Annotated in this window: 47 protein-coding genes (2 of these 47 running past the window's edge); 32 read left to right on the top strand and 15 right to left on the bottom strand. The window is 71.2% G+C overall.

Going from position 1 to position 57,671, the window contains the following annotated elements:
- The 8 genes from WME95_RS32940 to WME95_RS32905 all read left to right on the top strand — a co-directional run.
- Positions 1-1,923, top strand: partial view of a tetratricopeptide repeat protein gene (locus tag WME95_RS32940; protein ID WP_437903313.1) — the 3' end only. 2,088 nt of this gene lie to the left of the window's left edge; the window shows 1,923 of its 4,011 coding nt (coding positions 2,089-4,011); its start codon lies off the left edge, out of view; its stop codon occupies positions 1,921-1,923.
- Positions 1,920-3,272 (top strand): tetratricopeptide repeat protein, encoded by a 1,353-nt coding sequence (locus tag WME95_RS32935; RefSeq protein ID WP_437903312.1) that lies wholly within the window; start codon positions 1,920-1,922, stop codon positions 3,270-3,272. The genes WME95_RS32940 and WME95_RS32935 overlap by 4 nt, the downstream gene beginning before the upstream one ends.
- 14 nt (positions 3,273-3,286) lie before the next feature.
- The gene (locus WME95_RS32930) at positions 3,287-3,535 is read left to right on the top strand and encodes a hypothetical protein (RefSeq protein WP_012238571.1); all 249 of its coding nucleotides are present in this window, start codon (positions 3,287-3,289) and stop codon (positions 3,533-3,535) included.
- Between the two features lie 9 nt (positions 3,536-3,544).
- Positions 3,545-4,165: a hypothetical protein gene (locus tag WME95_RS32925; RefSeq protein ID WP_437903311.1), complete on the top strand. Its 621-nt coding sequence runs from the start codon at positions 3,545-3,547 to the stop codon at positions 4,163-4,165.
- Positions 4,166-4,355: 190 nt separating this feature from the next.
- Entirely contained in the window at positions 4,356-5,801 is a 1,446-nt protein-coding gene (locus WME95_RS32920) for an AgmX/PglI C-terminal domain-containing protein (protein WP_437903310.1), read from the top strand.
- 212 nt (positions 5,802-6,013) lie between these two features.
- Positions 6,014-6,589, top strand: coding sequence for a hypothetical protein (locus tag WME95_RS32915; protein ID WP_437542999.1), 576 nt, complete (start codon positions 6,014-6,016; stop codon positions 6,587-6,589).
- 95 nt (positions 6,590-6,684) lie between these two features.
- Positions 6,685-8,013: a hypothetical protein gene (locus WME95_RS32910; protein WP_437542997.1), complete on the top strand. Its 1,329-nt coding sequence runs from the start codon at positions 6,685-6,687 to the stop codon at positions 8,011-8,013.
- Entirely contained in the window at positions 8,013-8,606 is a 594-nt protein-coding gene (locus tag WME95_RS32905) for a polysaccharide biosynthesis/export family protein (protein WP_437903308.1), read from the top strand. The genes WME95_RS32910 and WME95_RS32905 overlap by 1 nt, the downstream gene beginning before the upstream one ends.
- A 48-nt stretch (positions 8,607-8,654) precedes the next feature.
- Here the strand turns inward: WME95_RS32905 and WME95_RS32900 are convergent, their stop codons facing one another.
- Both WME95_RS32900 and WME95_RS32895 read right to left on the bottom strand, forming a co-directional pair.
- The gene (locus WME95_RS32900; RefSeq protein ID WP_437903307.1) at positions 8,655-9,557 is read right to left on the bottom strand and encodes a PCC domain-containing protein; all 903 of its coding nucleotides are present in this window, start codon (positions 9,555-9,557) and stop codon (positions 8,655-8,657) included.
- A complete protein-coding gene (locus WME95_RS32895) occupies positions 9,554-11,575 on the bottom strand; it encodes an OmpA family protein (RefSeq protein WP_437903305.1) in 2,022 nt (673 codons plus the stop codon). The genes WME95_RS32900 and WME95_RS32895 overlap by 4 nt, the downstream gene beginning before the upstream one ends.
- 185 nt (positions 11,576-11,760) lie before the next feature.
- Between WME95_RS32895 and WME95_RS32890 the strand changes: the two genes are divergently transcribed.
- The 3 genes from WME95_RS32890 to WME95_RS32880 all read left to right on the top strand — a co-directional run bounded on the left by WME95_RS32890 (position 11,761) and on the right by WME95_RS32880 (position 14,306).
- A complete protein-coding gene (locus WME95_RS32890) occupies positions 11,761-12,420 on the top strand; it encodes a Maf family protein (protein WP_437903304.1) in 660 nt (219 codons plus the stop codon).
- Positions 12,417-13,958: a hypothetical protein gene (locus tag WME95_RS32885; RefSeq protein ID WP_437903303.1), complete on the top strand. Its 1,542-nt coding sequence runs from the start codon at positions 12,417-12,419 to the stop codon at positions 13,956-13,958. Before WME95_RS32890 ends, WME95_RS32885 begins: the two co-directional genes overlap by 4 nt.
- Positions 13,959-14,042: 84 nt before the next feature.
- Positions 14,043-14,306, top strand: a complete 264-nt coding sequence (locus WME95_RS32880; RefSeq protein WP_437542982.1) for a hypothetical protein — start codon at positions 14,043-14,045, stop codon at positions 14,304-14,306.
- On the opposite strand, the gene WME95_RS32875 is transcribed toward WME95_RS32880, so the two are convergent.
- Both WME95_RS32875 and WME95_RS32870 read right to left on the bottom strand, forming a co-directional pair.
- Positions 14,287-15,345, bottom strand: coding sequence for an RluA family pseudouridine synthase (locus tag WME95_RS32875; protein ID WP_437903302.1), 1,059 nt, complete (start codon positions 15,343-15,345; stop codon positions 14,287-14,289). The genes WME95_RS32880 and WME95_RS32875 overlap by 20 nt on opposite strands.
- A 65-nt stretch (positions 15,346-15,410) precedes the next feature.
- Positions 15,411-15,971 (bottom strand): SMI1/KNR4 family protein, encoded by a 561-nt coding sequence (locus WME95_RS32870; RefSeq protein ID WP_437903300.1) that lies wholly within the window; start codon positions 15,969-15,971, stop codon positions 15,411-15,413.
- A gap of 796 nt (positions 15,972-16,767) precedes the next feature.
- Between WME95_RS32870 and WME95_RS32865 the strand changes: the two genes are divergently transcribed.
- Positions 16,768-18,648: a MopE-related protein gene (locus WME95_RS32865; protein ID WP_437903298.1), complete on the top strand. Its 1,881-nt coding sequence runs from the start codon at positions 16,768-16,770 to the stop codon at positions 18,646-18,648.
- An 80-nt stretch (positions 18,649-18,728) separates the two neighbouring features.
- Positions 18,729-19,256: a phosphohistidine phosphatase SixA gene (sixA, locus tag WME95_RS32860; protein ID WP_437903296.1), complete on the top strand. Its 528-nt coding sequence runs from the start codon at positions 18,729-18,731 to the stop codon at positions 19,254-19,256.
- A gap of 24 nt (positions 19,257-19,280) precedes the next feature.
- Here the strand turns inward: sixA and WME95_RS32855 are convergent, their stop codons facing one another.
- On the bottom strand, positions 19,281-20,315 hold the full coding sequence (locus WME95_RS32855; protein ID WP_272094857.1) for an AAA family ATPase: 1,035 nt from the start codon (positions 20,313-20,315) through the stop codon (positions 19,281-19,283).
- Between the two features lie 130 nt (positions 20,316-20,445).
- Here WME95_RS32855 and WME95_RS32850 point away from each other — a divergent pair, with 130 nt between their 5' ends.
- On the top strand, positions 20,446-21,990 hold the full coding sequence (locus WME95_RS32850; protein ID WP_437903294.1) for a flavohemoglobin expression-modulating QEGLA motif protein: 1,545 nt from the start codon (positions 20,446-20,448) through the stop codon (positions 21,988-21,990).
- Between the two features lie 60 nt (positions 21,991-22,050).
- Here WME95_RS32850 and WME95_RS32845 read toward each other — a convergent pair whose 3' ends face one another.
- Both WME95_RS32845 and WME95_RS32840 read right to left on the bottom strand, forming a co-directional pair.
- Complete coding sequence (locus WME95_RS32845) at positions 22,051-22,899, bottom strand: RNA polymerase sigma factor (RefSeq protein WP_437903293.1); 849 nt, start codon at positions 22,897-22,899, stop codon at positions 22,051-22,053.
- 185 nt (positions 22,900-23,084) lie between these two features.
- On the bottom strand, positions 23,085-23,876 hold the full coding sequence (locus WME95_RS32840) for an enoyl-CoA hydratase/isomerase family protein (RefSeq protein WP_437903292.1): 792 nt from the start codon (positions 23,874-23,876) through the stop codon (positions 23,085-23,087).
- An 84-nt stretch (positions 23,877-23,960) separates the two neighbouring features.
- Between WME95_RS32840 and WME95_RS32835 the strand changes: the two genes are divergently transcribed.
- From WME95_RS32835 to WME95_RS32815, 5 genes are all read left to right on the top strand, one after another.
- The gene (locus tag WME95_RS32835) at positions 23,961-24,227 is read left to right on the top strand and encodes a phosphopantetheine-binding protein (protein WP_044969499.1); all 267 of its coding nucleotides are present in this window, start codon (positions 23,961-23,963) and stop codon (positions 24,225-24,227) included.
- Positions 24,228-24,252: 25 nt separating this feature from the next.
- Positions 24,253-26,565 (top strand): beta-ketoacyl synthase N-terminal-like domain-containing protein, encoded by a 2,313-nt coding sequence (locus WME95_RS32830; protein WP_437903290.1) that lies wholly within the window; start codon positions 24,253-24,255, stop codon positions 26,563-26,565.
- Positions 26,562-27,476 (top strand): hypothetical protein, encoded by a 915-nt coding sequence (locus WME95_RS32825; protein WP_437903289.1) that lies wholly within the window; start codon positions 26,562-26,564, stop codon positions 27,474-27,476. The genes WME95_RS32830 and WME95_RS32825 overlap by 4 nt, the downstream gene beginning before the upstream one ends.
- The gene (locus WME95_RS32820) at positions 27,473-29,383 is read left to right on the top strand and encodes a beta-ketoacyl synthase N-terminal-like domain-containing protein (protein WP_437903288.1); all 1,911 of its coding nucleotides are present in this window, start codon (positions 27,473-27,475) and stop codon (positions 29,381-29,383) included. Before WME95_RS32825 ends, WME95_RS32820 begins: the two co-directional genes overlap by 4 nt.
- A 121-nt stretch (positions 29,384-29,504) precedes the next feature.
- Positions 29,505-29,990 carry a hypothetical protein gene (locus WME95_RS32815; RefSeq protein WP_437709102.1) on the top strand — a complete coding sequence of 162 codons (486 nt, stop codon included), beginning with the start codon at positions 29,505-29,507 and terminating at the stop codon, positions 29,988-29,990.
- Positions 29,991-30,005: 15 nt separating this feature from the next.
- On the opposite strand, the gene WME95_RS32810 is transcribed toward WME95_RS32815, so the two are convergent.
- The 4 genes from WME95_RS32810 to asnS all read right to left on the bottom strand — a co-directional run bounded on the left by WME95_RS32810 (position 30,006) and on the right by asnS (position 34,336).
- Positions 30,006-30,920 carry a patatin-like phospholipase family protein gene (locus WME95_RS32810; RefSeq protein WP_437740306.1) on the bottom strand — a complete coding sequence of 305 codons (915 nt, stop codon included), beginning with the start codon at positions 30,918-30,920 and terminating at the stop codon, positions 30,006-30,008.
- A gap of 41 nt (positions 30,921-30,961) precedes the next feature.
- Complete coding sequence (locus tag WME95_RS32805; protein WP_437903287.1) at positions 30,962-31,588, bottom strand: hypothetical protein; 627 nt, start codon at positions 31,586-31,588, stop codon at positions 30,962-30,964.
- Between the two features lie 100 nt (positions 31,589-31,688).
- The gene (locus WME95_RS32800) at positions 31,689-32,426 is read right to left on the bottom strand and encodes a class II glutamine amidotransferase (protein WP_437542954.1); all 738 of its coding nucleotides are present in this window, start codon (positions 32,424-32,426) and stop codon (positions 31,689-31,691) included.
- Positions 32,427-32,995: 569 nt separating this feature from the next.
- Positions 32,996-34,336, bottom strand: coding sequence for an asparagine--tRNA ligase (gene asnS, locus WME95_RS32795; protein WP_437903286.1), 1,341 nt, complete (start codon positions 34,334-34,336; stop codon positions 32,996-32,998).
- Positions 34,337-34,400: 64 nt separating this feature from the next.
- Between asnS and WME95_RS32790 the strand changes: the two genes are divergently transcribed.
- A complete protein-coding gene (locus tag WME95_RS32790; RefSeq protein WP_437903285.1) occupies positions 34,401-35,240 on the top strand; it encodes a PDZ domain-containing protein in 840 nt (279 codons plus the stop codon).
- Between the two features lie 15 nt (positions 35,241-35,255).
- A complete protein-coding gene (locus WME95_RS32785) occupies positions 35,256-35,783 on the top strand; it encodes a TrmH family RNA methyltransferase (protein ID WP_437542947.1) in 528 nt (175 codons plus the stop codon).
- Between the two features lie 46 nt (positions 35,784-35,829).
- Here WME95_RS32785 and WME95_RS32780 read toward each other — a convergent pair whose 3' ends face one another.
- From WME95_RS32780 to groES, 3 genes are all read right to left on the bottom strand, one after another.
- Positions 35,830-36,363 carry a GNAT family N-acetyltransferase gene (locus WME95_RS32780; protein ID WP_437542945.1) on the bottom strand — a complete coding sequence of 178 codons (534 nt, stop codon included), beginning with the start codon at positions 36,361-36,363 and terminating at the stop codon, positions 35,830-35,832.
- Positions 36,364-36,491: 128 nt separating this feature from the next.
- Positions 36,492-38,120, bottom strand: coding sequence for a chaperonin GroEL (gene groL, locus WME95_RS32775; protein ID WP_437542942.1), 1,629 nt, complete (start codon positions 38,118-38,120; stop codon positions 36,492-36,494).
- 33 nt (positions 38,121-38,153) lie between these two features.
- Positions 38,154-38,444 carry a co-chaperone GroES gene (gene groES / locus WME95_RS32770; RefSeq protein WP_012238539.1) on the bottom strand — a complete coding sequence of 97 codons (291 nt, stop codon included), beginning with the start codon at positions 38,442-38,444 and terminating at the stop codon, positions 38,154-38,156.
- 453 nt (positions 38,445-38,897) lie between these two features.
- On the opposite strand from groES, the gene WME95_RS32765 reads away from it, so the two are divergent.
- The 11 genes from WME95_RS32765 to WME95_RS32715 all read left to right on the top strand — a co-directional run bounded on the left by WME95_RS32765 (position 38,898) and on the right by WME95_RS32715 (position 54,186).
- Positions 38,898-39,503 carry a hypothetical protein gene (locus WME95_RS32765; protein WP_437542940.1) on the top strand — a complete coding sequence of 202 codons (606 nt, stop codon included), beginning with the start codon at positions 38,898-38,900 and terminating at the stop codon, positions 39,501-39,503.
- Positions 39,503-40,168, top strand: coding sequence for a hypothetical protein (locus tag WME95_RS32760; protein ID WP_437903284.1), 666 nt, complete (start codon positions 39,503-39,505; stop codon positions 40,166-40,168). The genes WME95_RS32765 and WME95_RS32760 overlap by 1 nt, the downstream gene beginning before the upstream one ends.
- Before the next feature lie 136 nt (positions 40,169-40,304).
- Positions 40,305-41,159, top strand: a complete 855-nt coding sequence (locus tag WME95_RS32755) for a response regulator transcription factor (RefSeq protein ID WP_437903283.1) — start codon at positions 40,305-40,307, stop codon at positions 41,157-41,159.
- Between the two features lie 359 nt (positions 41,160-41,518).
- A complete protein-coding gene (locus WME95_RS32750) occupies positions 41,519-43,459 on the top strand; it encodes a hypothetical protein (RefSeq protein WP_437542933.1) in 1,941 nt (646 codons plus the stop codon).
- Between the two features lie 72 nt (positions 43,460-43,531).
- Positions 43,532-44,536, top strand: coding sequence for an AAA family ATPase (locus tag WME95_RS32745; protein WP_437323898.1), 1,005 nt, complete (start codon positions 43,532-43,534; stop codon positions 44,534-44,536).
- A gap of 18 nt (positions 44,537-44,554) precedes the next feature.
- Positions 44,555-45,508 (top strand): DUF58 domain-containing protein, encoded by a 954-nt coding sequence (locus WME95_RS32740; RefSeq protein ID WP_437542928.1) that lies wholly within the window; start codon positions 44,555-44,557, stop codon positions 45,506-45,508.
- Positions 45,509-45,510: 2 nt separating this feature from the next.
- Positions 45,511-47,418, top strand: coding sequence for a vWA domain-containing protein (locus WME95_RS32735; RefSeq protein ID WP_437903282.1), 1,908 nt, complete (start codon positions 45,511-45,513; stop codon positions 47,416-47,418).
- Positions 47,415-50,237 (top strand): VWA domain-containing protein, encoded by a 2,823-nt coding sequence (locus WME95_RS32730; RefSeq protein WP_437903281.1) that lies wholly within the window; start codon positions 47,415-47,417, stop codon positions 50,235-50,237. Before WME95_RS32735 ends, WME95_RS32730 begins: the two co-directional genes overlap by 4 nt.
- 324 nt (positions 50,238-50,561) lie before the next feature.
- Entirely contained in the window at positions 50,562-51,404 is an 843-nt protein-coding gene (locus tag WME95_RS32725) for a homocysteine S-methyltransferase family protein (protein WP_437903280.1), read from the top strand.
- Positions 51,405-51,432: 28 nt separating this feature from the next.
- Positions 51,433-52,809, top strand: coding sequence for a glutamate--cysteine ligase (locus tag WME95_RS32720; RefSeq protein ID WP_437903279.1), 1,377 nt, complete (start codon positions 51,433-51,435; stop codon positions 52,807-52,809).
- A 63-nt stretch (positions 52,810-52,872) separates the two neighbouring features.
- Positions 52,873-54,186 carry a hemolysin family protein gene (locus tag WME95_RS32715; protein WP_437542919.1) on the top strand — a complete coding sequence of 438 codons (1,314 nt, stop codon included), beginning with the start codon at positions 52,873-52,875 and terminating at the stop codon, positions 54,184-54,186.
- A gap of 1,721 nt (positions 54,187-55,907) precedes the next feature.
- On the opposite strand, the gene WME95_RS32710 is transcribed toward WME95_RS32715, so the two are convergent.
- Positions 55,908-57,671, bottom strand: partial view of a HEAT repeat domain-containing protein gene (locus WME95_RS32710; RefSeq protein ID WP_437903278.1) — the 3' portion only. Its footprint extends 153 nt past the window's final position; 1,764 of the gene's 1,917 nt are visible here — the last part of the coding sequence; the start codon falls outside the window, past its right edge; its stop codon occupies positions 55,908-55,910.

Here is a 57,671-nt window from a genome sequence, read left to right as displayed (position 1 = left end):
CTGCCCCCCCAGGTCCAGGCGGCCGTCACCGCGCGGGACGAGTACATCCAGCGGGTCCCTCCCGCGCTCGACGCCCCGAAGAACATCGACCTCTACGCGTTCCAGGCGGCCGACTACTACTTCCTCTACGGCCAGTTCGCCGAGGCGCGCAAGCGGATGGAGCCCATCTACGAAGCGCAGTGCGGCAAGACGGAGTTCGGCTACAAGGCGTGGGAGCGGCTCACGACGATGTCGAACCTCGAGAACAACGTCGAGCAGAGCCGCAAGCTCGCCGAGGCGGCGCTCACGCGGAGCTGCGCCGTCAGCGAGGAGCAGAAGCTGAAGGAGGGCGACATCGCCCGGCCGACGATCTCCCGCGGCTATTACATCGACGCCGCCCGGGCCTTCGAGAAGGCCGAGAAGATGCCGGACGGCCCCGCGCGCGTCGCCGCCTGGCGCGAGGCCGCGGCGCTCTACAAGGTCGCGCTCGAGAAGGCGCCGGCCCGCGACGAGGCGCCGGAGGCCGCCATGAACGGCGCTTACTGCTACAAGCAGGTGGGCGACTACGACCAGGCCATCGCGATGTACTCCCTGTTCATCAAGGAGTACGGCAGCGAGGAGAACCTGTCGAAGCTCGAGAAGGGCGATCCGGGCGCGAACCCTCCGAAGAACCCCGATCCGAAGCGCTACGCCGACCGGGTGAAGTACCTGAAGCAGGCCTACGACGCGCTCTCCGCCGCGTACGTCCTCTTCTTCAACTACCGCAGCGCGGCCGAGACCTACGACACCATCGCTCGCAACGGCCGGTTCGAGCAGGCGGCGCGCCGGGACGCCGCCAGGAACTCGGTGCTGCTGTACGCGAACATCGGGGAGCGCGACAAGATGACCGCCTCGCGCGCCACCTTCATGAGCCTGAACCCGCCCCCCGAGCAGAAGGCCGACATCGATTTCCTCGTCGCCTCGGCGGACCTGAAGGCCTGGGACGAGCGCGGGGCCGACGAGGGCCCGAACCGCGCCGCCCGGACCAAGGCCACGCAGTCGATGGAGGCCTATTACGCGGCCAACAAGAACAACCCGGCCGCGAGCGGGTATGTCGTCCAGGCGGCGTACCATGCATCCAAGATGCGCGCCGCCGGCGGCGATCCGAAGGCGCGGGACTGGTGCAAGAACACCATGACGGCGTTCACGTCCTTCCGGAACTCGGCGACCGGCGACAAGGTGAAGGCCCTCGGCTCGGTGCAGGCCGACATGGCGGCGGAGTGCGCCTACAAGGCCATCGACGATCGCATCAAGGCCGAGTTCGATTACGACACCGGCCATCACCGCTACGAGGGGGTCATCGATCAGGTGAAGCGGGCCTTCGAGGCGGATCTCGCCAAGGCCAACGACAGGTACTGGAAGGAGCTCCAGGAGGTCATCACCGCCTACGAGTCGCGGTCGTGGTCGGTGGCCGCGCGGGCGCGTCAGGGCTCGCTCTACGACTCCTGCCGCACCGGCCTCTACAACGCCCGCCCGCCGGGGCTGAGGCTGTACACGGACAAGGAAGAGAAGCTGCTCAAGCTCGCCGAGACGAGCGATCGCGAGGATCTCCAGGAGACGGCCGACGCGCTCCGGCAGAACCGGCGCGAGCAATGGCGCGCGGCGCGCGAGCGGCTCCTCACCGACGCCGACAAGGCGATGGTCAAGTTCTACGTCGAGTCCGTCGTCTGGGCGAAGGCGTGGAAGGTCCGGAATCCAGCGGTCGACCTCGCGATCCAGCGGCTCGCGTTCTTCACGGACATCCTCGGCGACGCCAAGCTCCGCGAGTGGAGCCAGGGGGTCATCGATCCCGAGACGAAGCGCCCCTTCGAATACAAGGATGGCCTCTTCCTCCGGACGCGGCCCGGCATGACCCCGCCGCTCGCGCCCGACGGCCTCCCCCTGCCCCTGCCGGTCGTCCCATGATGCGCCGCCTCCCTGTCACCCTCTTCGCCAGCCTGCTCGCGGTCCTGTCGCCGTTCGCCCTCGCGTCCTGCGGCGAGGAGGCGACGCCGCCGCCCAAGGTGCCCACGGTTCCAGCGGGGCCCGCCGCGACCGCGCCCGCCCAGGCGCCGTACGGCATGAACGACGTGCCGAGCTCGGCGCGCCCCTACGATCTGCCCGCCCAGACGGCTGCGCCGGCCATGAACGCCCGGGCGGCGGCGTTCTACCAGAGCGGCCTGCAGGCGTTCGCGACCGGCGATCTCGTCAACGCGAGGGCCCAGTTCGGGCAGGCGACGCAGGCCGATCCGCGCGCGCACCAGGCCTTCTATTCGCTCGGCGTGGTGCAGGAGCGGCTCCGCGACGCGGGCGCCGGCGCGAGCTACCGCCAGGCCTTCACGCTCGTGCCGGACTACGAGCCCGCCATCATCGCGTACGCGATGCTCCTCGCCAGGAAGAACCAGCTCGGCGAGGCCGAGCGGCTCCTGAGCGAGAAGCGCGGCCAGATGCCGAAGTCGGCGGCCGTCGCGGCGACGCTCGCGGAGGTCAAGTCGCTCCAGCGGGATACCGGCTCTGCCCAGCGGATCGCGCAGGAGGCGCTGAAGATCAACCCCGACTACCGGCCGGCGATGGTGATCATCGCCCGCGATCACTACAGGAACCGGCGCCTCGATCTCGCGCTGTACGCGCTCCAGGCGATCCTCGACGGGTTCGAGCCGGTCAGCGAGAACCCGCCGCGCGACAGGGACAACGCCGAGGCGCTGCTGCTCCGCGGCCTGATTTACCGGGAGCAGGGGCAGCGCGCCGCGGCGCTGGAGGAGTTCCGCAAGGCGGTGACGCGCCGCCCCGATCTCGTCGAGGCGCGGGTGCAGCTCGCGACCTACCTGCTCGAGGCGGGCAACGCGCAGGAGGCGCTGCCGCTCCTCGAGGGCGCCGTCCGCTTCGATTCCGAGCACGTCGCCGCGCACCTCAACCTCGGGGACGCGTACCGCCTGCTCGAGCGCTACGCCGACGCGAAGCGCGAGTTCGACTGGGTGCTCGCCCGCGACCCGAACCTGGCTCAGGTCCACTATGATCTCGGCCTGCTCTACCTGTTCGCCCCGGCCGTCCCTGGCATGACGCCGAAGCAGCAGGTGGCGGAGGCGATCAAATCGCTGACGAGGTTCCAGGAGCTGCGCAACAAGGGCCAGCGCGACGACTCGGAGGAGCTCCTGAACCGCGCCAAGCTCAAGGAAGGGGAGCTGAACGCGGCTGCCGCCGCGGCTCAGCCCGCGGCTCCTCCTCCTGCCGCCGCGCCGGATGGAGGCGTCGCCGACGCCGCGACCGACACGTGAGGGAGACCATGAGCATGTACAAGGCACTTGCGCTGGGTTCGGTCCTGCTCGCGATCCTCGGCCACGGCGCGCCGGCGAGCGCGCAGGAGAAGGGCAAGCAGCGCGGGGTCATCACGCTCGCGGAGGTGACGATCACGGGCCGCATCCAGAAGCCCATCGCGGCCGTCGACGTCAGCCGGATCCAGCCCAAGCTCACGCTCGCCGAGCTGCGTCAGCCGTTCCTCGACCGCATCGAGCAGGCGATCTTCAAGGAGCCGTTCTAGGCGGCCGGTGTGTCCGCCGTCGCCGTGCTCTTGAGCGCGCTGTCGATCGCGTCGAGCGCCGCCTGCGCCGCGATCTCGTGGAAGCACCCCGCGCAGGTCGCGCGCGCGACCGGCGGCGACCTGATGTCGCTCGCGCGCTCGCTCCGCGCGCTGCCCGGCGAGGCGCGGCTGGCGGAGCTCGCGAGGCGGTCGCCGCCGGAGAGCTGGGAGCGCCGCCTCGCGCTCGAGGTCATGGCCGCCGCCGACCCGCGCGCGAAGATCGCGGCGGCGAACGAGCTCCTCGCCGAGATCGAGCAGCGGCTCGACGCCGGCGCGGGGTGGCCGCGCGCGGCGGCGCGCCTGTCGGCGCTCGCCGCGCTGTTCCTGGCCACGCTCTCGTACCTCGCCCAGGCCGGGCCCTCGGTCATCGCGCTCGTCCTGGGCGCGGGGGGCGCCGGCGCGATCGCATCCGCGGCCGCTGGGCGGGCCGGCCGCGCCGCTGCCGCACGAGGGCGCGAGGCGATCGACGCGCTCGTGCGGGTCGCCCTGGAACCGCTCGATAACACAGATAACGTCGATGGCATCGATGGCGTCGGGACCCCACGGCGCCCTTCCGGATCGCCTCGACGCTCTCGCCGGGCGCCCCGGTGAGCGCCGCGCGCTCTCCTGGACCGCCCCGAGCTGTCCGTGTACCCTCGCAAATTATGGTGCCCTCCGCTGCGCGGCGCGTCGCTCGCGGATCCGGGCCCGGGGCCTGCCGGGCCCCGGGGCGCGGCTCCGTGAGCCGCGCGCGATCGCGATCGGCGCCCGCTTCGTCCCCCCTCTCCCGGAGTCCTTTGGAATGACCCAGCAGCCCCCGCACCCCACCCCGTCGCGCCCCGGGCAGCCCGGGCAGATGACCGCGGTCATGCGGGCGGTCGCACCGGTGACCGGCCCGAAGGTGCTCAGGATCGGCCTGGTTCAGGGGGGAAAGGTGATCGAGGAGCGCGTCATCAAGCAGCGCACCCACGTCACCATCGGCCCCAGCGAAAAGAGCATGTTCGTCATCCCGAGCAAGAGCATCCCGCCGAATTTTCGGGTGTTCGAGCTCGTCGGGGGCGAGTACTTCCTCAATTTCCTGGACGGGATGACCGGTCGGGTCGCCTTCAAGGGCGGCGTCTCCGAGCTCTCCGCGCTCAAGTCGTCGGCCAAGCGCGTGGCGGTCGGCAATGTCCAGGCCTACCAGGTCCAGCTCAGCGAGGAGGCGCGCGGCAAGCTCGTCGTGGGGGAGACGACGTTCCTCTTCCAGTTCGTCGCGCCGCCGCCGGTGCAGCCCAAGCCGCAGCTGCCCGTCTCGGTGCGGTCGGGGATCGCGAACGACATCGACTGGACGACCACGATCATCGCCGCGTTCTCGTTCCTGTTCCACTTCGGCGCCGTGGGGTCGATCTACTCCGACTGGATGGACCCGGTGGTCGACGATGAGATCGACGTCGCGCAGCTGCTCGAGTCCGTGAAGCAGCTGCCCCCGCCGCCGGTGGAGCAGCCGAAGGAGGACGTCGAGGCGCCGGCCGCGACAGCGGCGCCTGCTGCCGAAGCGCCGAAGGCCGCTGGCGGTGGCAACAAGGGGGCGGCGGCTGCCAGCCCGGGGAAGGGCTCTGGCGGGATGAGCGACGCCCGCGCGTCGGCGCTCACCAACGAGCTCGCGCAGCTCGACATGCAGATGCTGGGCGCGCTCAACTCGAGCGGGAACGCGACCGCCAGCGTCCTGAGCTCGGGCGACGTGCCCACCGGCTTGCTCGAAAACGCGGCCGCGTCAGGGGCGGGCGTCGGCAAGGGCGGCGTGGCGGGATTGAACATGGGCGGCGCCGGGGGTGGCACCGTGCGACCTGGCGCGGCCGGCGGCGGCGGCCTCGCCACGATTGGCAACACCGGGACCAGCGGCCCTGCGACGGCCGGCTCGGCACAGACGGTCAAGGGGCCGGTGGGCAACGCCCAGGTGGGCGGCGCCGCGGTCTCCGGCGGGAGCGTCTCGAACGCGACCTCCGTCGTGGCCGGTATGACCGCCGGCTTCCGCCGTTGCTACAACAAAGGTCTTCAAGAGGACCCGAGCATGAAGGGGTCGGTCCGGATCACAGCGAAGATCGGCCCCAACGGCGAGGTGCTCTCGGCGACCCCCTCCGGCGGCGGCGGGCTGTCCGGCACGGTGGTCTCGTGCGTCGTCGCGCGCGTCCAGAGCGCGCAGTTCGCGCTGCCCGAGGGCGGCGGCGCGACGGTTGTGATTCCTGTCACTTTCGTGAGCCAATAGCCCCCAATGCTTTCCGGGTCCGTGAACAAGACGCAATTCTCTCTCCTCGCTTGCACGTGAATGGCGTGCTGACGTCGCGCATCGAACGGGGAGAGCGCCGTACGGGGGCTCCCGACGGACGCGCGCTGCTGGCTGCTCGGCATGTTCATTGCGTTTTGACAATTACGTCTGCCCGCACCTATACTGCGCGGGTCTGACTTCCGGAGGCTTCGATGAAGCGTGAACAGATCCCTGGCTTCGCCGCAGTGGCGCTGATCTCGGTCGTTGTCGGCCACGGGATCGCCGCTGCGCAGGCGCAGACGGCGCCTCCGCCGGACGCCTCCGCCGGCCTCGCGCGGCAGGTGACGCTCTCGCCCGCAGAGCAGCTCGCGCAGAGCGAGACCTCCCTCGCCCGGATGGACGGAGCCCGCACGTCGGTTCGTCGCCAGCTGGAGACGGCCCGGTCGCAGCGCGACGTCGTGAAGACGCTCTGTCTTGACGACAAGCTGAATCAGATCGATGTCGCCATCCGCTCCGCCCGCGAGCGGCGGCAGGGCCTGGAGCTCGCCGTGAATCGGCGTGACGTCGATCTCTCCAACCATGAGTTCACTATCCTGACGGTGCTGCGGCAGCGGACCGAGCAGCTGACGGCCGAGGCCAACCAGTGCATCGGACAGGAAGCGGGCTTTATCGGCGATAGCGCCGTGACGGCGACGATCGATCCGAACCTCCCCAAGGACGATCCTTCCGAGTATCCCGTCAGCCAGATCATCATCGAGCCGCCTGCGTGCAGTAGCTGTTTTCGGTAGGCGACCGCCTCTCTCGGATTGCCACTGCCCAATAGGCGATGAAACTTCGTGAAACCATAGCCGCTGCCGCAGTCACACTCACTCTGTCCCCGGCGTTGGCCCTGGCGCAGGATCAGCCGTGGCTCAAGGACCGGCGCTACACCGAGGGCATCGGGATACGCACCGGCGATCTCGAGCTGCATCCCGGAGTCGCTGCGGAGTTCGGCTATGACTCCAACTTCTTCCGCAGAGACGAAGACGACTATGCAGGCCTCGACGATCTCGGGCCTGTTGGCTCGTTGCGGCTCCGTATCACGCCGTCGTTTTCGCTCTCGACGCTGAGCCAGCAGCGCTACGAGGTGACGCCCGACGCGCCGCCGCCGGACGTCGAGTTTCGCGCCGGCATCGCCGCGACCTATGAAGAGTTCTTCCCTGTGTCCGGCAGCGAGGTAGGGAAGGACCGGCTGAGTGAGCAGCGGAACATCGGCGGCCTGCTCGACGCCAAGCTGACGATCCTGCCCCGGCGCCCCTGGTCCGGGATCCTCGATGCGTCGCTCGGCCGGACCATCGCCTCTTCGGATCTCGGGATTTCCAACCAGAGCTTTCGGCGCGTCCACGCCGACGCGGGGGCGGAGCTCGTGTGGACGCCGGGCGGGGGGCTGCTCGACTGGCGGCTAGGCTATCGCTTCCTGGGCACGTTCTTCGAGGTCGACGAGTTCGACAGCCTGACGAACTTGCACCACACGATCCGGACGCGGGGTCGCTGGCGCTTCTTGCCCCGCACCGCGCTCATCTACGACGCGTCGCTCGGGTTCGTGAATTACCCGAACCCGGCTGCCCAGCTCTCCTCTCATCCCCTGCGAGCGCAGCTCGGCATCAACGGCCTCGTGACGTCGTCGTTTGGCCTCCTCGCGATGGCCGGCTGGGGCGCGAGCTTCTACACGTCAGACAGCCAGGCCGAGGTGCACGACTTCGACAGCGTCATCGGCCAGCTCGAGCTGAAGTGGTATCTGACGCCGAACCCGTCGGCCGATCCCGAGGCGGCCACGCTCGCGCTGTCGTCGCTGTCGGCCGGCTTCACGCGCGATTTCCACGACAGCTATCTCTCGACCTACTACGAGCGCGATCGCGGTTACCTCAAGCTCACCTACTTCTTCGGCGGACGCTTTCTGCTGATCGCCGACGGCGGCGTGGCTGCCCACGTGTATCCCGCGATTCCGGGGAACGGGGCCGCCTCCACATCTGCGGATCCCTGGACAGACGTCCGCGTCGACGCGTCCCTGTTCGGCGAGTACCGGATAGGGGACTCGCTGGGCATCAACTCGACGCTGCGTTACGGCAACAACATCAGCAGCACATCGCTGACGCCTGCCGGCGAGACGACGCCGAACTACCTCGGATGGCAGCAGTTCGAAGCCTACCTGGGCGTGCGCTGGTTCATGTGATGCGGCGTGCTGGTCGGTGGACCGCCGCCGTGCTCACGCTGGCGCTCGCTGCGTGCTCATCGCGAACGCCCCAGCCAGCGAACCTCCCTGCGCCGGTGGAGGCGACGACCATCGGGGTCGGCGACGTGTTCGAGCTCCGCATCGTCGGAGAAGACAAGCTGCCCTCGACGTTCACCGTCGCGCCGGATGGCACCGTCGACTTCCCCTACGTGAAGCGGCTCAAGGTGTCGGGCCTCGAGCCTCAGGAAGTGGCGGAGCTCGTGCGCGCGAAGCTCATGGAAGGGCAGGTCCTCACCGATCCCAGCGTGAGCGTGAGCATCAAGGAGTACAACTCGAAGCGGGTCGAGGTGCTCGGCGAGGTGCAGAAGCCCGGGTCCCTGCCGCTCCAGCCCGGCATGACGCTGCTCCGCGCCATCTCGATGGCGGGAGGGTTCAACAGCATCGCGGACAAGGATCGGGTCACGATCCGCAGGAAGTCTCAGGGCAAGACGGTGTTCACCACCGTCTCGGTCGAGGACATCATCGACAACAAGATCCCCGATGTGCCGCTCCAGGCAGGGGACTCGATCCACATCGCCCAGCGCGTCTTCTGAGCGCGCAGGCGCCGTCCGCCACCTCTCGACGAGGTGGCGCGGTCGCTCTCAGTTCTTCCGCGCGAGGCGGAACTGCTTCCTGCCTGTCGCTGCGTCGACGGTGGGAGGCTCGATGCGGAGCATCGTCAGCGAGACCTCGCGCACGCGGCCGTCGCGCTCCTGGCGGAGGCGGATCCGCTCGCCGTCCGAGCTGATCACGGTGCAGTCGCCGAAGTGAAAGTGGGTCACGCTGTCGCCCACTTCCGGATAGAGCTCGTCCTCCTGGCGAGGACGGGTCGGGCGCTGCGGTAGCGGCGCGGCAGCGAGCTCCGCGGAGCCCGTCGAGGCCGCGCGCGCCGGCTCCACGGCGGGCGCCGGAGGCGTCGCGCGCAGCGGCTCGATGGCCGGCGCCGGGGGCGTCGCGCGAGGCGGCTCCACGGCGGGCGCCGGGGGCGTCGCGCGCGGCAGCTCCGCGGCGTGCGCCGGAGGCGCCAGGCGGGGCGGTTCGCCCGCGAGCGCGGGGATGGCGGACGACTGGGTCGCGAGCTGCATCGCGCCCGTTCGATCGTCGAACACCCGCACCAGGGGTAGATCGTCGAACGCCGTGACGCGGAGCTCGAGCCCGTAGACGCGCGCCCACACGAGCTCGCCGGCGGCGAGCTGGAGGCCGACGCCCGACTCGCGGGCCAGCGTGGCCGACAGCCGAAGCGAGGTCTCTCCCTGCTGGAGCGCGATGTTCCCCGAGAGCGCCACCACGTCGCACGGGCCGTCGAGGACGCGCGTCTTCGCGTAGGTGCGGGAAGCTTGATCGAACAGCGCCACTTCGGCCTTCTCCAGCGAGCCTACCCCCTCGATCCAGCCGGCGCGCGCCTCGGCCTCATCGAGCGCGCGCACCAGCGCAGCAGGGAGCTCCTCGCCCCGGTCGAGGCGGATGATCAAATGGCGGGCACGGCGTGCCTCGAGGACATTCATCGCTGTTTCTTTTCTCCGGTCGTCGAGGGGGCTGCGCCCGGAGCACCCGGGGCTCCTTCAGAGCGCCGAGCGCGGGTCGCCGTCACCTCGATCTGGGGCGCGCCAGGCGCGCGCTTGGCTGATGGGTCGCCAGCGGCGGCCGTGATCCGGTCCGCCGGCAAGCCCGCGGTTGCAAGGAGCTCCTTGACGGCGCCCGCGCGCGCGCCCGCGAGCTCGAGGGCGCGCGTGGACTGATCGCCCTCACGATCGGCGTAGGCCTCCACGATGACGATGTCGAGGGGCATGCGCCCGCGCATGAGCTGGGCGATCATGGCGAGCTGCGCCGCGAGGGCCGGCGGCACGCGGGCGCTCGCTGCCGGGAAGCGGGCCAGGCCGTCGAGGACGACCTGATCGCCGGACCACCGCGGCAAGGACCTGCCGGCCGGCTCAGGGCAGCCGTCGGCGTCGTTCGTTCCGTCGATCGTCTCGGCGGTCACGGGGCATGCGTCGGCCGCGTCGGCCACGCCGTCCTCGTCGTTGTCGCGCTCGGGGCAGCCGTCGTCGTCCTGGAAGCCGTCGCGATCCTCGGCGTTGCCCGGGCACTGATCGCTGGCGTCAGGGACCTGGTCGATGTCGTTGTCGGGATCGGGGCATCCGTCGTCGTCCTTGAAGCCGTCGACGTCCTCCGCGCCCATGGGGCACGTGTCGCGCGCATCCAGGATCCCGTCGCCGTCGTTGTCGGGATCGGGGCATCCGTCGCTGTCCTGGAAGCCGTCGCGGTCCTCGGCGGCGTTCCGGCAGGCGTCGGCGTCGTCCGGGACGCCGTCGCTGTCGTCGTCTGCATCCGGGCAGCCGTCGCCGTCCTGGAAGCCGTCGATCGTCTCGGGCTCGTCCCGGCACCTGTCGCGACCGTCGGGGATCCGATCGCCGTCGTTGTCGGGATCGGGGCATCCGTCGCCGTCCTGGAAGCCGTCGCGATCCTCCGCGACGAGCGGGCACTCGTCGTCGCGATCGAGGACGCCGTCGGCGTCTGCATCGCGCCCCGTCGGCGCATAGCGGAGCCCCAGGTTGAACCGGAAGCGCGGCGCGGTGAGCGCGCCGCCCGAGGCGAACGGGATGGCGCCGCCGCCGCCCGCGGACAGCGAGACGTCGCCTGCGAGCAGCGGGGCGCTCGTGGCCGAGAGGATCCACTCCGCCGGCACCAGCGCCGGGGCTCCGGCGGGCTGCTCGGCGAGCGTGTAGAGGGCGAACGCCTCCGCGGACGCCGAGAGCCAGCGGTCCGGGAGCACGTCGACCGAGGCGCCGAGGGCGCCGAGGAGCTGTGGGCCGACCTCGGCGTCGATCAGCGTGCTCGAGCCACGGAGCCGGGCCCCGACCTCGGTCGCGAGCAGGAGCTTGCCGAGGCGGTACGCTGCGGTGACGCTCGGCGCGAGCGTCACGGTCCCGGCGCTGGCGAACACCGATCCGTCGCCCGTCGGCACGCCCAGATCGAGGCGCGCTGCCAGCGAGAAGCCATCGAGCGGACCACGCTGGGCCGGCGGCAAGATCGCGAGCGCGGCGCCCAGGCGAGCGTCGCGCATCACGCTGCGCTGGAGCTCCGTGTCGGTGCCGAGGACGTCGGAGAAGCCTGCCCCGTCCTGGTACAGGGTGACGGGAGCGGCGACCGTGACCTCCAGGCGATCGGTGAGCCCGAACGACGCCAGGAAGGTCGCGTCGACCATGTTGTCCAGCGCATGGATGACCGTCCCCTCGGGGTCGGGCGAGGCGGTGCGCAGGCCCACTGGCCGCGACAGGTAGCTCGCCACGAGGCCGAACGAGGCCTTCGCGCTCGGAGCCGTCCCTGTGCTCCCCACGGCGAAGAAAGGGCCGCCGCCTGCGTGAGGCCAGAGGTTGTCAGCATCGATACAGCCCGACAGCCCGCTGGCCGGCGCGCACTCGTCCGCGCGCACCGGCGCCGGAAGGAGGGCCGCCATGAAGACCCCGGACGCCACCAGCAGCGGGAGGCTCGATCGTGCAGGCTCCCTCCGGTTGGCGCGCATCGCGCCCGACCCTCTACTACTGCCGGGGGGAGAGTCAAAAGAGCAATCGACGCGTCGCGATCCGCTGGCGTCCGAGGCCGGGTTTGCGTCGGATTGCGTCGGATTGCGTCGTGCTCCGCGGTCGCGCTGGCGCCGTGCTAGGACCACGCCCGGCCGGGGCCGGCGCCGCCGGCGTCCGCACGACCATGATCGACGACTCACACCCGCTCCTGCTCGGCTCTGGCTCGCCGCGCCGGCGAGAGATCCTGACCACGCTCGGCCTGCCTCTCCGCGTCGCGGCAGCCGAGGTCGACGAGGCGGGGCGCGCCGGCGAGGACGCCGCTGCCTACCTGGAGCGCGTCACCCTGGCGAAGCTCGCGGCCGCGCGGCGCCTGCGCCAGGCGGCCGGGGCGGGCGCGATCCTCGTCGCCGACACGTCGGTCATCCTCGGTGATTCCATCCTCGGCAAGCCGCGGGACGAGGTCGACGCGCGCGCCATGCTCCGCGCCCTCTCGGGCCGCGAGCACCAGGTCTGGACGCGGTTCGCGATCGCCGGCGGCGATCGGGCCGACGTCGCGACGGCATCCGCCCCGGGCCTCGCCGAGGCGCTCCACGCCGAGACGGTCGTGACGCGGGTGCGCTTCCGCGAGCTCGACGACGGCGAGGTGGCGTCGTACGCGGCGACCGGCGAGGGGCTCGACAAGGCAGGCGCCTACGCGATTCAGGGCATCGGCGCCTTCGCCGTCGCGCGCATCGACGGCTCCTATTCGAACGTCGTCGGTCTGCCCGCGTGCGAGGTCGTCGCTGCGCTGCGGGCCACCGGCTTGCTTGCGCGCTTCCCGCTGTCGCTCGCGCGCTCGTCATGAGCGACGGCGCCTCGGTCGGCGCGCGTCGGCGCGACGCGGGCGCGATCTTCGCGCTCGCCCTCGCCGCGCGGCTCGCCATGGTCGCCTGGGCGGCCGGGCGCTTCCCGCCCACCGCCGACGGGGCGTACTACCAGCGCATCGCCGAGCGGATCGCGGCGGGGCTCGGCTACACGTGGCTATGGCCGGACGGCGTCGTCACGTACGCCGCGCACTACCCGGTGGGCTATCCGGGCGCGGTCGGCGCGCTGTACGCGCTGCTCGGCGCGCACCCCGCGGTCGCGATGCTGCTGAACGCCGTGCTCGGCGCGCTCGCGGCGCTCGCCGTCCATCGCCTGGCGGCCCGCGCCGCGCCGCGCTCGCGCGCCGTGCCGGCGCTCTCCGGCGGGCTCGTCGCCCTCCACCCCGGGCTCGTGGCGTACACCCCGGCGCTCATGACCGAGGGCGTCACCGGTTCGCTCGTCGCCTGCGCGGCGTGGGCGTCCGCGAGGGCGCGCGATCGCCGCCCCGCGCTGGCCCCGTTCGCCGTCATCGGGCTGCTCATCGGCGCCGCCACCCTCGTCCGCCCGCAGGCGCTCCTGCTCGCGCCGCTGTTCGCCGGCCTCGCCCTCTCGGGCTCTCCGCCTGCAGGCGCTCCCCGGCTCCTGCCCTCGCTTGCCGCGCGCGCGGCGCCCGTCCTGCTGGCCGTCATCGCGGCGCTCCTCGTGTGTGCGCCCTGGACCGCGCGCAACTGCCTGCGGATGAACCAGTGCGCCCTGGTGAGCGTGAACGGCGGATGGAATCTCCTCATCGGAGCGGACCCGGCGTCCACCGGCGCCTGGGCGCCGGTCCAGGTCCCCGAGGCGTGCCGCGAGGTCTTCGACGAAGCCGGCAAGGACGCCTGCTTCGGCCGTGAGGCGCGCCGGTACATCGCGGAGCACCCGGGCGAATGGCTCGGGCTCGTGCCCAGGAAGCTCGCGGCGACGTTCGACTACTGCGGCGCGGCCGGGTGGTACCTCCACGCCTCGAACCCGTCGGCGTTCAGCGAGGCCGACAAGGTCGCGCTCGGCGCCGTCGAGACCGTCTTCGAGCGCGTCGTCCTCCTCGCCGCGCTCGTGTGGGCGGCGCGCAGGCCCGCGCAGGCGCCCGGCGCAGCTCGCCGTCCCTCGCTCGCGCACCGCGCGCTCGACATCGCTCGGCTCGCGCTGTTCGCGCTGGGGGTCGTCGCCGCGCTGCACGTCCACGCATGGGTTGGCTACCTCGCGCTCCTCGGCCTCGCGCTGCTCAAGGGTCGCGCGCTCCTCCAGGCGCCGGTGCTCGTAGGCGCCGCGCTCGCCGTCCTCGCTGCGACCGCGGCGACGCACGCCGTGTTCTTCGGTGCCGGGCGTTACGCGCTGGTCGCGTTCCCGCTCCTCTCGGGGCTCGCCGCCCTCGCCGCGGCGCGCCAGGAAGCGGATCGGCCTGCCGCCGGCGCGCCCGGCGCGACCACCCATATGCCCGCCGCGCCCCTCGCGCCGCCGCCCGGGTGCGGGGTCGGGTCGTCGGACGACGAGCTACTTTGACAGCGCCGCCTGGGCTGCTGCATCCTAGGCCCCCGTCGGCTCGGGAGCGCGTGCCCCCGGCTGGCGAACCTGGAGGAGAGACGGATGCCCTTGATTGAAACGGAAGAGGCGGCGCGCCGCCTCGCGCGCGCCATCGCGAGCGATCTCTCGCTCTACAACGAGGAGAAGATCGTGCAGGGCATCCAGCAGGATGACCTCTTCACGGTCCTGTCCGAAGAGATCGAGGAAGGGCGCGCCCTCTACAAGAGCCGCGTCGCGCCGGACCTCTACCAGAAGAACTTCTACGACCGCGCCCTCGTCGACATCCTCATCAAGTCCAAGGGCCACATCAAATCGAAGATCTGGTAGCGAGCGCCCGCAGCTGGTCGAGCGCCTTGCGCATGTCCGCTGGCAGCGCGCTCTCCCAGCGGACGGGCTTTTGCGTGGCGGGGTGGATGAACCCGAGCACGCGCGCGTGGAGGGCTTGCCGGCCCAGCTCCTCTGCGATCGCCCGTACCGCCGGCTTCTTTGGCGGCTTGCCGTAGAGGGGGTCTCCGAGGACGGGTGTCCTGCCGCGCTCGGCGAGGTGCACCCGGATCTGGTGGGTGCGGCCCGTCTCCAGCGAGCACGCGACGACGGTCGCGGCGTCGCCGAGCCTCTCGATCACGCGGACGTGCGTCACGGCGCGGCGTGGCATGGCGACGCGTGAACCGGGCGCGCCGGCTCCAGAGCCGGGTGCGCCGGCGCCGCCGCGGATCCACGACGTGAACCGGAGCCTGTCGGTCGGGTGCCGGCCGTGGAGCGTGTCGTAGGTGGCGTCTCGCGCCTCGCCGGCGACGATCGCGGCGTACTCGCGCTCGATCGCGTGCCTGGCGAACCGATCTTTCAGCGCCTCGCGGGTGGGCTCGTCCTTCGCCACGACGAGCAGGCCGCTCGTCCCTCGGTCGAGCCTGTGCACGATCCCCGGGCGGACATGGCCCATGGGATCGCGCGGATCGGCGGGCGCCAGGGCGAACCCGGGCAGGGCGAGCAGCCCGTTGACCAGCGTGCCAGACGCGTGGCCGCGGGCCGGATGCACGACGAGCCCGGCGGGTTTGTCGATGACGAGCAGGTGCTCATCCTCGTACACCACCGGGATGGCCACGTCGGGATCGGCCGCGGTGGGCGAGGGCGACGGCTCTTCGGGGTGGACCTCGACCTGCGCGCTTGCGCGCACCGCCACCGACGCGCGCGCGGGCTCCCCGTCGACGAGGACCCGACCGGCGGCGATCCACCGCTGGACCGCCGCGCGAGAGGCCGCATGGCCGGCGCGGTCGAGCAGGTGGACGACGAGCTTGTCGAGCCGGTCACGAGGGTCGCCGTCGTCCACCCGGAACCGGAAGTGGAGCGCTCCTGCACCGGCAGCCATCGCGTTCGTCACCGACGTCGTTCACGGCCGAGCGGCGCCGGGGTGAGGGCGTCGCGGCCGCGCGATCAATACTCCGTGTCGCCCTCGTCGTCCTCTTCGGCGGACCCGAGCTCGGGGTTGAGCGCCACGTGCGACTCGAGGTCCTCGAGCCGCTGCGACTCGCGCAGCTTGATGAGGCCGCACTGCTCGGCGAGGTACAGGTCGAACGCGGTGTAGCGCGGGAATACCCGGACGTTCGTGTCCTCGTTGTCGAGGCCGAGGATGACGAGCTCGCCGTCCCGCCTGGCCTCCCCGAGGTAGAGCGCGTTCCACGGCTGACCGGGGAGGTTGGGCAGCCTCACGACCTTGGCCCGGAGCCGCGATTCGGTCCAGCCGAGGTCGGTCTTCGCCTCGGCCAGCTTGCGAACCGAGGTGAGCTTCGGTCGAGGCGCCGACGGATCCTGGCCGAAGCGATGCCGCCCCTTGAACCGCGGGCCCAGGCTATCGAGCCTGAAATCGAACTCGAGGAACGCCCGCAGCGTGGGCGGCAGCTCGACCATCAGCCTCGACTCGAGCGCATCGAGCGCCGCCTGGCTCGCTCCCTCGGCGGTATGGCTGGAAGGGCGCTTCTTCAGTTGCGCGATCACGCGATGCACAAGCTCAACGCCACGTTCGATCGGTGCCATGTATCCACGGGCCGCGGTTGCGCGGTGTTCTTCAGGACCCAAAGGGCCTCACTGGGGCGCGTCTCTGGGCCCCGGCTGTTGCAGGCTCGTCGCGCGCTCGGTCGGCTCTCTACATCGGCCGACCGGGTGCGCATCCCTCTATGGTGCCTACCGGTCCGGTCCGCTCGGTGTCAACCCGCGATCGCACCGCGGTCGATCATTCCTCCTCCCCCTGAAGTGCTCGCCTGGTTTCCCGTTTCCCGTCACCCTCGTCTCGAGGAGCCGGGTCCGCCTCTCCCGCGTGCGCTGAAGGCGCGCCGCGCTCGCCAGATCAGCACGGCGGCTGCGATGAGCACCACCGCGGCACCGATCCCCAGGATGACCCATTGTGGCGCAGGGTAACGCCCGCGCTGGAGACCAGGAGGCGGCCGCTCGTACTCGATCTGGAGCTGCGCGCCCACCGGCCCTCGTTACACGCGGATGCTCCGACCCGCAACTGATCCCGTGGCGCGAGCTGGCCGGCTCGGCGTGCAGGCCAGCTCGTGAGCAGCCCTCGCAGCTGCTCGGGCCAGAGCGAGGCAGCGCGCTCCAGACCAGCGCCTTGCCGACCGGCCAGCGCCAGCGGATCAGAACTTGCTTTCCTGGAAACTCGGGGTTGTAAAGTGGACCGAAGCGCGGGCACCGTGCGGCCGGTGCGAGAGGGTGAGAGATGAAGCCGGGCTCTTCAGCGTGGGTCGAGGGGGCGCTTCCGCGGCCTTCCCGGATTCGACGGTACCTCATGGCGCTCGGCGCATGGGCGGCGCTCGGCGTCCTGGCGGGAGCGTGCGGCCGGACGAGCCTCCCCGACCTCTCGAACGCCAGCGCTGGAGGGGGCGGCTTTGGTGGCGCGACGAGCGGCAGCATGTCGACCTCATCGAACGGAGGCGAGGGCGTCGGAGGCTTCGACGCGTGCGGCGGCCCCACGGACTGTGACGACGGCGACGACTGCACGAGCGACGACTGCGCGGACGGGCGCTGCGAGCATCGCCCCCGCGACGACGATCGGGACGGCGTCGGCCCGACGTTCTGCGGCGGGAGCGACTGCAACGACCTCAACCCGTCCGTCTTCCCGGGCGCGCCGGAGATCTGCACGGACGCCGCGGACAACGACTGCAACGGCGTGAGCGACTGCTTCGATCCCGCCTGCGCAGCGGGGGAGATCTGCGGCTGTACCCCGAGCCCCGCCGGCGAGCGCTGTCAGAACGGCGCCGACGACGACTGCGACACGATCGTCGACTGCTTCGACGCGGACTGCTCGGGGACGCCGGCCTGCGGCTGCTCCACCTCGGAGGCCGGGAAGTGCGGCAACGGCGCCGATGACGACTGCGATCTCGCCTTCGACTGCGACGACCCCGACTGCGGCTCCGAGCCGCTCTGCGCCTGCAGCGCCCAGCGCGAGCGCTGCGACAACCGCGAGGATGACGACTGCGACCTCCTTGTCGACTGCGGCGATCCCGACTGCCGCGGCATCTCCCCTTGCGCGTGCGAGCCGCCCGGCTCGCCGGAGCGGTGCGAGGACGGCGCCGACAACGACTGCGACGGGCGCGTCGACTGCGCGGATCCGCAGTGCGTCTCCGCGCCGGCCTGCCGGCGCTGCGTGCCGGAGATCTGCGACGACGGCGTCGACAACAACTGCGATGAGCGCGTCGACTGCGCGGACAGCGCCTGCGCCTTCGCGCCGAACTGCGAGCCGACGCCGGAGCGGTGCAACAACGACGTCGACGACGACGGCGACGCCCTGGTCGACTGCCAGGACCCGGACTGCGCGAGCAGCCCCGTGTGCGTGCTCGAGCAGGCCAACTGCCTGTCGCCGAAGCGCATCCCCGGGACTGGCACGTACACGGGGGACACCACCGGGCACGTGAGCGAGACCCGGGGTGAGTGCGGCGGCGACGCCGGCGAGGCGGTCTTCTTCTTCGTGCTCACCGCGCCGTCGCGCGTGCACGTCGACTCGCGCGGGTCGGCCTTCGACACGGCGCTCTACGTCCGCACGGGCGTCTGCAATTCCGGCCGGGAGATCGGCTGCGACGACGACAGCGGCGGGTCGCGGGCCTCCCTGCTCGATTTCGGCATCCTGTACCCCGGCACGTATTTCGTCTTCCTCGACGGCTTCACGATCGATCCCGCGAGCGGACCGAACGAGGGCCCCTTCGTGCTCAACGTCGAGATCGTCCCGAACCCGCGCGAGATCTGTGACGACGACATCGACAACGACGGCGATCACTACGTCGACTGCGCTGATCCTGGCTGCGCCACCTTCGGCTCATGCCGGAGCTGCGCGAACGGCGCCGCGCCTGGCCCCGAGTTCGGGACCGGCGCGTGCACCGACGGGATCGACAACGACTGCGACGGCGCGCTGGACTGCGCGGACGAGGACTGCAGCGCGAGCGACGTCTACATGACGGAGTGCTGCAACGGCCTTGATGAAAACGGGAACGGGTTCCCTGACGATTTCAACTGCCGATGCGCCTCCGATGCCGATTGTGACGAGGGGCAGATCTGCTACACGCACACTTCATTCACGTGCGGTTTCCCGTGCGAGAACTTCCGCGGGAGCATCTGTCCCTTCGTGGCGCCGGGCTCGCACTGCAACGATGCGACCCATCAGTGCGAGTTCTGATGGGCCTCGAGGTGGCGCCGCCGCCCCTTTCGCGCGGACGGCGCTCCCCGGCTGGCGCTCGTCCAAGCTAAGGTCAGGTCATGGAGATCCTGATCATTCGCCATGGCCATGCCGTGGATGACGCGCCGGACCTCGGCGACGCAGGTCGCTGGTTGACGGGCAAGGGGCGCAAGCTGACCCGGCGCGTCGCCAAATGGCTCGCGAAGCAGAAGGACCGCTGTCCTGGGATGATCTGGACGAGCCCCCTCGTGCGCGCGGTGCAGACCGCGGAGATCATCGCCGAGGCCGCCGGGCTGACCGACGAGGTGTCGGTCGTGGCCGAGCTCTCTCCCTCGCGCGACACGGCCGAGATCCTCCGATTGCTCTCGCAGCACCAGGGGGCTCAGCCGCTGGCGCTGGTGGGGCACGAGCCTTCGTTGTCGGCGCTTGTGACGTCGCTGCTCGGCGACGGCGGCTGGGCCGGCCTGAGCCTGAAGAAGAGCGGCGTCGTCGCGGTGAGCTGGGACGGGCGCGGGCCGGGGACGCTGCGCTTCGCGCTGGATCTGAAGGCCATGAAGGCGGTCACGCCGGTGAAGGAAGCGCAGCAACAGGCGCCTCGCGCCCGGTGATGGGCGTCCGCGCCGCGGCGCCGCTCAGCGCACCGATCTCTCCACGGCGCTCAGCACGTCGACGTCGCGGACGCCGTCCGCCTCGGCGCGGTACGACAGCACGATCCGGTGCCGCAGCGCCGGGATCAGCAGCGCCCTCACGTCGTCCACGTCTGCCGCTGCCTCGCCGCGGAGCGCAGCGCGCGCCTTGGCGGCGATCACCAGCGCCTGGCTCCCGCGCGGCCCCGCGCCGTAGCGCACGTAGTCCCGGACCTCCTGCGCTGCGCGCTCCGCCCCCGGCCGCGTCGCCCTGGCGAGGCGCACCGCGAGGTCCACGGCCTCGTCGGTCACCGGGATCCTCGGGACGAGGCGCCCGATCGCCAGCACCTCTCTCGCCTTGAGCACCGCCGCGATCGCCGGCGGCTTCCCCGAGGTCGTCCGTCGCGCCACCTCGCGCTCCTCGGCCTCGCTCGGGTAGGTGACGTGAATCTCCAGCAAGAAGCGGTCGAGCTGCGCCTCTGGCAGCGGGTAGGTCCCTTCCTGCTCGATCGGGTTTCGCGTCGCGAACACCTGGAACGGGTCGGGGAGGGCGTGCGTGGTGGTCCCGACGGTCACCTTGCGCTCCTGCATCGCCTCGAGCAGGGCGGCCTGCGTCTTCGGGGGCGTCCGGTTCACCTCGTCCGCGAGGACGAGGTTGTGGAAGATGGGGCCGGGCTGGAAGCGCAGGCTCCGCGACCCGTGCTGCTCGTGCAGCACGTCGGTCCCCGTGATGTCGGCGGGCAGCAGGTCAGGCGTGAACTGGACGCGCCCGAAGCTGAGGTCGAGCGCCCTCGCGAGCGACGACACGAGCAGGGTCTTGGCGAGCCCCGGGACGCCGACGAGCAGCGCATGCCCGCGCGCGGCGAGCGTGATCAGCATGGCCTCGACGACCTCGTCCTGCCCTACCACCGCCGCCGCGATCGCCGAGCGGAGCCGCCTGGCCCCCTCCGCTGTGCGCTCGAGGAGCGCGGCATCCGAGAGGGCGGTCGATTCCTCATCGGCGGTCGTCTCGGCGTCATTCCTGTGCTCGGGATCGCTCATACGGGCAGGGCTCGTACCCCGAGGCCGCGATGCCGACAAGGACCCGGCGAAGCCGGCTCTCCCCGCGGCGCTTGTCCTGGCCCGTGGACGTTTGCTCGGACAGGTGAGCCGGTGTTAGCAATCGATCGCAATGGCGCAGAGCTCTGAGGCCCGGGAGAGGAGAGGGGCGCACGCGGCGGACGTGGAGGCGCAGCGCGAGCTCGAGGTGAGCCAGCCGGCGGACGAGCCGAGCAGCGGCAGCGCTGGCGCGGCGGAGGACGGCGCGGGAGCGGCCGCGACCGACGGCCAGGGCGGCCCTGGGCAAGGCGGCGCGGAGAGCGGCGAAGCGCCGTCGGCGCCGCTCGAGTCCCTGAGCTTGCACGACGGACCGATCCCGCACGCGCCGCTCCCGCCGGTCGCGGGGCCGTGGCGTTCCTACAAGGAGATCCTCGCGACGCTGGCCCAGCGCGTGCTCGATGCGCAGCGGCCGATCCGCATCCTCCAGGCGCTCCGCTGGGAGGCGGACGTCGAAGAGCAATTTGTCCGCTCGAAGCAGCGCGAGCTGCCGCAGGTCGCCTACTCGGACGATCTGGGGTTCGACCCGGAGGCCAAGCAGCGCGAGCTCGAGGAGATCCTGCGCGACGCCGAGCGGGAGCTCGGCAAGCGCGATCGGCTCGGGCAGATCCTCCGCGCGACGGCGGACGAGTACCGGAAGGTCGTGAGCATGCTCATCGGACGGGGAACGAAGGCGTTCTACGCGCTGTCCCGCGAGCTCTACGGATCCCCGAAGGACAAGCTGCCAGACGGAAAGACGAGCGTGCGGGACATGGGGTTCGTGCTCTACGACCTCCTTACGGCGATCGGCGGTGAGCGGCTCGGCCCGTCGCAGCAGCGGGAGATCACGGCGGAGATGGCGGCGCTCGATCTGAACGCCCGCTTCGACCGCTTCTTCGGCGGCGCGTCGATCCGCGTGCAGGTGGACGACTCGCTCCTCGCGGACGCCGCCGCCGGCAGCGACTACGTGAAGATCCGGAGCGGCGCGATGTTCTCCAAGAGCGATGTCGACATCCTCGAGGCGCACGAGGGGTGGGTGCACGTGGCGACCAGCTTGAACGGGCAAGCTCAGCCGGTGGCGCGCTGGCTCGCGAAGGGGCCTCCGCGCACCACGGCGGTGCAGGAAGGGCTCGCCGTTCTGTTGGAGATCCTCACCTTCAGGAGCACTCCGCGTCGCGCGAAGAAGCTGAACGACCGCATCCTCGCGGTGGACAAGGCGGAGGACGGGGCGTCGTTCCTCGACGTGTTCGAGTGGTACCGCACCGAAGGTTACGAAGAAGACGAGTGCTTCCAGAATGCCAGGCGCGTCTTCCGCGGCGGCGTGCTTGCGGGAGGGGCGCCGTTCACGAAGGACGCCTGCTACTGCAAGGGGATCGTCCTCAACTACGCCTTCATGCGCGCGGCCATTCAGCACGATCGGGCGATGCTGATTCCATTCTTGTTCGTGGGGAAGGTCGCGCACGAGGACGTCCCTGTCCTCCACGCGCACGTGACCGACGGGATCATCCGCCCGCCTCCGTATCTCCCGCCGATCTTCGACGACATGAACGGGCTGGCGATCTGGATATGCTATTCCTCCTTCTTCTCCCGCCTGGGAGGGACGGCGCTCGCCGAGCACTACGGCAGGATGCTGGAGCGCTGAGAGCGGCCGGCCCCGGGCCCTCGGCTGCGCTGGCCTCCTTTCGGTGCGTGCGGCGGTCGCCTACGGAGCTGGCGCGGCGCAAGCGTTGGCGCTCGGGCCCGCAGCGTGCGCCTCGGCGATCGCGCGCATGACGGCGAGCCAGATCCTGCGCCGGGTAGCGTCCGGCACCTCCGGGATCAGCCTGGCGGTGCTCATGAGCGACTCTTCGTCCGCCCCGCGGGAGCGCTCGGCGACCTGGAGGCTCAGCGGATCGTGGAGTGCGCGTCGGTCCTCGGCGTTCATGCGCTTCACCGCCACCCGGAAGTCTTCGCGGGCCAGCCGGAGGCGGTTGCGCACCGTGTTCTCCTTCACGTCCAGGTCGCGCGCGATGTCGGCGGTCGTCACATCGAGCAGATCGTGCATGATCAAGACCACGCGTCGCTCGGCGTCGATCCCGCCGAGCAGCCTGCCGACGAGCTGGCCGCTTTGCTCGCGTGCGAGCAGCTGTTCCGAGGTCAAGCCGGGGTCGGCGGGCTCGAACGGCCAGCTCGCCCCGGCGCCGACCGCGATCTCTCGGCGGCGGTGGGCGCGCTCGCGATAGTGGCCGACCTGACGCCAGGCGATGCCGAACAGCCAGCGCCTAAGGGGCTCCCCGAGCGGGCTCGCCGTTTGTGGCGCCCCGCGTTCCAGGCTTGAGGCGTGGCCGCAGGGGGGATGTCGGGTGCGCGCCTCGTCTGAGCAGCGCCTCGGATCGAAGCGATCCAGCGCGTGATACGCAGCGATCATGACGTCTTGGAGGACGTCGTCGACGTCGCGCTCTGCCACCCCGAGCCAGCGGAGCGCTTGTCGGAGGAATGACAGCCCGACGGTGTACACGGTCTCGAAGCTGGGCCGCTCCAGAAGGGGCCCATGCTCAACAAGCTGTTGCATGCCTGAACTTACGTGCAGCAGCCCCCTCTGATTTGAAAATCGTCCAACCCTCCGAGGTTACCAGCAATAAGTAATTTTTACTACATTCGAGGCGGCGTCAATCCGATCCGGCTGCCCACGGAGAAGAAGGGCGAGGCAGCGCATTGCGCGACGTGCGGCGTGCGCGCATTGGCCGCGGCGTGCGCTCATTTGCCTTGGAACACCGGCTTCCGCTTCTCCATGTACGCAGCGAGCCCCTCGCTGGCGTCCTCCGACGTGAACAGCTCGGCCTGGAGCTCTCGTTCGAGGGCGAGCCCCTGTTCGAGCCCTACCTCGAAGCCCGTCTGAACGGCGCGCTTGATGCGCCCGACCGCCAGCGCCGCGCGGTCCGGCAGCGTGAACGTGTGGCTGTACGCGAGGATCCGGTCCATGAACTCGTCATGGGAGGCCGTCTCCCAGACGTCATTGATCAGGCCAACCGCGAGCGCTGTCTCGAAATCGAACGTCTGCCCCTCGCACATCAGCTGGATCGCCCGTGACTTGCCGATGAGCCTGGCCAGGCGCTGGGTGCCTCCGGTGCCTGGAAGGACGCCCAGCGTGACCTCGGGGAGGCCGACCTTGCCGGCGCCTTTGCGGGCGATGCGGAGGTCACAGGCCATCGCGATCTCGAGACCACCGCCTACCGTGTGGCCGTTCAGCGCGGCGATGCAGAGCTTCGGCGTGTGCTCTAGGCGGCTCAACGTCTCGTTCGCGTGGAGACAGAAGTAGTATTTGAACGTCGGATCCGACTCGCGGAGCATGTTGATGTTCGCTCCTGCGCAGAAGAACTTTTCGCCGTGCCCGGTGATGACGATGACATGGACATCGTTGTCGAAGCGGGCCTCGAGGATGGCCGCGTCGAGGTCCTTCATCATCTCGTGGGTGTAGCCGTTGACGGGCGGATCATTGAGCGTAAGCAGCGCGACGCCTGCAGAGGTGGCGTAGTCGACGAGGGCCATGGGCGCTCTTTACCAAACCGTCAGAAAAAGCGCTGCCCCCTGGTGGAAAGACGCGGAATTGTGCTACCCCGCTGGGACGTGCTCATGAACGCGCAGGACGTGCGGCAGAAATTAAAAGAACTCATGGTCGAGGAGCTGAACCTCGAGGGGAAGACGCCGGCCGACATCGACGACGCCGCGCCGCTGTTCGGCGCGGGGCTGGGCCTCGATTCGCTGGACGCGCTCCAGCTCGCCATGAGCGTGGAGGAGCGCTTCGGCGTCCGCATCCCGGAGGGCGACGAAGCGAGGCCGATCTTCGCATCGGTGGACGCGCTCGTGGCCCACATCGTCAAGTCGACCGCGGCGGCGTGAACGCGCCGCAGAGAGCCGTTCGGGCGTGCGCATCTGGGTGACGGGCATCGGGGTCGTCTCGCCCCTGGCGCGCGGGGCGAGCGAGACGATGGACCGGCTCATCGCAGGAGAACGGGCCTTCGCGCCGCTCTCCTTGTTCGAGATCCCCGGGACGCGCGGGCGCATCGCCGCGGAGGTCCGCGACCTCTCCCCCGAGGAGGTCGCGCCGCCGGGCGAGGCGGAAGGGTGGTCTCGAACCGACGCGATGGCCGTGCTCTCGGCCCGCGAGGCGCTCGGACACGCGGGCATCGACCCGAGGGCCGTCCCAGTCGACCTGGTGGTCGGCGGGACGACCGCCGGGATGTTCGAGACGGAGGACTTGCTCGCCTGGCTGTCGCACGACCCCAGCGCGATCGCCCCCCTGAAGCGGATGCTCTCGCATCCCCTCTCCTCGACGGCCGACCACGTCCGCGCGGCCGTCGGTCCTTTCCGTCGGGTGAGGAGCGTCTGCAGCGCCTGCTCGAGCGGCGCGAACGCCGTGTTGCTGGGCGCGGCCTGGCTCCGCGCCGGCCTCTCCACCCGCGTGCTCGCGGGGGGCGCCGACGGCCTGTGCCGGCTGACGTACACCGGCTTCGGCGCGCTCGCGGCCGTCGATCCGGAGCCGTGCCGCCCGTTCGATCGGCGGCGCGCCGGTCTGAACCTCGGCGAAGCGGCGGCGTTCCTGCTCCTCGAGTCCGAGGACGCCGCGCGCGCGCGCGGGGCGGAGCCGATCGTCGAGCTCCGCGGATGGGCGACCGGCGCCGAGGCCCATCACATCACCAACCCCGAGCGCGAGGGGCGCACCGCCGCGCGCGTCATGCGCGACGCTCTCCGGTGCGCGGCGCTCACGCCCTCGGATCTCGATTACGTCAACGCGCACGGCACCGCGACGCCGCTGAACGACGTCATGGAGAGCGCCGCCCTGCGCGCCTGCCTCGGCCCCGAGGTGAACCGCATCGCCGTCTCCTCATCGAAGGGGCAGATCGGGCACACGCTCGGCGCAGCGGGCGCGGTCGAGGCCGCGATCACCGCCCTCGCCATCGCGCGCGGCGTGATGCCCCCGACCGGCGGCCTCGAAGAGGTCGATCCGGACTGCCAGCTCGTGCACCTGAAGGAGGCGCGCGAGGCGCCGATCCGGTCGGCGATGTCGAACTCCTTCGGCTTCGGCGGCACGGACAGCGTGCTCGTGCTCGCGCAGCCAGGCCGTTTTCCACCGCCGGTCGACGCCGGCAGCGCGCCCCGGCGGCGCTCGGTCGTCGTGACGGCGGCCGCGACGATCGGCCCGCTCGGCGTCCTCGCGTCCCGCGGCGGCGCCGCGTATCTCGAGCCTGGCCCTTCGCCAGCGGAAGGGGCCATCCCCTTCAACGCGGCCGCGCACCTCGATCTCGCGCGGGCGAGGCGGCTCGACCGCGCTGGCCGGCTGACGACGGCCGCGATCCTCACGGCCCTCTCGGAGGCCGGGCTCGGTGGTGCGGTCCAGGCCGAGGCCGGCGCGGGCGATCCGGCAGCCGACGTCGCGCCGAGCCGCACCCTGCCCGGCGCCATCGTCGGCGCGTCCTTTGGCAGCGTCGACGCCTCGACCGCCTACATGCGGCGCATCTACGACAAGGGCGCGAAGTACGCGAGCCCCGCCGATTTTCCGAACCTGGTCCCCTCGTCGCCGGTCGGGCATGCCTCCATCTACCTGGGCCTCCGTGGCCCGGTGTTCGCGATGGCCGATCTTGGAGCCACCGCGGAGGCGGCCATGGTCACGGCCATCGAGCTCATCACGGCCGGGGAGGGGGAGGCGCTCGCCGCGGGCAGCGTCGAGGAGACGAGCCCGATGATCGAGCGGTGCCTCGGTCCGATCTGCTCGCAGGTCGTCAGCAGCGGTGTCCGCAGCGAGGGCGCTGCCGTGCTGCTCTTCGAGAGCGCCGCGCGTGTTCGTGAGCGAGGGGCGCGCCCGGTGGCGATGGTGTCCTGGTGGAACTCCTGGCGGGGTGACGGCGTGGGGATGCTCGCGGGAGCGCCAGCGCCGGCGCGCCTCGGCGCTCCGGGAGAGGTCGCCCTGCGAGCGCAGGCCACCGTCCCGTCGCCAGCCGCCGTGTTCGTCGGACGGGAGGAGGAGCGCCTCGTCGCCTGCCTGCAGGGCTCACCGTGGGCCGAGGTGCGGCGCTCCACGCTCGCGTCGCGCTCAGGTGATCACGAGGGCGCCGGCGGGTTCGCCGCTGCTGCGGCGGTCGCGGCGCTCGCCAGCCGCGACCTCGCGAGCGTGCTCGTCGTGGGCGGCGCACCCGACCGGGGATACGCCATCCTGCTGGTCGCTCCCGGCGACGCGTGACGACGTCGCCGCCCGCTCCCCGCCGTCGTGCGCGGCGCCTCGTCAGCGCCGGGCGCCTCCTGTTCTTGCTCGCGAGCCTCCCTGCCTGCGCCGCGAGCGCCCCGCGGCGCGGCGGCGCGCTCGACGCCGAGCTAGCGCGCCTCCTGCCTGGCCCATCGGCGGGCACGTCCGCCGCGCGGCTCGACCCCTCCGCGTGGCGAGCGGGGCGCGAGCGCCTCGCAGGCCTCCGCCGCGAGGTCGAGGGGGCTGGCCCGCGCACGCTCCGCGTCCGCCTGGCATTGCGGGAGCCGCGCACAGGCCACGTGCTCGAGGCGCGCGGCGCGATCGCGGTCGCCCCGCCGGCGATCGAAGGGCGCGCACGCGCGGCGGTGGGCGACATCCTCGAGCCCGAGGGCGCGCTGCGGATGATCCTCCTCGGCCCGGGCGGCACCACCGCGCTCGACCTGTGGGCCCGCGGCGATCGCTTCCGTTTCGCCGTTCCCGCGCTCGATCTGCTGAGGCGCGGCGACGCCTCGACGCCGCGGGCTGCGCGCCGCGGTCTGCCGGTAGATTTCCTGCGCTGGTGGATGCTCCACCCGGCGGCGGGGACGCTGCTCTGGTACTCGCGCGCCGAGAGCACGGATTCCTTCGTCCTGCGCGACGGCGACGCCGTGATCGATCTGCGGGTCAACGACCGAGGCGTGATCGGCGCGCGCCGCACCACATGGTCGACGGCGGAGGGCGCCCGCCGGCGGCGGCTCGACGAGGAGGTCGTGATCGCCGAGGGCATGGGCTGCGGCAACGTCCGTTACGCGCAGGCCTCGACCGGGCTGCTCATCACGGTGATCTGCGAGGCCGAGGAGCGGGATCGCGCGCCGGATCCGCGCGCGTTCGTCGATCCCGACGCGCTCCGGCCGGGGGGCGGCTCATGAGCGACGCCTGCGTCATCGCCTCGGGCGCTGTCTCGGCGCTCGGCCTCGGCCCTCTCGCCTACCGCGTCCCTCGGGCTGGCGAGCCTGCGCCTGTCGCGATCGCGCGCGACGCGGAGCTGGCTCGCGCCGGCCTGCTGCGGCCCTTCGCCGCGCGCGCGCCGGCGGAGCTCGGCGTTGATCCATGCGCCGATCGCGCCACGGACCTGCTGAAGGCGGCGCTCTCACAGACCCTCGCGGCGCTGGAGGGCGTGCGTCCGGGTTTTCGTGGCGAGCGCATCGGCATCGCCCTCGGCACCTCCAGCGGCGGCATGCTCACCGCGGAGCGGTTCTTCGCCGCCCGCGCCGAGGGCGCCGACGCCGGATCGCTCGCCGCGCTGGCCTCGCGCGCGACGTATTTCGCGCCGTTCAACGACGCGCTCGCGGCGTTCGGGCTCGAGCGGACCCCGCTGCGCACGCACCTGCTCGCGGCGTGCGCGGCGAGCACCCTGGCGATCGGCCTCGGTCTCCGCTGGCTCGATCGCGACGCCTGCGATCTCGTGCTCGCCGGTGGCTACGACGCCCTCAGCATCTTCGTCGCCGCCGGCTTCGAGGCGCTCCGCGCGACGACGGCGTCCAGGTCGCGCCCGTTTCGCGTCGGCCGTGACGGCATGGCGCTCGGCGAGGGCGCCGCCGTCGTCGCCCTCGTCCGCGAGGACCGTCTCCGCGGCGCCCCGGTGTTCGTCCGCGTCGCCGGCTTCGGCGCGTCCACGGACGCGGTGCACATCACCGCCCCGGATCGAACCGGCTCGGGGCTCGCGCGCGCCGGCGCCGCGGCGCTCGCCGACGCCGGGTGGCCTGCCTCGCGCGTCGGTCTGATCAGCGCCCACGCCACGGCGACGCCTTACAACGACGCGATGGAGTCGCGCGCGATCGCCGCGCTGCTCTCGCCGCGCGGCGCCGTGGAGGGCTCGGACGCGCTGCCGGGCGCGGATGCGCCTCCGCCGGTGGTCCACCCGTTCAAGGCTCAGATAGGGCACACGCTCGGGGCCGCGGGCGTGCTCGAGGCGCTCGCCGCAGCAGCCGCCCTCCAGGCGTCCATCGCTCCACCGGCGGCCTCCGAAGGCGAGCTCGACCCCGACGCGCCGGCTCACCTGCTAGAGCGCGCCGAGCCCCGCCCGCTCTCTTCAGCGCTCAAGCTCTCGGCAGCGTTCGGCGGCGCCAACGCCGCCCTCTTGCTCACGTCCTCCGCCAGCGGGCGCCGCCCGCGGCGCCCGCGCGCCGTGGTTCTCCGCGCGCACGCGCACGTGACGGGCTCCGATCTCGGGCGCCTCGCCGAGGCGACCGGCATCGCGCGCGACCGCCTCGCGCGCCTCGACGCGCTCTGCCGGCTCGGGCTGACCGCGGTGGCAGCCCTCGCCGCCATCGTCGGCGCCGATCGCTTGCGGGGGGCTGGCATCGTCGCGGGCCACGCGCTCGCCACGATCGACACCAACGATGTGTACGACGCCCGCCGCCGTGCCCGCGGAGCCCGCTTCGTCGAGCCGCGCCTCTTCCCTGCGACGTCGCCGAACGCGATCGCGGGCGAGTGCGCCATCGCGTACCAGCTCACCGGGCCGAGCTTCGCGGTCGGCGCCGGGCTCGGCGGCGCGCTGGAGGCGCTCCGTGCCGCGGCCGAGCTCGTCGCGTCCTCGGACGCCGACCGCATGGTCGTCCTCGCGGCCGACGACGCGGGGCCGGTCGCGCGCGAGCTGCTCGGCCTCACCGGCGCCCAGCACCGCGCGCTCGCCAGCGGCGCGGTCGCGCTCCTCCTGCAGGCGGATCCCGGCGACGAAGTGCGCCTGCGCAAGGTCGATCCGGACCTGCCTGTCGACCATGAGGGTCCGGTTGGCCACCTCGCCCTGCTCCGCTGGCTCGAGGAGCACGCGTAGCGGCTGCCCGTCCCCGTCATCCTTGGTGGTCGTGATCGCTTCGCTTGCCGATCCGCGCCTCGATCTGGCAAGGTTCCCAGCTGGAATCAGCTGCTTCCCCCGAGCGTTGTCCTGCCCGCGTATGTTCTGCCGCCAAACAAAAGCTGTCGCTTCGCTCCTCGTCGTTGCTTCGGCCGTCCTCGCCGGGTGCGCGACCCACTACATCCCGAACACAGACGTGGAGGACAACGACGACAACCGCAAGATCATCTCGTTCTGCGAGAAGTATCGCAACGCGGTGGAGAGCAAGAACGTGGGCGAGCTGCTCAAGCTCGCGTCGCCCAAGTACTACGAGGACGGCGGCAACATCGATGCGGCGGACGACCTTGATTACGCTGGCCTGCGCGCGTACCTCGCCGGCAAGTTCCAGGACGCTCGCGCCATCCGCTACGAGATCCGCTACCGGCGCGTCCTCAAGGGCGATGACGTCATCTACGTCGACTACACCTTCAGCGCGAGCTACCGCATCCCGGGGGGCAAGGGCGAAGAGTGGCGCCGCAAGGTCGACGACAACCGGCTGGAGCTGGTGGAGTACCAGGACGGGTACCGCATCGTCGCGGGGATGTAGCGGTCGGTCGCCGCTCTAGTTCAGCGCGCTCTTGGAGGAGGGGGCATCGAAGACGCCCTTCTCCTTCGCGGCGGCGAGTATGCGGAGCGCGGTGCGGTAGCCGCGCAGGACGAGCGGCTTGGCGGCGAACCGGTTCATGTAGCTGTACCGGCCGATCGCGGGCGCCACGTCCAGGAAGGTGACGTTCGGGTAGAGCTTGGAGAGGAGCTCGACGCCGCGGCGCTCCTTCTCGGCCAGAAGGATGCTGAGCGACTGCCGGACGACGCTGGGCGCGCCGCTCCTCGCGATCGAGCGCTGCGACTCGTCGCGCTCCTCGGGACGGTAGATGTTGGAGATGATCACGATGTTCGCGCCGGCATTCACGGCCACGTCGGCGGAGAGCGTCCGGATCACCTCGCCGCTCAGGTGATAGCGGCCGTTGATGCGGTAGGGCCGGAACAGGCCGGGCACGCAGCAGCTGGCGGCCACCGCCTGGCTGATCGGCGTGGCCTCGTCGTAGCCGGGGCCGAACACGACGCGCTTGGCGCTGTCCACGTCCACCGCCGTCACGTAGACGGCGTGCGGTAGCTGCCGGAAGTCGTTGATCGGCAGCGTCCGGCGCACGTAGCGCTCGAGCCTGTCGATCGAGAACACCCCCGAGCAGAGGTATCCCGGGTCGAGCAGATCGCGCAGGGCGGGAGCTCCGAAGAAGCTCGACACGTGGAGGCGAGGCCCGCGGTGACGTCGTCTCCAGGGGAGGCGGTAGGCGTCGAGCAGCACATCGAGCGGGATGTCTTGCCCGTACGTCGCGCTGACCAGCGCGCCCGCCCCCGCGCCCACGTAGATCTCGGGATGGATGCCCAGCTCCTCGCAAGCCTTCAGCACGCCGAGGTGCGCAAGGCCTCGCGCCGCTCCCCCGGAGCCCACGAACGCGATCTTGAGGCGGCTCATCGAGCCCCGATCTTGTCGGAGATATGGCACAAGCGCAAAGCCTACTGTAACTGGAAGTCCTCGAGCAGCCGATAGATCCTGAATCGCGGGCCGTCGCGGCGCAGCCAGACGACGATCTCGTCGCCGAGCAGGCGATCCGTGGCGACCCGCGCGGTCGCGATCGGCACGCGGATCACGACGTCCTGGTCATCGAGCGTCTCGAGCTGGATCGCGGGGTGGTGCGGCGCCGCGAGCGCGTCCTCGGCCCGGAAGATCTGGAGATCCGACTCCCGATAGACCGGCTCTCCGGCGAGCTTTCCGTAATCGAGTCGCCGGAACCGCTGCTCCCACCAGAGCCCGGCGCTCGGCGGCTGCCCCGATCCGCCCGAGCCGGTGTGGATCGCGAGGGCATCGCGCGTCAGCAGCTCGCTCAAGGCTTCGCTGTCCTCGGCGACCACCCGCCGGAAGAACTCGTCCACGACGTCCAGCGCGGCGCCGATGCCGAGCGGCGTCCGGAGGGTCACGACGCTGTCCTCGACGTCTGCCTGGTTCGTCGGTGGCGGCGGGGTGCTCGCCGGATCGAGCGCCACGCCGTCGGGGCGGCGGCGCTCGTCAGAGAGCTCGGCGGCGGTGGGAAAGGAGGCCGGTCCTCCGCGGCCGCACCCCAGGAGCGACCCGCCCGTGATCACGGCGACGAGCAGCGACGAACACGCTCGCGACGGCCGAGAGGCGTCCGGAGCGCCGGCCGGCGGCGCATGGGCCCTGGCCTCCTGCGGGCCCTCCGGGCGTTCAGATCGGCTCGATCGCGGGAGCATCGGCGCGGGTGAACGTCACGATCGCACGCTCGCCGACGTGGGTCCACCCCGCGGGGGCCTGGTCGTCATCGAAGTCCGACGCGACGAGCGTCAACCGGCTCGCGGCATAGTCGGGCATGCGCATTCGGCCCAACCCGCCGTCGCTGAGGAGCCGCTCCATGTCCTCGCTGCCCTGGTAGATGCGGTACGCCATCGACGTGCCGCCGTGGGCGGCGAGCAGGTACTCGGGGTTCGTGACCACGATGTTCATCGCGCTCGGCCCCGCCCCTTCCTCCGCGCAGAGCCGGTCCACGAGCGCGATGGAGGACCGGAGGGCCGTCCGCGCGCTCGCCGCGTCCACGTTGGGTCGATCGAGCTGGCCGCTGTCGTGGAGGAAGGACAGGAACAGGTGGAAGAGGAGCTCGCTGTCCGTCTCGCCGCGAACGTCGCGCTGGAGAAACTGCGGCAGCGAGTCGCTCAGCTGGTTCCGCAGGCGGGCGAACCCTTCGACCGTGCCCGTGTGGGCGAACAGCCACTGCCGATAACGGAACGGGTGCGTGTTCTCGGTGCGCAGGCTGCCGACGGTCGCAGCCCGGACATGCGCCACGAGGATGTCGGCGCGCACGTCCTTGGTCATGTCGGCCAGGCTGATCTCCGGTCGATCGTCGATCGGCCGGCGCTTGAGGAGAATCTCTCCTCCCTGGTAGAAGCCGACCCCCCAGCCAGGGATCACGCCCTCCCTTCGGCGAACCGTGAGGGCACGTTCTTCGAGCTCGATCGCACGCGCGCCGAGATCCGGACGGTTACCGATAAAGCCGACGAGACGAGCCATAGCTTTGTCCTCGCGAGTTGGGTCGGGGAGGCGGGGGCAGGGTCCGGCTCGCCGGTAGAGCGCTCCCTCATCTGCAAGCAGGGGTGGCTCCGTCGGTCGGCCGAGTGAGCGTGGGTCGCGGGTTGCGCCCTATGCTTTCTTGATACGACAGAGTCGCCCTGCAAGCGGAGCAAAAACGGATCCCCAGCGGCGACGCGGGGCGCGGGCACGGCCTGACCACACTGCCCGCCGTTGTCGCGCGTCGCGTGGGCGTGGGCTTGCCGATCGCGTTACCTCTTACTCACGCTCCTCGCACAGCGTCGCGATTCCGATGCGTGGGTGCGCGCGAGGAGCGGCTAGCCTCGCCTGCTCCCACGCTTTCACGCTCGCACGCGTCGGCCCGCCGCGTCGGCGCCGTGGCGCATCGCGCCGTGAACGAGGCGCTGCCAAGCGGCGCCCCGAATTTCCGGCAGGATCTCTGACGCGCAGCACTAAGGCGAGAGCCGATTCAGCATGCGCGGGAACGGGATCGTCTCGCGCACGTGCGGTAGACCGCAGATCCAGGCGACGCTCCGCTCGACGCCGAGCCCGAAGCCCGCATGCGGGAAGGTGCCATACCGGCGCAGATCCAGGTACCAGCCGAACGCCTCGGGGGGCAGCCGATGCGCCTCGATTGCCCGCTCGAGGGTGGCGAGATCATCCTCGCGCTGCCCGCCCCCGATCACCTCTCCATAACCTTCCGGCGCCAGGACATCGACGCAGAGCGCGAGCCGGTCGTCCGTCGGATCGCGCTTCATGTAGAAGGCCTTCACCTGAGCCGGATAGCGGTGAATCATGACGGGGCGATCGTACCGGCCGGAGATGATCGTCTCGTCCTCGCCGCCGAGGTCCTCTCCCCAGGGAAAATCCGGAATTTCGGCCTCTCCAGCCATTTTGCGTTTCTCCGCGCGCGCCTCGTTCAGGATGGCGACGGCCTCGTCGTAGCGGATGCGCGGGAACGGCTTCTTGACGGCCTCGAGCTTCCCGACGTCGCGCTCGAGCACCGCGAGCTCGGGGCGGCGCCGCTCAAGGACCCGCTCGACGATGAAGCAGAGGAAGTCTTCCGCGAGGTCCATGTCGCCCGCGAGGTCCATGAACGCCACCTCGGGCTCGACCATCCAGAACTCGGCCAGGTGGCGGCGGGTCTTCGACTTTTCCGCGCGGAACGTCGGCCCGAAGCAGTACGCCTTCCCGAACGCGGCCGCTGCCGCCTCCATGTAAAGCTGCCCCGACTGGGTGAGGTACGCCTTCTCGCCGTGGTAGTCGGTCTGGAACAGCGTGCTCGTCCCCTCGCACGCGTTCGGCGTGAAGACGGGCGCATCGACGAGCGTGAACCCGCGCCCGTCGAAGAAGTCGCGGATGGCCTGGATGATGGTGTGACGAACGCGCAAGATCGCGTGCTGCCGCTTCGATCGCAGCCAGAGGTGGCGGTGATCCATGAGGAAATCGGTCCCGTGCTCCTTCGGGGAGATCGGGTACTCGCCGGCGGTGGGGCCGAGCACGCGGAAGCCGGACGCGGCGATCTCGTAGACCCCGGCGCGCTTCGGGTGCGCCTTCACCTCGCCGACGACATCGATCACGCTCTCCTGGGTGACCTTGTCGGCGGCCGCGAAGACCTCGTCGCCGACGTCGCTCTTCGCCATCACGCACTGGACGGTGCCGAAGCCGTCGCGCAGCTCGAGGAAGTGGAGCTTGCCGCTCGATCGCTTGTTGTAGAGCCATCCGCGGAGCACGACAGTGCTGCCGACGTGCGCGCTGAGGTCGCTGGTAGCAATGACGGGCTGATCCTGCATGGGCGCCCGAAATAGCACGGTTTAGTTGCGGCTGACGCCGGCTCCGGCCAAAAATGGCGCCATCTTGGTCCTCCAACGGCATCGCGCGCTATCGCTCTGCTTGCCCGCGTTCATCCTGCTGCTCGCTGCAGGTGGCACGCCGCTCGCCGCGGGCGGCTGCTCGGCGCTCTATCCCGAGCTTTCGACCCGCCTGCACGAGCCTCCTTCAGACCAGGAGCTGCATCCTCCGCCGCCCGAGAACGTCCGATGGCTGCGTGTCGTCCGGGCGAGAATCCCGGAGCGCACTCGGGACGGCCGCGCCTGGGATTCCGGCGCCGGTGACCTCCCGGACCCCTATGTCCGCGTCTTCGTCAACGGCGCGGAGATCTTTCGGACGGCGGAGCAAGCGAACACGCTGGAGCCGACCTGGCCCGAAGGACCCAGCGGAAACTTCGAGATCTTGCCCGAGGACCGGCTCCGGGTGGAGGTCTGGGAAGCGAATCCGCTCATCGACAAGCCGATCGGGGTGCGCGACATCGGCCGTCCGAGCGATACGCACCGAGCCGCAGGCGAGATCGACGTCGAGCTCGACGCGGGCGGTTCGCTCACGCTCGCGTTCCAGCCGGCGCACGCCAAGTTCGGCCTCGGCCTCTGGTACCAGCTGCATTCCGGCTCCGCATTCATCTCGCGGACCATGGAGGGCGGGCCTGCAGAGCGCGCCGGGCTCCGCAAGGACGACGAGGTGCTGGAGATCGCCGGGCAGCCAGTGCGGCGCATGTCCGTCGCGGCGATCCGGGGCGCGCTCGACGCCGTGCCGCGCGCCGGGCTCGTGCTCCTGGTCAAGCACGCCACGGGCACGACCGAGCGGATCAGGGTCCACGAGGGGCCCATCTATCCGCTGTTCGATCGCTTCGCCGCCGAGTAGGGGAGCCAGCGCGCCGTGAAGATCCCGCCCTTCGGGCTCACCACCCGGGAGATCCGCGAAGAGCTCGCCCCCTTGCGGAACGACTTCTCCATCGCCGTTTGCCGCGCGAAGAACCCGTTCAACATCGGCGCCATCATCCGCGTCGCGCACTCGTTCCTGGTGCGGGAGATCTTCCTGATCGGGACCGAGCCCTACTACGAGCGCGCTTCGATGGGCATGCAGAAGTACGAGACCATCGTCGAGTGCCCCGACGAGGCGAGCTTCCTCGAAGCGGCGCGCGGCCGCCCGCTCATCGGCGTGGAGCGCGATCACGCGCGGCGCACCCTCTGGGAGGCGCCGTTCCCCCGCGGGCTCGTGTTCCTCTTCGGCAGCGAGGATGACGGGCTGCCGCAGGCGTTGCTCGACGCGTGCGAGGACGTGATCGCGATCCCCATGTACGGGATCAACCACTCGTACCCCGTGGCGATCGCGGCGGGCATGACCCTGTGCGAGTGGGCCCGGCGGCGCGACCCGCGCGGCGGCGTGAGCCGCGCAGGAGGGTGAGCGGCTCACGCCGCCGCGCGGGCCCCCGTCCGTGGACGGAGGGGCGCTACTCGGGGTAGCGCTCGAAGACGAGGAGCTCGCCCAGGAGGTCGTGATCGAGCGTCCCAGCAGGGCGCATCCCGAGCTTCTCGATCACCCGGAGCGACGCGCGGTGCCAGGCCGGCGTGGTCGCGATGACGCGCCTCACGCCCGGCTGCTGCATCGTCCAGTGCAGGACGGCGCGCGACCCCTCCGTCGCGTAGCCTTGGCCCTGGGACTTGCCCTCGACGCCGTAGCCGATCTCCACCGTGCCGGTCGCGTCGGGCCGGCCGTTCAGCACCACGCTGCCGACGACGACGCGCTCCTCCTGCCCGCGCGTCACCATCAGCCGCGTGCCCCACAGGAATGCCTCTGGATCGTCGCGCAGCCGGTCGAGCGGCGAGCTGAAGGCGCGCTCGACGAGCGCGCGCCCGGGCCAGGCGCCAGGGAAGCGCGCGCCGGACAGGGCCTCGGCCTCGGCGCGATCTCCGCGGATGACCGCCTCGAGCAGGGGCAGCGAGACCGGGGTGAGCGCCAGGCGCTCGGTAGTCAGGGTGCTCATCGCGAACCTGCGCCGGATCAGATCATGCGCCGCGGCCCGCCGGAAGTCGAAATGGCGAAGGGCCGACTTCCTGAGGAGGAAGCCGGCCCTCGCCCGCCGGGCTTAGCGGTCAGCGCGGCGCGTCGCGATCAGAAGTCGTGGCCGTGGCCCGCGTGGCCGCCACCAGCCGCCGGCTTCTCCTCCTTCGGCCGCTCAGCGATGAGCGCCTCGGTGGTGAGCATCAGGCTGGCGACGCTGGCCGCGTTCTGGAGCGCCGACCGGACGACCTTGACCGGATCGATGACGCCCATCTCGAGCAGGTTGCCGTAGTCGCCCGACGCGGCGTTGTAGCCGTACGAGTCCTTGCCGTCGCGCACCTTCTGCACGACGATCGAGCCCTCTTCCCCGGCGTTGGCCGAGATCTGGCGGAGGGGCTCCTCGATGGCGCGGCGGATGATGTTCACGCCGAACCGCTGCTCGTCGTTGACCTTGAGCTTCTCGAGCGAGCTCTGCGCGCGGATGAGCGCCACGCCGCCGCCCGGGACGATGCCCTCCTCGACGGCCGCGCGGGTCGCGTGGAGCGCGTCCTCGACGCGGGCCTTCTTCTCCTTCATCTCGGTCTCGGTCGCAGCGCCGACCTTGACGACCGCGACGCCGCCCACGAGCTTCGCGAGCCGCTCCTGGAGCTTCTCGCGGTCGTAGTCGCTCGTCGTGTTCTCGATCTGAGCGCGGATCTCCTGCTGCCGAGCCTTGATCTTGTCCTTCTTGCCCTGGCCGCCGACGATCGTGGTGTTGTCCTTGTCGATGAGGACCGTCTTCGCGCGGCCGAGATCGCTGATCGTGACGTTCTCGAGCTTGAGGCCGAGCTCCTCCGCGATCACCTGGCCGTCCGTCAGGGTGGCGATGTCCTTCAGCATCTCCTTGCGGCGGTCACCGAAGCCCGGCGCCTTGACGGCCGCGCAGTGCAGCGTGCCGCGGAGCTTGTTCACGACGAGGGTCGCGAGCGCCTCGCCCTCGACGTCCTCGGCGATGATGAGGAGCTGCTTCTGGCTCTTGGCGATCGCCTCGAGCACCGGGAGCAGGTCCTTCATGTTGGAGATCTTCTTCTCCGAGATGAGGATGTAGCAGTCCTCGAGGTTCGCCTTCATGGCCTCGGGATCGGTCACGAAGTACGGCGAGAGGTAGCCGCGGTCGAACTGCATGCCCTCGACCACGTCGAGGGTCGTGTCGGCGCTCTTGGCCTCCTCGACCGTGATCACGCCCTCCTTGCCGACCTTCTCCATGGCGTCGGCGAGGAGCTTGCCGATCGTCTCGTCGCCGTTCGCGCTGATCGTGCCGACCTGCGCGATCTCCTTCGCGTCCTTGGTCTGCTTGGCGGAGCTGCGGAGGTGCTCGACGATCGCCTCGACCGCCTTGTCGATGCCGCGCTTGATCTCCATCGGGTTGTGCCCGGCCGCGACGAGCTTGGAGCCCTCGCGGTAGATCGCCTGGGCGAGCACCGTCGCGGTGGTCGTCCCGTCGCCGGCGATGTCGCTCGTCTTCGAGGCGACCTCGCGGACCATCTGGGCGCCCATGTTCTCGAAGCGGTTCTCGAGCTCGATCTCCTTGGCGACCGTGACGCCGTCCTTGGTGACCGTCGGCGAGCCGAAGCTCTTCTCGATGACGACGTTGCGCCCCTTCGGGCCGAGGGTGACCTTGACCGCGTCGGCGAGGGCGTTGACCCCCGCGAGGATCATGCTGCGGGCGGACTCGTTGTAGATGATTTCCTTGGCTGCCATGGTGTCTCTCCTAAGTTCCTTCTGTCGCCCGCGTCACTTCTCGATCACGCCGAGGATGTCGTCCTCGCGGAGGATGAGGTGCTCCTCGCCGTCGATCTTGACCTCGGTGCCCGAGTACTTGCCGAAGAGGACGCGATCGCCCTCCTTGACGTCGAGCTTCCGCACGGTACCGTCCTCGGCGACCTTGCCGTTGCCGACGGCGACGACGGTCCCCTCGATGGGCTTCTCTTTCGCGGTGTCCGGAATGTAGAGACCTCCCTTGGTCTTCTCTTCTTCCTTCACGCGCTGAACGATCACGCGGTCCTGGAGCGGTCGAATCTTCATCTTTGCAAGTCCTCCGGGGACGAGCGCCGCGTCCCACGAACGGTGAGACCCAGCCGGCGCGAATGAGCGCGCCGGAAGGCCCCCTACGATTGCAGTCTGGGCACTTTGCTAGCACTCACCTGTGGCGAGTGCTAGCGAGCGCGCGGAAGATAGCCACCCCCTGGAGGGTGTCAAGAGTGGCCCCAGGCCGGCACTTTGCGCGTTGGCAGCCAGGCGCAGAGGTGGCTGTAAGTTCTGGAGATTGCAGGGGAAGGTGCGTGGCGCAAGGCTGGGCCCGGCGGAGCCCCTCGGCTAAAATGCGCTTATGAGGGCAAAGCTGCGGCAGCACAGTGACGCGATGCCCTCAGGGTCTCCAGCCCCAGGGAGGCCGTCAGGACGTGTCTGGTTGACCTGAGCGCGCGGTGGCCCGGGTTACGTCGGTATCCAGGGCACCCGCATAAGTGAGGTGCCGCTGTGAGCCAAGCGATCTCTCTCTCCCCGAGCATGACCCGCTATTTCCAGGAGGTTGTGGACGAGGCGCTCCGAGTTCGGAACGTCGCCGTAACCGAGGCGGCGTCGAGTTACCTCGTCGGTCTGCTCTGTGCTTTTGCTCACCCGGACGAGCATGCCGAGTCTGCCTTCAACCAGCCCCTGACCTTTCTTCTGCGCGACGCGCTGGAAGCCTCCGGAGCCGAGCGCTTCCAGCGGCTGCGTAACCTGGGAGACAGCGTCCTCTACGTGGTCGGTTTCTTCGGCGGCCACATCGAGCTGAAGGGGGTCGATCGCGGCTACGTGGTCGGGGTCGGGTCGACCGCCTACCACCATGCGGCCGCTATGCTGCGCCTCAATGCGCGCGTCGGCCAGGGGCCCGATGTTCTTTCGGAGATGGCCGAGAAATTCGAGCGGTTCGTGAGCGTCCTGAACGATGTGGCCGACGGTACGCTCGCGTCCGGGGCTCGGGACGAGCGCTCGGTGCTCCGGCTGTACGAGCGCTGGGTTCGTACGGGATCGAGCCGCCTCGCGGATGAGCTCGGAGCACGAGGGCTCGTGCCGAGCCGTGGTACGGGCGGGCTCAACTGATGCGGGGGGCGACCTTCCCGTCCCGGATCCAGGAGCACCTGGCCCGCACCTATGCGCTCGATGACGCGCCCGCGGTCGACGATTTCATCCGGCTGACGGACGGCAGCGCACGCGAAGCGCTGCTGATCCGGCACGCCGACGGGGATATCGAGATCGCGCTGCACCTGCCCCGCCGGGCGATCACGCGGGGGCGAGAGCGGACGTTCGACGAGATCTGCCAGATCGTCGAGGGCGTGAGCCACTTCCTCTATGTGGCCGAGCGGGCCCGCAGGGAGCTGCCGGCGACCCAGCTCGAGCTCGAGCTCCAGGCCGAGGTCGACAAATACGTGCTGCTCGTTTATGGCGATCTGGCTGACGAGGTCGAGCCGCCAGGCCCGCCGCTCCGGCGCCGCCACGAGGCGGCCCCACCCGGGGCGGGGCGCTTCGAGCCCGAGCGTGCCGCGCGGATCCGCGCCCATCTCTTCGAGCGGGTCACCTTCATGGATCCCCCGGGCACGGAGACCGGCGATCGCTACCGGATCGCGAACGATCTGGCGGCGCGGTTCGCGGGCCGACTCGAGGCCGAGTTTGCCCGCCACGGGCGTCACGCCGAGCTGCTGGCGGCGCTGCGACGCTTCTATGCGGCGGGGCAGACGGAAAAGATCGCCCTCGCGCGCGCCGCGTGAGCGCGTCCTCCCGGGTGCTCGGGGTCGCTCGGGAGGGCGGCGAACGGGCGGCGACGACGAAGAGCGCTCGCCGCGGCCGCGCGCTCTCGTTCTCTCTTGACCGGTTCGCGCGCACGTACTCTCATCCGCATCCACGATGCCTTCCGCGAGCACGATGCCGCCCCGTGTGCTGGTGGCCGAAGACGAACCGGCGATGTTGAGCCTCGTCGCGCGTCACCTGAGGAACCTAGGGTTCTCTGTGATCGAGGCTTCCGAGGGCGATGCCGCCTGGGAGCTCGCGCGCGAACACCAGCCGGATCTGGTGATCCTGGACGTGATGATGCCCGGCATGAGCGGCTGGGAGATCTGCAAGCGGCTGAAGAGCGACACGTCCGACGGACGGCCGTTCGCGAACACCGGCGTCATCATGCTCACCGGGATCGGCGAGAACCTGAACGAGATGACCTCGCCGCTCTTCGCCGCGGACGCCTGGTTGAACAAGCCGTTCGATTTCACGGATCTGGACGCGCGGGTGCGCGAGACGCTCGCGCGTTATGCGAAGCAGGTTCCTGATGCGAACGGCGCCAGGGGTCAGACGAGCGCGGTTGGCGAAGAGCGTGAAGCCGCGGCGCAGCCGTCTTCCAGAGAGCGGGCGACGGGGGCGAAGAAGTCGGCGGCAAACGGCGCCACGGCGAGCAGTGCGGCTGCGAAGCGGTCGGCCGCGACGAAGAAGCCGGTCACCAAGGCTGCGAAGAAGCCGGTCGCGACGAAGAAGCCGGCTGCCAAGGCAGCGAAGAAGCCGGTCGCGGCGAAGAAGCCGGCCGCCAAGGCGGTGAAGAAGCCGGTCGCCAAGGCAGCGAAGAAGCCGGTCGCGGCGAAGAAGCCGGCCGCCAAGGCGGCGAAGGAGCCGGTCGCGGCGAAGAAGCCGGCCGCCAAGGCGGCGAAGAAGCCGGTCGCGGCGAAGAAGCCGGCCGCCACGAAGGCGGCGTCCAAGAAGAAGTCGATGAAGTGATCCCCTCCGAGGCGGGCGCTGTGCGCAGCGGCCCGTCACCTTGTTCGCACGCAACGTACGCGTGCCGCCGCCAAGCCGGGCGCAGAGGAGCCGTCCGATCAGCGTTCGGAGGGAAGACCCCCACCCACCACCGGCAGCTCGCATCCAGGCCTGCAGCGCGCTGAGCGCAGAGGCTGCCCCGCACGGGAATCATCAGGGCTCGCCGCGCGTCATTCCCTCGTAACGTCGCGCGCAGCCTCCCACGTACGTCGCGCGGAGCCTCCCAGGAACTTTCGGGCGCCTGACCCGTCAGCAGGTACAATGCTGCGACGTTTCCCCTTCGAGGGCCCCCGCGGGGGGCGCCCGGAGCGCTGAGCACCGTGAGCGACTCTCGCACGAAGCAACTGGACCGCATTCGCAGCGCCGCGCTCGCGGTCGAGCTGAGGCTGCGGTTCGGGCGCGCGCTGCGCGCGCTGCCGAGCGCGCTGACGCTCGCGCTCGCGCTCGCCGCCGGGACGCTCGCGGTGCACAAGGCGCTCCCGGCGTACCTCGGCGAGCCGCGCGCGCGCCAGCTCCTCCTCGGCGCGGGGCTGCTCGTGCTGGCCACCCTCGTCGTGGCGATGCTGCGCCGCTTGCCTCCCCGCGCCGGCACCATCGCCCTCGATCGGCACCACGGCCTCCACGACCGGCTGACGATCGCGCTCGCCTTCGACGCGCTGCCCGCAGCGCAGCGCACCCCCCTGATGGAGGCGGCGATCGACGACGCCTGCGAGCACGCCGCAGGGCTGCGCCCCGCCGGCGCCGCGCCGCTCGCGCTCCCTCGCGAGCTCTGGACCTCCGCCGCGGTGGGCCTCGGCGTGCTGGCGGTGGCGCTGCTGGAGGTGCGCACCCCGCGGAAGCAGGCGCCCGTCGCGGCGACCATCGACGCGCTCACCATGTCGCCCGATGACATCGAGCTCTTCAAGGACGCGGCCAAGGCGCTCGATCGGCAGGACCAGAGCCCGGAGATGAAGTCCGCGGTCGAGCGGTTCAACCAGCTCATCGAGGACATCGCCAACAAGCGCCTCGATCGCACCGAGGCGTTCCGCCGCATGGAGGCGCTCGAGCGAGAGCTCCTCAAGGGCGCGGAGGCCGACCTGAAGGCGCTCGAAGAGGCGCTGAAGGAGACGGGGCTCGACCTCAAGAAGAGCGACCTGGCGAAGGGCGTGGGGGAGTCCCTCGAGAAGAAGGATCTCGAGAAGGCGAAGAAGGACCTGAAGGAGCTCGCCGAGAAGCTCCGCGACAAGAAGCAGAAGTTCGACAAGGCCGAGATCGAGCGGCTGCGCAAGGCGCTCTCCGAGGCGGCGTCGCGCCGCAAGGAGGCCCTCGCCGCGATCAACGAGAAGCGCGCCGAGGCGCGCGAGCAGCTCCTCAAGCAGAAGCAGAAGGCCTCCGCGAACGATCAGCAGAGATCCGAGCAGGAGAGGCTGCTCAAGAAGAAGGAGCGGGAGCTGGAGCGGCTCGACCGCGAGGCCGAGCAGAAGGAGCGGACCGGGCGCCAGCTCGACCGGCTCGATCGCGAGCTCGCCAAGGCCGCCGAGGATCTGATGCGCGATCTCGGGATGTCAGCGGACGATCTCGAGCAGGCGGCCGAGGACATCAACCGGATGCAGCAGGAGGAGATGTCCGAGCAGGAGAAGGAAGAGCTGCGCCAGCGGCTCGAGGAGCTCCGGGAGCTCGTGCGCCAGCAAGGGCAGGGGGGCAAGCAGCGGATGGCCAGGATGCTCCGCTTCGGAAAGCGCGCGCGCGGCAGCCAGGGCGGCGGCGAGGAGCAGCAGGGGCAGGGCCAACAGGGGCAGGGCGACGGCGAGCAGGAAGGGCAGGAGGGCCAGCAAGGCCAAGGCGGTCAGGGCAAGGGCGGGCAAGGCCAGGGGCAGGAGCTGGTGATCGGGCCCGGCGGCAAGAAGATCTTGATGCCCGGCGGCGGGCAGGGGCAGGGGCAGGAGGGGCCGGGGAGCGGGCAGGGCAACAGCAACGGCGGCAACCAGCCCGGGGGTGACGGCGTCGGCTCCGGCCGCGGCGGCGAGGTCGCGGGCAAGCGCACCGACCCGAAGATGGGGACCCAGGACGTCCAGGCGCAGGGGCTCGACACGCAGCAAGGGCCCTCGAACAGCGAGGTGATCCTCAGCGCGGCCGAGCGGGGCTTCAAGGGGACCGGCTACAAGAAGGTCTTCACCGACTATCACACGGTCGCAGAGCAGCAGATCAACAAGGATCAGATCCCTGATGGATACCGGTTCTACGTGAACCGGTATTTCCAGCTCATCAGGCCGCGCGAGTGAGTCGAGCCGGCGGCTCGAACGCGACCGCGCCTCACCAGGCGCTCCGCGGCAGCGGGCGCGAAGCAGGAAGTCATGGCTGAGAAGACGAAGGAAGCAGCGCGGGCCGAGGTGGACGAGTTCCGCGCGAGCATCGGAGAGCTGCGCGAGGAGGTGGGGAAGGTCATCGTCGGCAACCGCGAGGTGGTCGACGGCGTGCTCACGTGCATGCTCGCGGGCTCGCACGCGCTGCTCGAGGGCGTGCCGGGGCTCGGCAAGACGATGCTCGTCCGCACCATGGCCGAGGCGCTCGACCTCCAGTTCTCGCGCATCCAGTTCACGCCCGACATGATGCCCGCGGACATCATCGGCACCACGGTCATCGATGAGAACGCGGGCGGGCAGCGGTCGTTCTCGTTCCGCAAGGGGCCGATCTTCGCGAACATCGTCCTCGCCGACGAGATCAACCGGGCCACGCCGAAGACGCAGAGCGCGCTCCTCGAGGCCATGCAGGAGCACCGGGTCACGGTCTCGCGGCAGAGCTACACGCTGGAAGAGCCGTTCTTCGTCCTGGCGACGCAGAACCCCCTCGAGAGCGAGGGGACGTACCCGCTGCCCGAGGCGCAGCTCGATCGGTTCTTCTTCAAGCTGCACGTGCCGTTCCCCAGCCGCGACGAGCTGAACTCGATCCTCGAGCGGACGACCGGCACCGACGCGATCGAGGTGCGGCCGGTCCTGAACAAGGAGCGGATCATCGCCATGCAGCGGCTCGTCCGCGAGGTGCCCGTGGCGAAGCACGTCCAGGACTACGCGGTGCGGCTCCTCCAGGCCACCCACCCCGCCGAGGGAGGCAGCCTCGACGAGGTGAAGCGGTTCGTGAAGTTCGGCGGGTCGCCGCGCGGGGCGCAGGCGCTGCTGCTCGCCGCGAAGATCCGCGCCCTCTTCGAGGGGCGGTTCGCGGCGTCGGTCGACGACGTGCGCGCGTGCGCGCTCCCCGCCCTCCGGCACCGCGTGCTGCTCAACTTCGAGGGCGAGGCGGAGGGCGTGAAGACCGACGAGGTGCTGCAGGCGATCCTCAAGCACCTTCCGGAGAGCAAATGAGGCGCCGTCGAAGGTAGCATGGGGCTCTTCGACGCGTTCAAGAGGGCCGCCGCGCCGCTGCGCCGCATCTCCGCGCTCTCCGCGAGCGCCCCCGACGAGGAGCTCTTCGACGACGAGTTCCAGCGCAAGCTCGACTACCTCGCGATGGTGAGCCGCCGCGTCTTCTCGGGGGCGATGCGCGCGGAGCGGCGGACCAAGAAGACCGGCTCCGGGGTCGAGTTCGCCGACCACCGCGACTACGCGCCCGGCGACGATTTCCGGTACCTCGACTGGGCCGCGTACCAGCGCTTCGACCGGCTCCTCATCCGGCTCTACGAGGAGGAGGAAGACCTCTCGATCTACTTCATCGTCGACACGTCGGCGTCGATGGCGTTCGGCGACGGCGAGAAGCTGCGGCACGCAAAGCGCCTCGCTGCAGCGCTGGCGTACGTGGGGCTCGCCAACCTCGACCGCATCGCGATCGTCACCGCGACCGACGAGATCAGCGGGCGCATGCAGTCGACCCGCGGCAAGGCGCGCATCTTCAGGATCTTCCGCTTCCTCGGGCAGGCGCGCGCCGAGGGCCCGACCGACCTCGGCGAGGCGATGAAGACCTTCGTGGCGCAGCACAAGCGGCGCGGACTCGCCGTGATCCTCAGCGATCTCTACGATCCGGCGGGCTTCGAGCGCGGCATCAACGTCCTCCGGTACAACCGGTTCGAGCCGTTCGTGCTCCACGTCGTCGACGCGCGCGAGGCCCGGCCTGCGCTGCGCGGGGACGTGCGCGTCTACGACTGCGAGACCGGCGACGAGCGCGAGGTCACGGTGACCCCCAAGGTGCTCGAGCGCTACGCCGAGGCCTACGAGCAGTACCTCGACGAGATCCGCCGCTTCTGCACGTCGCGGCAGGTGAGCTACTTCCGCGCGGACGTGTCCGTCCCCTTCGATGAGCTGATCCTTCGCGTGTTCCGCAGAGGCGGCTTCCTCCGGTAGCGATGCTGCACTTCACCGGCGTTCCGCTGCAGACACTGCTCCAGATCGGCGCCCTCGCCGGGGCCGTGGTCGTCGTCTTCTACATCCTCAAGCTGCGCCGGCGGCCCGTCGCGGTCCCCTTCTCGAGGATCTGGGAGCGCATCCTCCGGGACAAGGAGGCGACGAGCCTGTTCTCGCAGCTGAAGCGGCTCCTGTCGCTGCTGCTGCAGCTAGCGCTCCTCGCGCTGCTCCTGCTCGCGCTGGGGGATCCGCGCCCGCAGGCGAACCTCGTCGAGGGGCGCAACATCGTCGTCCTCATCGACGCGAGCGCGAGCATGCAGGCCATCGACGTCGCGCCCTCGCGCATCGAGCTCGCGAAGGAAGAGGTCAGGAAGATGGTCCGCGGCCTCTCCGGCAGCGACCGCATGCTGCTGGCCCAGATGGACGCGGCCATCACGCCGCTGTCGACGCTCACCGGAGAGATCTCGGAGCTCGAGGCGGCCGTCGCGGCGGTGAGGCCGACCGACGCCACCGCCGACTTCGCGCGCGCGCTCCGCTTCGCGAGCGACACCCTGAGCGGGCTCCCGTCGCCGGAGGTCATCGTCGTGAGCGACGGCGCGCTCGGCGAGCCGACCGACGCCGGCGGACAGGTGCGCCTCGGCGACATCAAGCTCTCGTACCTGCCGATCGGCAAGGGATCGAGGAACGCCGCCATCACCGAGTTCTCGGTGCGGCGCTACCCGCTCGACAAGAGCCGCTACGAGGTGATGCTCGAGGTCACCAACACGAGCGACGAGCCCCTCGATCTCGAGCTGTCGCTGCTCGGCGACGGCCAGCTCACGGATCTGACGCGCATCCGGCTCAAGCCCAAGGAGAAGCTGCCCCGCTTCTATCCGAACCTCTCCGGCGCGTCGAAGACGCTCGAGGCGAAGCTCGCGCTGGCCGACGGCAGCTCGGACGACCTCCCCGCGGACAACCGCGCCTACGCGCTCCTCCCCGAGCGGCGCCGCGCGCGCGTGCAGGTCGTCTCCGCGGGGAACATGTTCCTCGAGGCGGCGCTGCTCCTCGACGAGTACCTCGACGTTACCTTCGTCGATCCGCAGCGGTACCCGGCGGCCTCGTCGTTCGACGTGACCATCTTCGACGGCGTGGCGCCGAGCGTCGCGCCGGGGAGCGGGAGCCTGCTCTACCTCAACCCGACAGGGACCAGCGTCCCGTTCGAGGTGGGCAAGGAGGTCCTCGATGACGACCCGAACTACCGCCTGGGCTTCGACGAGCTCGACGCGAAGCACCCGCTCCTGCGCTACACGGCGCTCAGCGACGTGAACGTCGCGCGCGCCCGCGTGCTCAAGGGCAACAAGGAAGACAGGGTCGTCGGCCGGAGCTACAAGGGCCCGCTGCTGATCGAGGGGCGGCGCAGCGGCGTGAAATTCGTCGCGCTCGGCTTCGACGTGCGCGAGAGCGATTTCCCGCTCCGCATCGCCTGGCCGCTCTTCCTGCTCAACGCGATCAACAACTTCGTCGAGGAGGACACGAGCTACATCTCCTCGTTCCGCACGGGCGCCGTCTGGCACATCCCGGCGTCCTCGTCCGCGGAGGTGGCCAGCCTGGAGCAGCCCGACGGGACGACGCGCGCGGTCCCCATCCAGGAGGGGCGCGCCGTGTTCCTCGGGCAGCACGCCGGCTTCTACACGCTGCGCGTCGGCGCCGCGGGCGCGCAGGAGGAGAGCATGTTCGCCGCGAACCTCTCGGCCCCGGAGGAGAGCGCGATCGCCCCCGCCGCCGAGCTCAAGGTCGACGGCCGCGGCGCGGGCGCGGTGAGCGAGTTCAAGATCGGCGTTCGCCGTGAGCTCTGGGTCTACCTGCTCGCGGCGGTGCTCCTCGTGACCGCGATCGAGTGGTTCACGTACCACAGGAGGGTGACGGTGTGAGCGCGTTCCGTGGTCGCAGGCTGCGCATCGCCGCGTGGGCCATCACATGCGCCGCCCTCGGCGGGCTCCTGTTCTGGGCGTACCGGAGGTACGTCCTCCTGCATCCGGATCCGACGCTGACGTGGGTGCGCGAGGGGGTGAAGTACGAGCTCCTCAACCCGAAGATGCTCGGCGCGATCCTGCTCGCGCCCTGGTTCGTCGGGGTGCTCGCTGGATCCCTCGCCGACCTCCCCCTGCCGCAGCGCGTGCTCTCGGTGCTGCTGCGGGTCGCGTTCGTCGCGCTGATCGCGCTCGGGCTGTCGCGGCTCGCGAGGTCCGCGACCACGGAGAAGGTCGCCACCATCTACCTCATCGACGTCTCCGAGTCGGTCACGGACGAGGCGCTCGACGACGCGCGGGCGACGCTCGACAAGGCGTTCGCCGAGAAGCCCGAGGACGGCGTCATCAAGGTGATCACCTTCGCGCGGCGGCCGCGGCTCGCCGAGCGCGCGGCCGGCGAGGCGGCCGGTCGAGAGGCGGAGCGGCGCGCGCCGCCCATCGGGCGCCACGTCGACGCGAACGGGCAGCGCGGCGATCTCGGCGCGGGCTCGAACCTCCAGGCCGCGCTGCAGCTCGCGTACGGGCTGTATCCGCCCGGCTACCTCAAGCGCGCCGTGCTGATGTCGGACGGCGTGCAGACGGACGGCGACGTGCTCGCCGAGGCCAACCGGGCGCGCGACGTCGGGGTGCGGCTGTTCTCCATCCCGTACCGGCGGCCCGCGCCGCCCGAGGTCGCGGTGCGAGAGCTCAGGATGCCCGACCGGGTCAAGGTCGGGGAGACGTTCGAGATCCACGCCGACATCTACGCCAGCCGCGCCACCAAGGCGCGCGCGCGGCTCTTCCAGGGGGAGGCGCTGAACGGCCTCGAGGGCATCCGTGACCTCGAGCTCAAGGCAGGGCCGAACGACGTCGTGTTCAAGAGCGTCGTGCGCATCGCGGGGCAGGTGACCTACGCGCTCGAGCTCGATCAGATCGCGGACGACAAGTTCAAGGAGAACAACCGGTACGCGACCACGATCGACGTGCCTGGGCGCCCGTCGGTGCTCTACGTCGAGGGGACGCCGCAGCACGCCGGCCCGCTCTCGAGCGCGCTCACTGCGCAGCAGTTCGACGTCGACGTCAGGCCGCCGGCAGGCTTCCCCGGCTCCCTCAAGGAGATGGAGCGCTACGACTTCCTGATCGTGTCCGATACCCCGAAGGAAGCGCTCAGCCTGCAGGGGCAGGAGATCATCGAGAGCTACGTGCGGGATCTCGGCGGGGGGTTCCTCTTCGCCGGCGGCGAGTCGGGGTACGGCCTCGGCGGCTGGTACCGCACCACCATCGAGCGGATCCTGCCGGTGCGGATGGACAACGAGCGAAAGAAGGACATGCCGAGCGTCGCGATGGCGCTCGTCATGGATCGCTCGGGATCGATGACCGGGCTGCCCCTCGAGATGGCCAAGGCCGCGGCGAAGGCGACCGCGGGGGTGCTGTCGTCGGACGATCTGATCGAGGTGATCGCGTTCGACTCGGCGCCGACGCGCTACGTGAAGATGCAGCCCGCGCGCAACCGCTCGCGGATCGCGGGCGAGATCGCGCGCATCCAGCCGGGCGGCGGGACCGAGATCTTCTCCGCGCTCGACGCCGCCTACCAGGACATGACCGTCACGCAGGCGCGCAAGAAGCACGTCATCCTCCTCACGGACGGCAAGGCGTCGACGGGCGGCATCCGGGACCTCGTGTCCGCCATGATCGCCGAGTCGATCACCGTGACCACGGTGGGCCTCGGGAACGACCTCGACGAGCAGCTGCTCAAGATGATCGCCGACGTGGGCGGAGGGCGCTTCCACGCGGTCCCGGATCCGAACAACCTGCCGCGGATCTTCACCAAGGAGACCGAGATGGTGGCGCGCGCAGCCGCCGTCGAGGAGTGGTTTCCGGTGACCCAGGTCGGCGACGCGGCGTTCCTCCGCGGCGTCGACGTCCGCACGGCGCCCAACCTGCACGGCTATGTCTCGACCAAGCTGAAGCCGCCGCCAGCCCAGGAGCTGCTCACGAGCGACACCGAGGAGCCGATCCTCGCGCGCTGGCGCGTCGGCCTCGGGTGGACGCTGGCCTGGACGACCGACGTCAAGGCGCGCTGGGCCGTCGAGTGGCTGAGGTGGCCAGGCTTCGAGAAATTCTGGGGGCAGCTCGTCCACGAGCACATGCGCCAGAAGCACCGGCGCGAGCTCGACATGAAGGCCGAGATCGTCGACGGCGAGCTGCGCGCGTCCGTCGACGCGTTCGGGGCCGACGACCGGTTCGAGAACAACCTGACCTCCCGGCTCAGCATCATCGGGCCCGAGCCGGGCGGCGCGACGCGGGTCGTCGACATGCGTCAGACCGCGCCGGGGCGCTACGAGACGGCGCTTGCGCTGGATCGGTACGGCTCGTTCCTCTTGCGGGCGGAGCACCTGCGCGAGGCCGAGGACGGCTCGCTCCGGCCCGTCGCCGTCAGCTACGGCCACGTCTCGAACCCGTACCCCCGCGAGTACGCGAGCTTCGAGCCCGAGCTCGCGATCCTCGAGAAGGCCGCGACGTCGACCGGCGGGGCGGTCGATCCGACCGGCGTGGCGGCCATCTTCGACCCGGCAGGGGAGAAGGTGACGTTCCACGAGGAGCTCTGGCAGCAGTTCATCTACGCTGCGATGGTGGTGTTCCTGCTCGATCTGTTCGTCCGCCGGGTGCGGCTCTTCGACCGGAAGTTCGTCGCGCGCCGGGGGCGAGGGGTAGGGGGCCGGCGCCTCCCGGCCACATGACGGCCCCTGGCAAAGCGGAGCTCCTCATGAGGGCCGATCCCCCGTTCCTCCCCGGCGCCGCGCCGAGCGCCGGTGCGCGTCCGTCAGGTTGTCCCCGACTCCGCTGCGTGGAACGCTGTGCTCCAGCCCGCTGGCCTGCACCATTTCGCGACGCGGAAGGGCCGTCTTGGGCTAGTTTCCCCTTATAGACCGGTGGTAGAGGAGCCCTGGAAAGCAGCGAAGGACGTGAATGCGCTCGAGGCCTCCACCTCTCGGCCTCCCGTGGGTCGTCCGCTCATCATCAGCGGCGATCCGCTCGCTTCGCTCCGCGGACGAGGCACCGCTGTGTCCTCCAACACCGCCCTCGGCCGGCTGCTCCGCGAGTCGCCGCGGGCGATCGCTGAGCTGCATGAGCAGGAGATCGCGCTGGGGATCGACGTGGTCCGGGCGCTCACGTCCGCGACGACGACGCGCGCCCTGGCGCCCATCGGCATGGCGTTCCGCGCCGCCGCGCTGACCGGCACCGCGGTCGAGCTCGCTACAGAGGCGGCGGGCGCGGCCGCGCGCCGCGTGGCGGTGGCGGGTATCCTGGGCCACACTGCTGCCGCGCCCATGGCCGACCGGATCGCGGAGGATTACGCCGTCCATGCGGCCAGGCTGGCGGCGGCCGGCTGCGAGATCCTCGTCGCGTGCGGCTTCGATCCAACCCAGGCAGCGTGCGTCGGCCCCACGGTCGCGCGGCTCGCGCGCCGCGCGGCGGTGGTCAGCGCCAGCACGACGCAGCTGGCGACGTGGGCGCTCGTGGAGCTCGACGGCGCAGGGCGCACCGCCGATGGCGAGGGCTTCGAGGAGGTCGCCCGCTCGGCCCTCGACAGCGGCGCGGACGCGCTGCTCTTCGAGGTGCCGTCGGTCGAGCTCGGGCTCAACGTGCTCCGGCGCCTCGAGGGCGTCGCGCATGAGGTTCAGATCGGCGTGCTGCTCGGCGCGGAGTCTATGCAGGCGGACGGTGCCGACCGCATCACGCCCGCCGAGATCTGCGATGCTTGGGCGGCGTCGGCGGCGCGGCTCATCGAGGCGGGCGCGCGAATGCTCGGGGGAGGGACGGGGACAACGCTGGCGCACCTGGGCGCGCTCGCGAAGATGCTCCGTACGACGCAGCGCGCGCCCCTTCTCAGGCGCGCGCTCTAAGCGAGAACGAAACCCAACCGGAAACGTGATGATGGCCGATGCAAGCCACGGGAGTGAGTCGAAGTCTCAACCGCTGGAGACGTTCGACGATCTGCTGTTTCCCTTCCACGAAGCCACGAAGCCCGAGGCCCTTCACCGGATCGGCGCCGAGGCGGAGAAGTTCGGGGTCGACGCCAGGACGGGCGCTGCCATCCCGTACGAGGGCGAGCGGAGCGTCCTCAACATCCTCCAGGCGCTCGTCGAGCGGCACGGGTGGACACCCGAGCACGAGACCCCCGGCGGTCCGCTGATCGCGCTCGCCCGGGCTGGCGCCTCGGTGACCCTCGAGCCAGGCGGGCAGCTCGAGCTGTCCGGAGCGCCCCTCGAGAACATCCACCAGATCTGCATGGAAATGAGCGGGCACCTCGCGGAGCTGCGCGACATCTCGGCCGAGCTCAAGCTGGCCTGGCTCGGCATCGGGTTCCACCCCTTCGCGAGGCAAGCCGATCTCTCCTGGGTGCCCAAGGCGCGCTACGCGATCATGCGGCGCTACCTGCCGACGCGCGGCGCGCACGGCCTCGACATGATGCGCCGCACCGCCACCGTGCAGGCGAACTTCGACTACGCCAGCGAGGAGGCGGCGATGCGCGCGCTCCGCGTGTCGCTCCGGCTCTCCCCGCTCGTGACGGCGATGTTCGCGAACTCCCCGTTCTACGAGGGGGCGCTGTTCGGCGGGCGGAGCTACCGCGCCAAGGTCTGGCTCGACGTCGACGCCGCGCGGCAGGGGCTGATCCGCAACGTGCTCGAGCGCGGGCGCCGCTTTTCGGACTACGTCGCATGGGCGGTCGACGCGCCGATGTTCCTCATCAAGCGCGACGGCGAGGTGCTCGAGAACACGGGGCAGACCTTCCGCGCCTTCCTGGAGCACGGCTTCGAGGGGCACCGGGCCACCCGCGGCGACTGGGAGATGCACCTCAACACCCTCTTCCCGGAGGTCAGGCTGAAGCGGACCCTCGAGGTCCGCGGCGCGGATTCGCTGCCGGCCAACCTCGTCTGCGCGCTCCCGGCGCTCTGGGCGGGCATCCTCTACGACGCGCGCGCGCTCGACGAGGCCGACGCCCTGTCCGAGAGCTTCAGGTTCGACGAGCTCGAGGCCGTGCGCCCGAAGATCGCCGAGCGCGCGCTCCGCGCCACGTTCCGCGGCAAGCCGCTCGCGGCGCTGGCCGAGCGGCTCGTCTCGATCGCCTCGGGCGGCCTCGAGCGGCGCGCGCGCCTGAACAAGAACGGCAAGGACGAGCGCGTCCACCTCGATCGGCTCAGCGCGCTCATCGCCAAGGGGCAATCCCCGGCCGATGCTCTGGTCGATGGACTCAGCAACGACGACCCGGACCTGCGAAGCAAGATCCTCGAACGTGCGAGGATCTAGCCGCGGCTCGTCGCCGAGGAGGCGCGGGGCGGCGGGCGCGCCGGGGGGAGGACGTCGACCGGCATGACGTTCGTCTACCTCCTGGGCACCTTGCTCCTGGTGCTCCTCAACGCGTTCTTCGTCGCGTCCGAGTTCGCCATCGTCAAGATGCGGCCGACGCGGCTGGAGCAGCTCGTGCGCGAGGGGGACGCGCGGGCCCGGCTCGCGCTGCAGATGTCGCAGCGGCTCGACGCGTACCTGTCCGCCAACCAGCTGGGCATCACGCTCGCGTCCCTCGGGCTCGGCTGGATCGGCGAGCCGGCCATCGCCCACCTCATCGAGCCGTTGCTCGCGCCGCTAGACGCCTGGTCGGGGGTCGGCGCGCACGCCATCGCCATCGGCATCTCGTTCATCCTGATCACGGCGCTCCACACCGTGATCGGGGAGCTCGCGCCGAAGTCGCTCGCGATCCAGCGGACCGAGAAGGTTACGCTCTGGGCGGCGCGGCCGCTGCACGGGTTCTTCGTCCTGATGTGGCCGGTCATCTGGGTGCTCAACTCGATGGCGAACGGGTTCGTCCGCCTCTTCGGGCTCCGGCCCGTGGGCGAGGAGGAGATCGCGCACACGTCGGAGGAGCTCCGGCTGCTCTTGACCAAGAGCCCCGCGGGGCTCGATCCGGCGCTGCGCAGCATGCTCGTGCGCATCTTCGATCTGCGCCGGCGCACGGCGAGGCACGTGATGTCGCTCCGCTCCGACGCGGCGACCCTGCGCGCGAACATGACGATCGAGGAGGCGGTGCGGATCGTGGCGGACGCCGGGTACTCCCGGTACCCGGTGCTCGACGAGCAGGGCAAGAACGTGCTCGGCTACCTGCACCTGCGCGACCTGTTCGACGTCCTGAGCCACCGCCGCCGCGCGGCGCGCGTGGCCGAGCTGCTCCGCAAGCCGATCTTCGCGCGCGAGAACACCTCGGTCGAGCGCCTCCGCCTCGAGATGCAGGCGCGCCAGGTGCCGGTGGCGATCATCACGTCGGCCTCGGGCGAGTTCATGGGGCTCGTGACGATGGAGGACCTCATCGAGGAGATCGTCGGGGAGATCCGCGACGAGAACGACGAGGAGGTGCCGCCCATCCACCGCCGCGGCGGGGGCATCGTCGACGTCGACGGCCGCGTCCTGCTGACGGACCTGGAGCGCGACGCGCACATCGTGCTGCTGCCCGAGGTGAAGACCGTCGAGACGGTCGGCGGCTACATGCTCGGCCGGCTCGAGCACCCACCCGAGGCGGGCGAGCGCGTCGAGTGCGAGGGCTACACGCTCGTGGCAATGGATGTCGCCGGCCGGCGGGTACGGCGCGTCCGCATCGTCCCGACCGACGCGGCCGGGGGCGAGCGGTCATGACGAGCGCGGCTCCCCGCTCCGCGGATCCGCGCGCCAGCGCCGTCCGTCAGGGGCGCCGCCTCCGAGCGTACGCGGCGAGGCGCGCACCCTGGAATCGGTCGCCCTGTGGACGAACGGCGCGCGGATCCAGGTACAAACTTCGGCGGACCGGTACTACCCTGGCTTCGTAAGTGGAAACGCTTGCAACTCGGATCTTGCGCGATGGCCCGCTGAACGAGCTCGACGCCGTCGGCTGGGCCATTCGTCTTGCGAAGCGGATCGAGGCGCTTCACGCCCTCGGCGTCGCGCACGGCGCCATCTCGCCGGAGTGCGTGCTCACGACCGCGGTCGATCGCACCTCGAAGGCGATCCTGGCCGACCTGCGCCAGACGCCGAGCCGCATCGCGTACCAGTCGCCCGAGCGGGTGGGGGGCGGGACGCTCTCGGCCGGCGACGACGTGTGGGCCATCGCGGCGACGCTCTACGAGGTGCTGACCGGGGCGAGCGCCTTCGGCGGCGGGAGCGACGCCGAGACGCGGCAACGGATCTCGAGCTCCTCGCCGGCGCCGCTCGCCGTCTTCGACGTGGGCGACGACGATCTCCAGCGGGTCCTCGACGATGCGTTCCAGCGCGATCGCTCCGCGCGCACGACCAACGCCGCCGCGTTCCGGCGCGCGCTCGAGGAATGGCACCCCGATCCCGCGGTGCGCACGCTGCTCCCGCTCGACGACGAGGACGCGACGAACGACGAGGACGACGACGAGGTGCGCACGCTGATGCGGGTCTCGCCGTTCAGCTCGAGCCAGCTCGACGAGGTCATCGCGCAGCGCGCGGCGGCGGCGGCCGCGGGTCAACCGGCGCCGCCCCTCCCGGCCGAGCGCGCGCGGCCCCCGGCGGCGCAACCCGGCGCGTCGGCCCCCAGGGCGGGCGCCGCCCCGATCCCCAGGGCGCCCGCCGCGGCTCCGGCCGCGCAAGGGCGCGCCCCGGTCGCGCGAGCGCGCGTTCCGGGTGTGGGGGCGGTCCCGGTGACCCAGACGTCCGGCGACGCCCGTGAGGGCTCGGAGCCCAGGATGGCCACGCGGGAGGCGACGCCCCTGAACTTCCGCGGGCCCGCTGGGCCAGCGGCCGCAGCGCCCGCGCGCTCCGGAGGAGCGGCGCCCGCCGCGCATCGCGCGCCCGACGCGGGGCGGCCCGCGCCAGGCGCGGCGCCGGCGGCTGGAGGGCCTCGAGAGCCGCCCGCTGCCGCAGCGCCGGCGCCGGCGTTCCCGGGGCGCGAGCGCCCGGACGCAGAGCCCGAAGCTGTCGCGAGACCTCAGCCCCGGAGCGGCGAGCTACCTTTCCTCGGCGATCTCGACGGGGACATGCTCGACGAGCCCACGCTCGATGCGCCCACGGTCGTCGACGACCGCGACGATGAGGATGACGACGACGTCCCCACGCGGACGCGGGAAGCTCCCACGCCGGTCGTGCCGCCCCTGGTCGACGCGACGCCGACGCTCGGCGCGCCCCAGGCGCTCGCCGATGCGGCGACAGGTCGCTCCGCTGCGGCGCCGCTCGAACGAGCCGCGGGGGCGCCCGCGGCCGCGTCGTCCACGAGGGCCGACGCGGGGGGCGGAGCGCTCCTCGGGCCGACCTCCGGCGCAGCCGGCGCGCTCAGCCCATCGCAGCAAGCCTCGGCGGCCACGCACGGCGCCGTCGCCGCGCAGCAGAGCGCGGCGCCCGCTCAGCGCGCAGCGCAGGGCTCAGCCGCGCCGGCGCCGTCGCCCCTCGGCGCGGCCGATGGCCTCGGTCTGATCACCGACGTGCCGCCTGACCGCTCGGGGCGGCTCGGGATCATCATCGCGGTGGTGGTTGCGCTGCTCCTGGCGGGGGGGGCGATGCTGTTCGCCGCGCAGCTCGGCCTGCTGGGGGCCGCGCCCACCGCGCCCGGCAGGGGGGTGGTCGAGCCGGTCCCCGCGCTGGCCGTCGCGCCGATCGTGGCCCGCTCGCGGCCGGATCGCCTCCTTGTGGAAGCTCTGGATCTGCGCGTCGAAGCCGCCCATGTCCACGCGCAGGAGCGTCTCGGGCCGGAGGCCTGAGCGGCGCGCGACGGCCTCGGTCCGCTCGGGGAACGGCGAGATCCACACCATCCTGCCGCCCGGCGCGAGCGCGCGCGCGGCGCCCTCGACGAAGCGATCGAGCATGGCGTCGAGATCTCCCGTGCGCTCGACGCGCCGCCCGAGGGGCGGGTTCGTCAGGATCAGCGTGGGCGCCTCGCCCGGGGGCGGCGCGCCGCCCGCGTCGCGCTGGAGGAGCTCCGCGCCCCGCGCGCCCGCGGCGTCGAGGTTCTCGCGCGCGATCTGCAGGGCTCGAGGATCGCGATCCGAGCCCACGAGCCGCCGGTACGGTCCGAGCAGGGCGCGCTCGCAGAGCTCGAGGCCCGAGCCGACGAACGGATCCCAGACGACGTCGTCGCCGCGCGCCCCCGCGATGCGCGCGAGCGCGGCCGCGATCGTCGGGTGCGACGCCGCGGGCACGTCGCCCCGGCGATACGCGAACCGTGGGTCGGGCAGGCGCGGCGCGAGCTCGACCCGGACACGGCCCGCGCCCTCGTAGACGACAACGTCCCACGTGCTCTGGGTCGGATCGTTGACGAGCTCCGGGGCCTCCGCCTCCACGGCCGCCGCGGCGCGGAACACCGCTGCCCTGCGCTTGCCGCCGCCGGCCCAGTCGATGCGGTAGCGGATCGCGCCCTGGGTGAAGCGGCGCAGGATCTCGCGCGCCTCCCGCGAGAGCAGCCGCTCCGCGACCGCCGCGGCGAGGTCGGCGCCCTGGTCGAGCTTCCGCAGCGGCAGCGGGAACGCGAACGACAGCATCGTGCGCGCCCCGAACAGGACGTCGAGGCGGCCGCTCAGCACCGCCTCGACCCGCGCGCCGCCGCACGGATCGCTCCGGAGCTCGGGGACGAGCGCCCCGCCGGGAGAGTCCGCGTCGAGCGCCGCGAGCTCCTCCGCGAGGATCGCCTCGAGCCCGCGCCGGCAGCGCACCGCCACCCGGAGGGGGCGCTCCGGCGCGCGATCGCCGGCGATCTCGGACGGCTCACCGCGCGTGAGGGTCCTCCTGGCCAGGAGCTCGGCGCGCGCGCGCACGCCGGCGATGTCGTCGCCGTCGAGCTCGGCCAGCGCCTCGAGCGCGGCGCTGCCGCCGACCTTGCCGAGCGCGTCGATGAGCGCGCGGCGGACGTCGGGCGAGCGCTCGCTGCGCGCCGCCGCGGCGAGCGCCTGCTCGACGAGCGCCCGCCCGGCGTCCGCCGCGTGCGGCTTACCGAGCGCCACCGCCGCCATGCGGCGCGTGCGGCGATCGTCGTCGCCGAGGCAGGCGAGCAGGTAGTCGCGCGCCCGCTCCGAGACCTCGGGATCGATCGGCCCCGCGGCCATCAGCTTGCCGACGAGCCGGGTGAGCGGCGCGCGCAGCGCGGGCGGCGCGCCGGCCGCGCGCTCGAGCGCGGCGGGCAGCGCCGCAGCGCC

Origin of the sequence: Sorangium sp. So ce327 (assembly GCF_051530205.1) — a bacterium.
In the GTDB taxonomy this organism is placed as follows: Bacteria; Myxococcota_A; Polyangia; order Polyangiales; family Polyangiaceae; genus Sorangium; species Sorangium cellulosum_B.
This window is presented reverse-complemented; position numbering and strand designations above follow the sequence as displayed.

Coding starts and splice junctions, on each gene's coding strand:
- WME95_RS32745 (WP_437323898.1), top strand. CDS start 43,532: ATGGCTGAGAAGACGAAGGAAGCAGCGCGGGCCGAGGTGGACGAGTTC.
- asnS (WP_437903286.1), bottom strand. CDS start 34,336: ATGCAGGATCAGCCCGTCATTGCTACCAGCGACCTCAGCGCGCACGTC.
- WME95_RS32810 (WP_437740306.1), bottom strand. CDS start 30,920: ATGAGCCGCCTCAAGATCGCGTTCGTGGGCTCCGGGGGAGCGGCGCGA.
- WME95_RS32735 (WP_437903282.1), top strand. CDS start 45,511: ATGCTGCACTTCACCGGCGTTCCGCTGCAGACACTGCTCCAGATCGGC.
- WME95_RS32780 (WP_437542945.1), bottom strand. CDS start 36,363: ATGAGCACCCTGACTACCGAGCGCCTGGCGCTCACCCCGGTCTCGCTG.
- WME95_RS32875 (WP_437903302.1), bottom strand. CDS start 15,345: ATGGCTGCCGGTGCAGGAGCGCTCCACTTCCGGTTCCGGGTGGACGAC.
- WME95_RS32855 (WP_272094857.1), bottom strand. CDS start 20,315: ATGAGCGATCCCGAGCACAGGAATGACGCCGAGACGACCGCCGATGAG.
- WME95_RS32820 (WP_437903288.1), top strand. CDS start 27,473: ATGAGCGACGCCTGCGTCATCGCCTCGGGCGCTGTCTCGGCGCTCGGC.
- WME95_RS32865 (WP_437903298.1), top strand. CDS start 16,768: ATGGCGCTCGGCGCATGGGCGGCGCTCGGCGTCCTGGCGGGAGCGTGC.
- WME95_RS32915 (WP_437542999.1), top strand. CDS start 6,014: ATGAAGCGTGAACAGATCCCTGGCTTCGCCGCAGTGGCGCTGATCTCG.
- WME95_RS32720 (WP_437903279.1), top strand. CDS start 51,433: ATGATGGCCGATGCAAGCCACGGGAGTGAGTCGAAGTCTCAACCGCTG.
- groES (WP_012238539.1), bottom strand. CDS start 38,444: ATGAAGATTCGACCGCTCCAGGACCGCGTGATCGTTCAGCGCGTGAAG.
- WME95_RS32880 (WP_437542982.1), top strand. CDS start 14,043: ATGCCCTTGATTGAAACGGAAGAGGCGGCGCGCCGCCTCGCGCGCGCC.
- WME95_RS32900 (WP_437903307.1), bottom strand. CDS start 9,557: ATGAATGTCCTCGAGGCACGCCGTGCCCGCCATTTGATCATCCGCCTC.
- WME95_RS32895 (WP_437903305.1), bottom strand. CDS start 11,575: ATGCGCGCCAACCGGAGGGAGCCTGCACGATCGAGCCTCCCGCTGCTG.
- WME95_RS32755 (WP_437903283.1), top strand. CDS start 40,305: ATGCCTTCCGCGAGCACGATGCCGCCCCGTGTGCTGGTGGCCGAAGAC.
- WME95_RS32740 (WP_437542928.1), top strand. CDS start 44,555: ATGGGGCTCTTCGACGCGTTCAAGAGGGCCGCCGCGCCGCTGCGCCGC.
- WME95_RS32760 (WP_437903284.1), top strand. CDS start 39,503: ATGCGGGGGGCGACCTTCCCGTCCCGGATCCAGGAGCACCTGGCCCGC.
- sixA (WP_437903296.1), top strand. CDS start 18,729: ATGGAGATCCTGATCATTCGCCATGGCCATGCCGTGGATGACGCGCCG.
- WME95_RS32890 (WP_437903304.1), top strand. CDS start 11,761: ATGATCGACGACTCACACCCGCTCCTGCTCGGCTCTGGCTCGCCGCGC.
- WME95_RS32815 (WP_437709102.1), top strand. CDS start 29,505: ATGTTCTGCCGCCAAACAAAAGCTGTCGCTTCGCTCCTCGTCGTTGCT.
- WME95_RS32850 (WP_437903294.1), top strand. CDS start 20,446: ATGGCGCAGAGCTCTGAGGCCCGGGAGAGGAGAGGGGCGCACGCGGCG.
- WME95_RS32840 (WP_437903292.1), bottom strand. CDS start 23,876: ATGGCCCTCGTCGACTACGCCACCTCTGCAGGCGTCGCGCTGCTTACG.
- WME95_RS32935 (WP_437903312.1), top strand. CDS start 1,920: ATGATGCGCCGCCTCCCTGTCACCCTCTTCGCCAGCCTGCTCGCGGTC.
- WME95_RS32885 (WP_437903303.1), top strand. CDS start 12,417: ATGAGCGACGGCGCCTCGGTCGGCGCGCGTCGGCGCGACGCGGGCGCG.
- WME95_RS32920 (WP_437903310.1), top strand. CDS start 4,356: ATGACCCAGCAGCCCCCGCACCCCACCCCGTCGCGCCCCGGGCAGCCC.
- WME95_RS32905 (WP_437903308.1), top strand. CDS start 8,013: ATGCGGCGTGCTGGTCGGTGGACCGCCGCCGTGCTCACGCTGGCGCTC.
- WME95_RS32715 (WP_437542919.1), top strand. CDS start 52,873: ATGACGTTCGTCTACCTCCTGGGCACCTTGCTCCTGGTGCTCCTCAAC.
- groL (WP_437542942.1), bottom strand. CDS start 38,120: ATGGCAGCCAAGGAAATCATCTACAACGAGTCCGCCCGCAGCATGATC.
- WME95_RS32845 (WP_437903293.1), bottom strand. CDS start 22,899: ATGCAACAGCTTGTTGAGCATGGGCCCCTTCTGGAGCGGCCCAGCTTC.
- WME95_RS32835 (WP_044969499.1), top strand. CDS start 23,961: ATGAACGCGCAGGACGTGCGGCAGAAATTAAAAGAACTCATGGTCGAG.
- WME95_RS32930 (WP_012238571.1), top strand. CDS start 3,287: ATGTACAAGGCACTTGCGCTGGGTTCGGTCCTGCTCGCGATCCTCGGC.